The sequence below is a fragment of the Comamonas resistens genome (assembly GCF_030064165.1).
Taxonomy (GTDB): domain Bacteria; phylum Pseudomonadota; class Gammaproteobacteria; order Burkholderiales; family Burkholderiaceae_C; genus Comamonas; species Comamonas resistens.
The window spans coordinates 2,158,186-2,214,245 of record NZ_CP125947.1; the positions used below are offsets into that span (position 1 = coordinate 2,158,186).

The window sequence follows — 56,060 nt, forward strand, 5'->3', positions numbered from 1 at the left end:
TTTTGCTGGACGAGCCTTCGGAGGGAATCATGCCGGTGCTGGTGGATGAAATGTTCGAGTATTTCACGTCCCTCAAGAAAGCAGGGGTGACCATCTTGCTGATTGAGCAGAACGTGAGCTTGGCGCTGAAGATCGCCGACCGCGCCTACATCCTGGATCAGGGCGAAGTGGTCTACTCGGGGACAGCTGCAGAGATGCTCGACGATGTGGCGATTCAGGAACGCTACTGCGCGGTATAGCGCTTAGGACGCGTTCGATCTCAAAGGTACAGGCGGCACAGCTGAGTTTCAACGATTCATGCTGTGCCCTCAGGGCTCAATGTGAATAGGCCGGTGGCAGAGCGGCCTTTGTGACGTTGCGAATATTGCAACGCGGGATTGCAAAAAATGGCCATTGTTGCCTCAGTAGTGGCCGCTTAGGATCTTGCGAATGGCTGGCAGAAACAGGTCGCGGCATGCACAAAGCCTGCGACGAAACCAGTGATGCCACAGCAGCAATGAATCGATCCTGAAGATTTCCACTTGGCCGGTTTGAAGCAAGACATCGCAATCTGCTGGCTCCGCTAACCCAAAGCAATCTTAAATCCTATGCAACGAACAACTGACCCGTCTCTCGGCAATGTCGCGCCTTCCGTTGGGCAATCGAAACTGTTCCAACCCCTGTCTCTGGGCCATCTTACGTTGGCAAACCGAATCCTGATTGCCCCGATGTGCCAGTACTCGGCGCAGGATGGAAACGCCAATGACTGGCATCTGATGCATTATGGAAGCCTGGCTGCATCAGGAGCAGGTCTGTTGGTGCTGGAGGCTACGGCGGTATCAGCCATCGGGCGCATCAGCGATGCTGATCTTGGACTTTATTCGGATGAAAACCAGTTGGCCCTGGGGCGGCTGCTGAGTTCTGTGCGTCGGTTCTCTTCCATGCCTGTGGCGATTCAGATTGCGCACGCTGGCCGCAAGGCTTCGAGTGATGTCCCGTGGCGCGGCGCAGCGCAGATTGCACCCGACGCGTTAAGGGGGTGGATGGCCGAAGCACCCTCGGCAATTCCGCATGCTCCCGGAGATGTCGCTCCTGCATCCATGTCCAAGGAGGACCTGGCCAGGGTTCGGGAGGAATTCGTGGCCACAGCCAAGAGGGCAGACGCTCTGGGTTTTGACGGCATCGAAATTCATATGGCTCATGGCTATTTGCTGCATGAGTTCCTTTCTCCACTGTCCAACGGCCGCGATGATGAGTACGGCGGTGCTCTGGAAAACCGTCTTCGGTTCCCACTGGAGGTATTCGCCGCTGTCCGCAAGGCCGTCAGTGCGGACAAGCCGGTATGGGTGCGGATATCCGCAACGGATTGGGCTGAAGGCGGATGGGACATTGAGGGGTCTGTGGAGCTCGTGAGTCGGCTCGGAGAACTCGGCTGCGCGGCTGCGCATGTGTCTTCTGGCGGACTTTCCACAGCCCAACAGATTCCGGTCCAGCCAGGCTATCAGGTCGGCTTTGCAGAAACTATCAAACAAGCCACCGGCATTCCTACGATTGCGGTTGGCTTGATCACTGAGCCCAACCAGGCAGAGCATATCGTTGCATCCGGCCAGGCCGATGCGGTTGCCATCGGTCGAGCTGCATTGTTCAATCCTCGCTGGCCTTGGCATGCAGCAGCAAGTCTGGGCGCCCAGGTCGATGCTCCAAAGCAATACTGGAGGAGCCAGCCGCGAGAGTATCGCGATCTGTTTCGCACAGAGGCATAGTGGCTGCGCTAGACAGGCAGGGCTGACGTCAATTTGACCCTTTGCATAGGTATATCGGTCTTGACGCTTTGTACACCTGCAATTCGTGTGAGATGTTTGCCCAGAAATTGCCTGTACTCTTCCAGGTCAGCCACGACCACACGCAACAAGAAGTCGCAGTCACCTGCCATCAAGTGGCACTCCACCACTTCAGGCAACTGCTGAATCGCCGCTGTGAAACGATCTACCGTCGTCGCATCTTGCCCTTTGAGCCATATGCGGGCAAACACTGAAAGTCCCTTTCCGATCTTGGTCGGATTGAGGACTGCCACGTAGCGCTCGATCACTCCCGCGTCTTCTAGCGCTCGCACCCTTCGCAGACAAGGGGAAGGGGACAAGCCTACGACTTTGGCCAAGTCGACATTTTGCAGGCGCCCATCATGCTGGAGTGCATGCAGGATTTTTCTGTCAATGGCATCAAATTCCATAAATTTCCGGTTTGCAGATATCAGCTGCCAATGATCACCGTGTTTGGCGCAATAACGCAACCAAATTTCAGGCCGTAATCCGCAAAATTCAGGGTTTAAATGATGCGAAATCCTCATGGAAGCCACACATCCGACCACAGTGAGTGACTGCGATCCTGCGCAGCGTGCGACAACGCGGGAGCTATGCCGCGGACTCTGGGCCTCGGTGCCCGTGCTGCTAGGCTTTATTCCCTTTGCCCTGGTGCTGGGTGCACAGGCCACCCAAAAAGGGATGAGCGCAGTCGCAGTTCCGGTGATGACAGGGCTGAACTTCGGCGGTGGCTCCGAGTTCACTGCCATTCGTCTGTGGAGCTCACCGCCTCACCTTTTGTTGATTGCTTCAATGTCCCTGTTAGTGAACAGTCGCCATCTGCTAATGGGTGCCGCCTTGGAGCCTTACCTGAGACATGTCCCTCAAGGCAGGGCCTTGGCCTCCCTGTTTTTCATGTGCGACGAAAGCTGGGCCATGGCTTTGGCCGACGCCAAGCGGCGAGCATCAATCAACCTCAGCATGGCCTACTTCATGGGGGTGTCCATCGGTCTGTATCTCACCTGGGTTGTTTTCACCGCCATGGGGGCAATGCTGGGTCCGCTGATCGGTGACCTGGAGCGCTACGGCTTCGACATGGCGTTCACAGCTGTGTTTCTGGTGTTGCTGCGCGGAATGTGGCGTGGCCGCGTGGCTTGCCGGCCTTGGTTTGTCAGCCTTGTCGTTGCGGCGCTTACCTACTGCTTGATGCCCACAGGCGCCTGGTATGTAGCCGCCGGTGCGCTGGCAGGCCTTTGCAGTGCTGCGCTCATGGCTCCAAAGGAGGGGAAATGATGCCAGATCTCGCCACTCTTGGCACCATAGCGCTGATGGCCTCGGGCACCTATCTGACGCGCATTCTGGGCTACCTGGCGCTACGCAATCGCACGCTGAGCCCACGAATGCGGCATGTGCTGGACAGTGTGCCTGGATGCGTGCTGATTTCGGTCATCGCTCCAGCTTTCGTTTCAGACCGGCCCGCCGATCTTTTCGGCCTGGCCATCACCATGCTTGCAGCCACGCGCCTGTCCATCCTCCCCACGGTAGTCATCGGAATTGTTGCGACCGGGTTGCTTCGTCACGTCTTTGGTGGGTGACGTTTTGGGAACTAAGACTACCTCCATTGCAGTAGACACTTCCTAGCTTCAAGCCCTTACGCGCTCTAATACTTAGAGCGGATAACACCACGGACCCACGAAGCGTGCATAGATAATCGCAGCGGCCAGTTTCAGCAACGCTTCGTGGATGTCCTGCCGCCTTTCAAAGCGAATGCGCAGCTTGACATAGCCCGCAAAGCATCCATGTGTTCACTCCACGACCCAGCGATGTTTGCCTAGCTTTCGCTGCTCTTGACTTCTCGCATGGCAATCCTGCTGGCGATACCGCGCTGCCTCAAGTAAGCACGGCAGCTCTTGTAGTCGTAGCCTTTATCCACGTGCAGCTTCGCCAGTCGTTTGCGTGCCCGCCCCAGTAGGCCTGCAACGGCTGGAATCGCATTCATGCACTTCTCGAACATCATGGAGTCGTGCCTGTTGGCGCCGCTGACCAGGATCACCATCGGGATGCCTCTGCCATCTACAACGAGGTGCCGTTTGGAGTCGAGCTTGTCTCTATCGGTGGGGTTGTGGCCCGTTTCTTGGCCCCCGGGGGCTTGGCACCGAGGAGCCATCCATACTGGCCCGGCTCCAATTAATCTGGTCATGTTCGCGCAGTCGCACCAGCATCGCCAGATGCAACTTCTGCCAGACGCCGTTGGCATTCCAATCACGTAAGCGCCGCCAGCAAGTCATACCGCTGCCGTAGCCCAGGGCCTGGGGGAGATCTTCCCAAGGAATGCCTGTTTACAGCACAAACAGGACGCCGTTGAGAGCTGCCTCATGGCTCACGGAGAGCTTGTGTGCGCCACCTTTGACCGAAGGTGTGAAGGCGGGGATTAGGGGCTGCAGCTTTCGCCACAGCTCTTTGCTAACGGGTTGCCTTGCTATGAGGACATGAAGCATAAATACTTCATGCCGGTCTTAAAGGAAAGTAGTGTTAGCGGCGCTAAGAATGCGGCCGAAGCTTGCAGGAAGAACGTACGCGGCTGCCCGACGTAAATGCCGTTGTTGTTGTCGTCGAATGACTGCCGACTCAGGTCCTGAAGGTCTTCATCGACAAGCATTGCGATGCCTTCGAGGTCGAGCCGCTCTGCAAGGTCTTGCAGGTCGCTGCGTCGGCATATCGAAGACATGTGGAGCTGCTGCGCGAGCCACATAAGTGCTGTGCCCGCGCTCATTGCGACGATATGCGGATGCCACAGATTGAACGTGTCTGGGTAAGCCAACAGCAGGTCTATGGCTGCGAATTCCGGTTGAATTGACCGCTTGTGCCAGTCGCGACTGACCAGCCTGCCGGTCGTGACCGACTGAGTTCGGCCAGGAGCAGACATCGAGGAGTGGCTGGTTTCGGGTAAGGTTTCGGGTAAGCTAAGTTACCCGTAGCGGCTACAGAAAAACGTCGCTGCGTGCAGCACAGCGCACCGCCACTGATTTCTATCGTTTGCCTCAAAAATCCGTCACACCCAAATGCGAAGACTTCTAGCAACAGACCTTGGCATCTGGCCAATGATTCAAAGTCAAGAGCTCGTCTCGGACATGATGGTGAATGGTCCAGTTTACTGGGCTCAGTTGGCCGACTATCTGCTCATGTACGACCAGATAGTCATCCCCACAGGTAACTTGCAAATTTTGTCTGTGCTGAGGTTTATGCTGGGTGACGATGTCCTATTAGAACTACTCGAGACGAGAACTATCGTTTTTGCAAGATTTGATGAGTGGTTCGGATACATCGGAAACGCAGGTGTGGTCTCCTTCAAGTTCATGGGTGGGCCAGAAAAAAAACACACGGCGCCGAATCTAGCAACGAGCCATTGCTTACCTCTCGATGAAGCAATTGAGGTGATGTTCATCACCACGAACCCGCTTTCAACGCGTGAAATACGACAGAAGTACAAGTCATTGCTCTTGACTCACACTGCACAGCTTGCCACCACACCAATCATGGAAGCTGCTCGCTTAGAGGCCTACCGCGACATTGAGAACAGTCCGTACTTGCAGCATATGCTTTCCATTCGTAATGGAGGTCGACCCCTCAATTACTTGAAAGGCAGCAAATCGAATACTGTTACCACATTCAACCCACATGTCCGCCGGGGTAACGACACTCCACCTGAGATATGGGCAATATTGAGTGTCATGTTCGAAAACCTCCTTCTAAGCATCGGAGGTAAGACAGAAGTTGGCGAACTCACCGGTGATACAGCAACGCTTTCCGTGCTGCAGGCAAAGGGACAAAGACTGGGCTATTCGCCTCATGGACGTGAATCCTTTGCTCAACTACAGCAGGTATCGGGTGTCCCGGATCTGGGGCTGGCTTTTGCAAGCAAACAGTTGAGCGCCCGGCAAATCATCGAGCTCCGCCAATCTAAGCATGCACAGTCCTTTCGAGATTGGCTCGCTGAAGGCAATCCGTCGTCAACTGCACAAGAAACTCTGCAACGTTACGTTGAGAGCGTTGGAAAGCCTAGTTTGGTGGAGTCATTGCCAGCAAAACTACTGCGCTTTGCAACGACTACTACCTGGGGGGCATTGGAACCCGTTTCTGGTGCAGTCGTTGCCGCCGCAGACTCGTTTCTCCTAAGCAAATGGTTCCCAGGAACTAGTCCTAGACTTTTCATGCGGCAAGCAAAAGTCGTGACGACCAACTCACCGGTGATTAGGCCTCCGCAACAGAAGGGACGCGACAGAAACGCCTTGTGCTCATGTGGAAGCGAAAAAAAGTACAAGCACTGCTGCGGCTAGCTAAACTGGGCCTCGGCATTTTGCAATCGACCTGGACCGCATTCGGCAGCTTTCAGTAAAACGATCGCACGCACAAACGACTGCAAAGGGGCGGTCAGCGACAGTCGCGGATCGGCCGGTAGCAGTCATTCCATCAGTGGTCGATGTCTACTCATAATAAGCTCCAATCTTGAAATTTTTAGATTTGCCAAAAAAAGTTTGCATGCGATTGCCCACTCTAAGAATTTCGGATAGATTCTTTTTTATAGGAACGACGAAAATTTTCCCGGTCGTCTAAATTTAGTTAGCCAAAATGAAAAGAGACCTAGACCTTGTGCGAAAAATCCTCATGTATTTTGAGGAAAAAGAAGATGACAAAATGGAGCGAGACATTGAGCTTGAAGGCTATGAGTCAAGCCTCATTAGTTACCATCTATTAATCATGGATGAGGCTGGGCTTCTTCGCTGTGAGCGTTCTTACTCAAAAGCTACGCCTGATAGAGTTATCAAGGTTTACCCTTTTTCACTCACCTGGAAAGGTCACGAATTCTTAAGCACTGCGAAAAATGATGGGCTTTGGAGTAAGGCGAAAACTATTTCGATGAAACAGGCTGGAATTCTTTCCTTTGAGCTACTCAAAGAGCTTTTGATTAGCTTGGCCAAGGATCAAGCTGGAATTACCAATGGCTAACAAGGCATTCAAGCCCATGGATATGCCAACCCAACAAACTCAGCAAGCGTTGATTTTCAGTGTGTTGGCCTTGGGTAGGTCTCACCCGAATGACTGCAACGGTTCGATCAGCGACAGCCGCAACCGGCCAGGAGCAGCCTCTGGAGAGAGACTTCTTCGGAGCCAACTAGATGTAAGCGCAGATTAGGATGTCATCTTTGACTCCAGTTCTCAACAAGCAATGTCACCCTCGAATCCGGCATCTCAATCACAAGCTGGCAGTTCCATGCTTGACACATCCGCAACCCCCTCTGGCATCCGTCAATGTGCATCGCTTCCGCCATATGAAAGCGATTTGGTTTGCGACTTTTTCCGCCAAATCGGCAGACTTGAAGTCGAGCTTCACTACAAAAATGAGGTCACAGAACTAAAAGAGGACCTTCTTAATAAAATATTTTCTACCGTCCTTTCCCAAGAACAAAGGAACATGGCTTATCAACAACTCAAAAAACTGATGAGCAGTCAAGAGACAAATAAACCTAAACCTTTAGCCGGATTGGTTGGCAATTCACAGAATCCTCTCGACCATCTCGTAGGAGATGTGCTTGGTCGCACTTCAATGGGACGTTATTTCATTATCGAATTCAAACGTCAGGCCATTGGTTTCCTTGAAGAGGTTGATCTCCAGATTGGAAAACCAGATCGTGCTGCGCTACTTTGTCACCTGCAATTTGATGACGACTGCCAAACGCTATCGTCAAAAGGGCACTTTGGTGCGCATTGGACGCCTATAGGGCTCCATTTGCAAAGCTACTTCACCCTAATCACCTCGGCCGAGGAGTCGTTTAGCGGCGTTCAGGATTTCTTCCGTAACGTCATCTGTGCAAGCGATTTTGGTTGGTCTGCAGACGAACTGCAGCAGTACATCGAATGCATGACTGCGCACGGGAGTCAGATAGAAACCGACAGTGGAAATCTGGTCTTCGGATACTTTACGCCAGAAGCAAAGTTCATTCTTATGACCGGCAGCGCAACTATCTTCGCCATGATCCAAGAAGCCTTCAGACGAGGCGATGCATATCGCAATCAAAAAAACGTCAGCAATCTGAGCACCACTGGAAAATCGTCTGCTAGACCTTAACCAAAGGACATGTAATTTTGTTCTTTAAAAATCAAAACAGTCATTTTTAAAATTCCGTAACGAGTGGCTGGTTTCGGTTAGCGAGTCAGGCTTGATGAGCGTCCCCTCTGGGTCGAGGCTGTGTGAAAACCCTCTCGTAGCCAACCCATGACCTGAATAAAGTCAATTCATCTCGGTTTCGGGAGATGGCATGCCTCGATTCATTGAAGGTCAAGCGCGGCAGCAAGTGACGCTGATGCCGGAATGTCTGGAGGACTTTATTGCTAAAGACAACCCGGTACGTGTTGTCGATGCCTTTGTCAGCGAACTCAATCTGCAGGCTTTGGGTTTTGACGGTGCAGAGCCTGCCTGTACGGGCAGACCTTCTTACCACCCAGCCGTGCTGCTCAAGATCTACATCTACGGCTATCTCAATCGGCTGCAATCGAGCAGACGGCTTGAACGTGAATGCCAGCGTAACGTTGAACTGATGTGGCTGACTGGGCGCTTGGCTCCTGACTTCAAAACGATTGCAGACTTCCGCCGTGACAACGGCTCAGGCATTCGCAATGTGTGCCGCCGATTCGTACTTCTCTGCCGTGATCTGAAACTGTTCAGCCAGGCGCTGGTGGCCATTGATGGCAGCAAATTCAAAGCCGTCAACACGCGTGACAAGAACTTCACCTTGGGCAAGATCGACAAGCGGCAGCAGCAGATCGAAGAAAGCATCCAACGTTATCTGACGGCTTTGGATACAGCGGACCGCACGCAGCCTGTGGAGCTCGAAGCCAAGACCACAAGGCTCCAAGACAAGATCGCCATGTTGCGCAAGCAAATGCGGGTGCTCGATGCAGTGAAGGAGCAACTCAAAGAGCAGCCCGAGAAGCAACTCTCGATGACAGATCCTGATGCACGGTCCATGGCAACCAGTGGTCGAGGCTCGGGCATGGTGGCCTATAACGTGCAGGTGGCGGTCGATGCCAAACATCACCTGATCGTCACTCATGAGGTCACCAACCAAGGGCATGACAGAGCTGCTCTGGCATCCATGGCTCAAGCAGCTCGCAAGGCAATGGGAAAACGCAAACTGCAAGCTATTGCAGATCGTGGCTATTACAGCGGTGAGCAAATCAAAGCGTGTGAAGATACAAGCATTGCAGCCATTCTTCCCAAGCCCAACACATCGGGTGCCCGAGCTCACGGGCGCTTTGACCGCTCAGACTTCATCTATATCCAAAGCGACGATGAATTCCAATGCCCTGCGGAACAGCGCGCGATCTATCGTTTTACGCGGGAAGAGAACGGCTTACAGATGCGTCGTTACTGGAGCAGTGCGTGTACGCAATGCACGATAAAAGCCCAATGCACACCGAGCGACTACCGCCGCATCAGCCGATGGGAGCACGAAGACGTGCTGGAGCGAGCACAACAGCGCTTGGACCAGATGCCCGACGCCATGATGGTGAGAAGAAGGACAGTCGAGCACGTGTTTGGCACCCTCAAGCATTGGATGGGGTACACGCACTTCCTGACCAGGCGACTGCGCAACGTCAGCACGGAGATGAGCTTGAATGTGCTGGCTTACAACCTCAAGCGAGTGCTTGGAATCCTCGGGTTCGACAAAACGATGGCGGCGATGCATCTGGTGGGCGGGTGAGCCCTTTTAAAACCGGGAAATTAGCGACCTCAAGGGCTCTGGAATGCAATGAGAAGGCTGAGGGCGCTCTTGGCGTCGAAGGCGCCTCAGTCGTGCTTGCCTGAAATCTGCCAGTTGGATTGTTCAGCCATTAATAGTTTTTTGCGTTTCCACACAGCCTCGGTCGATTGCTGCCGGCGGTCAGTACAAGCAGGCCGGTCACCTTGCATCGGAATGATGGTCAATTAGCACCAGCTCCCGTACTATGGCGTCGACAAGGTGTGGCGGCAACTGGCACGCGAAGTGGTTGTCGTGGCCCGTTGCACAGTCGAGCCGATGCGAACGGAATTCGTGCTCGATGCGCTGGAACAAGATCTATACGCGCGGCAGCCAGAGCGCGATAGCCTGGTTTGCCACTCCGACAGAGGCACGCAGTGCGTCAGCATCCGGGACACCGATCGGCTGGCCGAAGCTGGTATCGAGCCTTCTGGGGGCAGTAAAGGCGAAAGCTATGATAATGCCTTGACCGAGTCCATCAACGGGCTCTACAAGGCCGAGCTGATTCACCACCGAGCGCCATGGAAGACAAAGGAGGCCGTGGAGTTCGCGACGCTCAAATTTCAACTATGTTGATAGCGAAGACGAAAAAGACGGAAGTAGGCATATCGGATCGGTTGCTTGCGTACCCACCTCCAGTTCTGTGACACGGTCAACTGATCAGTATAAGCAGTGCGATTGATGTTAGGTGCACTGACTTATGTTGCCTTCTAACGATTCGTAGAACACTTCGAAGGAAGTTGCTATGAGGTTTGTTCTGGCCGACAAGAACCTTGTCGTTGGGGGGCGCTGTTATGAAGGTTTCCCTCTGCTCATCAACGATGATGGAGATGCCATGCAGCCTGCACAAACATGGCTTTGGGATTTGCTCGCTACAACAGGTCGCATTTCTAGTAAGAAGTCTTGGGAAAACTATGGCAGAGCTGTCTATGACTTTTTCGCCTTTGCATTGAGCAACGGCTATGACTGGAGGGCTCCTCCCGAGTTCGGGCTACCATGTGCCATTGTGGCTTGGCGCGACTGGTCGCGAGGCACACTGAAGCTTCAAGCCAGCACTATCAACCACCGGCTGCGGATTGTGGTGCGCTTCTATGAATGGACGATCAAAGAGAAGCTCATTGGGCAACTTCCTTTTGACTACGTCACCATCCAGACCCACCGGCCACCTAGCTTCCTAGAACATGTGAATGCCACTGGCGGGATCATGCGGACTCCTCAGGTCTTGTTGCAGGAGAAGCAGCAGAACATCCGCTTTCTTACCAAGGAACAAATCGTTGTTTGCCACGAAGCTCTGAGCAATGTCACACATCGTTTGATGTTCGAGATCATGGTTCGCACGGGTCTTCGGCAGATCGAGTGCCGCACTTTTCCTGATGCCGCTGGCTACGTGTTTGACCCTTCACGACGCAAAGACCTCCCACCTGGGCAAAAAATAAGTCTGCGTTTGGATCCGAAAGACATGGAGATCAAGAACAGCAAGCCGCGCAACATTGATATGCCCTTTGATCTGATGGAGAAACTCTGGGTGTATTCGGTGCGGCGCAGGCAGGGCCGTGCCAATGCCAATCGCAAGGGTGAAGAGCACTCACCTTTGTTCCTCACTGAGGCTGGCGTACCGTATCCGAAGGATGCTATCACCGCCATCATGCGTGCCTTGGCCAAGCGGGTCGGATTTCCCGTTACCGCCCACATGCTTCGCCATACCTACGCCACCTATTTGCTGTGGAGCCTGCGCAAGAGCAAAACGTTCGAGGGCGAGCCGCTACTTTACGTCCGTGATCGTTTGGGGCACAGCGATGTCTCCACCACCATGATTTACCTCCACCTCATCAATGCGCTGGAGGGACAGTTGGTATCGGCCCACGAGGATGAGGTTGACCGGTTGTTCATGCCTGAAGGGGAGGCAGTAGCATGAAAGTCAAGAAGACATTCGGTGCACCGGCGCCTATCAAGGTTGCCATTGCCGCGCCGGCTTCCGGCGATGCCGTCAATCTACTCATCACGCTCCCGGAGAACCCCTCGACTATCCGAACCATCAACCTCATTCCGTGGCTCGGGCGAGGCATTGATGCGTGGGTGTGGGCCTGTGCCAACCAGTTGCGTACTTTTTTGACAAGTGAGTCGGTTACGGCCTGCACCATAATTGCCTACTGGAACGCAGGCATGAGACATTTTTTCGAATTCTTGGTGTCGACGGGCACAGGAATCGAGCCGCAGAACCTTATGCCTTCGCACATTCGGCAGTACATCGACTGGATCAAGGACCGGGACCAAGCTTACAGCACCAAGAAATCCTACTATGGTCACGCGAAATCTGTACTCACGGCTCTGGTTCAATGCGGGATTGTGCGTGACCAGCAAGACCTTTTTCCACCTAATCCCTTCCCTGGCAGCAACAGCCGGATAAAAGGTGCAACGCCGCTATCGCCGACCGAGCGCCAGCGCCTTGCGCAGGCTCTGCGCGATGACATCGTGGCCATCCACAATGAACAGTTCAAGGGGGCTGGTCGCGATGCGATGGTGGTCTATCTGCTGGCGGTGGCTATTCGCACGGGAGCCAATCTTACGCCACTGTTGGAGGCTGCGCGCGACTGCCTGCGCCCGCATCCTTTCATGCCCAACATGATGCTGCTGGAGCTCTTCAAACGGCGCGGCAACGCCACCAAACTAGTGAATCTCCGTTACTCCCGTGTGCATGAAGGTTCGCAAGCGATTCCCATGGATGGCGTAGCTTTGATGCGTAAGGCCCTGCAGATGTCAGAGTCACTGCTTGGCGAAGCGAGGCCAGATTGTCGGGGGCGAGTGTGGCTATATCGGGCTAGTAAAAATTTTGGTGGAGCTGGCGAGGTCATGGCGTTGACGTCCACTGCTTTGGGAGCAAGCATCGCCAAGCTGATTGAGCGACACGACTTGCGCGATGACGATGGGAATCGTTTGGTACTGAACCTCTCGCGCCTGCGCAAGACTGTCGAACACCGCCTCTGGTCATTATCCGGTGGCGATCTGATTGCAACGGCTGCCCTGATGGGGCACACCCCCAAGGTGGCCGACACCCACTACCTTGCTTGCACCCGTCAAATGAGGGAGAACGCGACCTTTGTCGGCGAGGCATTACCGGATATCTATCGCTCCGGTGAACGAGTAGCAGAAGTCGTCCCTATCTTGCCAAGCAAGTCGCCCACGGGGCGCTGCAAGGACCCTTACTACGGCGATAAGGCTCCCAGGAATGGGGCGCCATGTGACGACTTCTTTGCTTGCTTCACGTGCACCAGCTATGCCATCGTTGGTTCTCAGGAGGACCTGCATCGTCTCTTTAGCTTCTATTGGTTTCTTGAGCGAGAGATGAGCAACACCCGTTCCAATGAGTGGCGCGAGGAGTTTCGCAACACCATGAGCCTGATCGACCGCTTCACAGCGGACAGGTTTGATGCCGGTTTGTTGACCAGCGCAAAGGAGCGCGCCCGTATGGAGCCGCTAAAGTTCTGGGCGGCCTACACTTTGAGCAGCCTGGAGGGACATGGCTAAGACCAAGATCACTCAAACGCAGTTAGCTGAACCGGTGAAGATTGCAGGCACAGGACAGGAGAGGGGGGCAAAAACGCGTTTGAGCAAAGCCTACGAGTTACTGGCCGACCAGCCAGCGAGTCTGGCGGGGCTCTCGGTGGAAGAGCGTAGCAACGTGGTAGTTAGCGCCGTGCTGGACGAGGCTGGCAACACTGTGGTGATTTCCCGTGTAGGGGATCCGGTGTGGGAAATGTGGCCGTACTTCAGCAGACCTAACGTCCCGAATTCTGTGAAGCGCCTGAACTGGTCGACCATTCCAGAGGCGTTCCGCGAGGCTTGCCAAAATGTGCTGTATCACTACTGGAAGGTGGGGCGACCGGGGGTGGGGCCGCCAGCGGAGACGACACTTCTTAAAACTCTGCATACTATGAGTGTGATCTGCCGTTTTGTTGCTTCGCTCGGGTTGCAGTCGCTCGCTGATGTGCAACCTCTGCACATTGCTAACTACGTTCACAGGCAGAAGAGCGCAGGGATGGTAGCTAGCACCATGGTAAATCAATTCGCTACGCTTGAGTTGCTGTATCACTTTCGCGATCAGCACAAGGCAGCCTTGCGGGTGCACCCTTGGCCGGAATCGAGTGCAGTTGAGGTCGCGGGGCGGGTTGGGCAGAATGGCGTGGATGCTCGTAAGGTTAGTTTGACACCGCTGATCCCGGTTGAAGTGGCACGGCGTTTATTCCTTTACGCCGAGGAGATCCTGGCTGGTGCAGAAGAGCAGCTTGACGAGCGTGATCGTGAAGAGCGTTCCGCGCTCAGCGCTCCTGGCCATACGACGATACGCGATGCCTGCTTTTACTTGCTCGGCGTGCTTACCGGCATGCGATCCTCAGAACTATCAAGCATAGAAGTCAGCGCAGGGCGTACCGAAGTCAAGAACGGCTTCGTCTTCCACTGGGTCACCGCTGTCGAGTACAAAACCAAGAAGGGGTGCGTGGAGTACCTGATGCCTGCGATGGGTCACCGCATCCTGCGCATTCTCGAGCGCTGGTCCCTGCCTTACCGCGCGCGGCTGGCTAAGCAGATTTCGATGATGGAGCGAAAGTCTCAGTCGCTCACGCCAAAGCAATTGCAATGGCTGATCACAGCCAGAAGCAATGTCAAGCGGCTCTTTCTGGGAAATTCAAGATATGGCCTTGTAGCTTTGTCTTCTGTCGGCTGGGAAATGGTTTGTGCGAGTTTTTCACGTGCTGCAGGCGTTGACTGGAAGCTCGCACCCCACCAGATGAGGCGGCTCTACGCATATACCTTCGTACGCCACCGCCTGGGAGACATTCTGTTCCTCAAGGAGCAGTTCAAACATTCCAGCATCGATATGACGCAACTCTATGGCTCAAACCCATTGCAGGACGTGGCACTGTACGACGACATTCTCAGCGAGTTGATAGCTTATAAGGCCGGCGTGGTGGCGCAGTGGTTGGAAAAAGATGAGCCACTGGCTGGAGGTGCTGCTCCCAGGCTTATGGAAATGCGGGCCCATGACTTTGACAACCGAAAGGAGCTCCTCATTGAAACGTCGCGGCGTGTCAATATGCGCTCCACAGGGCATTCGTGGTGCCTAGCACAGGACGAGGGTTGTGGTGGCTCGGGGATCTATGCCAAAGGAGCCTGCGGCGATTGCCGTAACGGCGTGATCGATCGTAGGTTTATACCAATCTGGCAGGAGGCCTATCGCCACCACAAGGAGTTGCGCATGGATGCCCAGGAACTGGGGCCTGGGGTGGTGATGCGGGTGGAGAGGGATCTGAACCAGGCGGCAAAAATCCTCAAAGACTTGGGAGTTGAGGTAGACGCAGAGGAAGGCGATGGCCAAATCACTCCCCGCTAGGTCGAAAGTTGCTGGCATCGCCAACGATGCACCCAGGAAACGGGATCGCGAGCGTACGCAGCAAGAACTGAGTCTGGCTCTGATTCGCGTGCAACAGAGCGGCAAGAAGGTCACCCTCAAGGCTGTGGCAGATGAAGCGAAAGTGTCCCCGCCGCTGATTCACAATCGCTACCCCGACTTCGCCGAGCAGGTTCGGACGGTTATGCGCAAGGCCGTGCGCCAGCAGCGTGACGAGAAGGCAGATCTCCTGATCCAGGAGAGGGCGAAAAGCCGCAAGCTGCGAGAGTTGGTTATCAGTCAGTTGGTGGAGATCATCAGGCTGGCATCAGTGAATGAAGCACTACGCGTAGAACTGGCTCTGGAGAGGGCTATCGGCGAAGGAAAGATCGTCAGAGGAACGTTTAAAAACAAGTCTGATATCTAAAGGCTGCATATTATTTACTTATAAAAATACATTTGTTTTCATGCACTTAGATGAATAGTAAATTTACAAGGAATCTTAAACGATGAGCATCTGGTCCATAGACGCCCAGACCGTCACCCATAGCATCCAGCTGGCCGTGGCGCCGGTTTTTTTCCTGACGGCCGTGGCCGGCATGATCGGCTCGGTGGCCGGACGGCTGGCACGCATCATCGACCGGGCGCGCAAGCTTGAAGAGATGCTGCGCACCACCGAAGACCATGAGCTGGTTGCACGCTACCTCAAGGAGCTGCACTTTCTGCGCGAGCGGGGGCGCCTGGCCAATGTGGCCATCGGTCTGCTGACCTTGTGCGGCATGTGCATAGGTCTGACCATCGTGCTGCTGTTCGTCGGCCAGGCCTACGGCGTCAGCGGCCATCGTTATGCGGTGATCAGCTTTTTGCTCGGTGTTTTCGCCTTTGTTTCCGCCTTGTGCTGCTTTCTCTGGGAGACGGCCATGGCAACCCGTATTCTGGACTTCCACATGCTCAGCCGCGCCAAGGCTGCCGTGCGCCATGTGGATGCGCAGACCAGGGATTGACTGCTTATTGATAGCTGCAGGCGCTGGCCTGAAGCCACATTCGGGTTGAGAATGTCTGAATCTATTCTCAGATATGCGCAACCTGCTATCAAAATAAAAAAGCAATCCTGCATCATTGGGCAGTCATGGGCTCCAGGCAGGCAGCTGCGGCCTGGATCACGCAGTCGGTCAGCCGCTGCAGGCTGGCCTGCGCGCTGCGCGTGTGGCACCAGTACATGGGGATGTCCAGGCTCTGGCCCGGTATCAGCTCCACCATGCGGCCCAGCTTCAGTTCCGACTCGATCATCTGTACCGGATGCATGCCCCAGCCCATGCCCAGCTCCAGAGCCCTGGAGTAGCCCTGGTTCGAGGGCAGAAAGTGGCGTGCAGCGTTGCGCCTGCCATCGACCCCCAGGCTCTGCAGCCACTGGTCCTGCAGGCTGTCCTTGCGTCCATAGCACATCATGGGTGCTTGGGCGATGGACTGGGGCGTCGCGTCCTGGGACAGATAGCGCTGCACGAAAGCCGGTGAGGCCACCGCCACATAGCGCATGCGTCCCAGCGGCCAGGTGTTGCAACCCGTGATGGCCGAACCGGTGGCCGTCACGGCCGCCATGACCTCGCCTTGCTTGAGGCGCTGCGCCGTGTGGTCCTGGTCGTCGATGCTGATGTCCAGCAACTCGTTGCTGCCTTCGGTAAAGGCCGCCATGGCATCCATGAACCAGGTGGAAAGCGAGTCGGCATTGACCGCCAGCTTCAGCGAGGGCAGGGCGGCCTGCCCTTCGGGGATCAGCTCGGGGTTCTTGCGACGCAAATCGTTTTCCAGCAGCGCGACCTGTTCCACATGCAGGCACAGGCGTCGCCCGGCCTCGGTGCCCGTGCAGGGCTGGCCACGCAGAACCAGTGCCTGGCCCACGCGCTCTTCCAGCTGTTTGATGCGCTGGGAAACGGCCGAGGGCGTGACATGCAGCTTGTGTGCCGCACGCTCGAAACTGCCCTCGCGCACCACAGCGGCTAGGGCTTCCAATCCCGCGTAGTCGAGCATTAGTATTTCTTAATTTGGTTGAGTAAATGTAATTTTACTTAACTGATGTCGCGCCGCACAATGCCGCCATGTTTGCGTCCGACCTCTCCTCTGCCTGGCTGGCAGGCTTCACTGTTTGCATCTCCCTCATCGTCTCCATCGGCGCACAAAATCTATATGTGCTGCGCCAGGCCGTGCAAGGCGAGCATGTGCGTGCCTGCGTAACCTGGTGCGTGATCAGCGATGCAGTCCTGGTGGCGATTGGCGTGGCAGGCATGTCGCAGATGCTGGAGCAGCGTCCGGGCCTGGCCTACTATCTGACATTGGGCGGGGCGGTATTTCTGCTGGCTTATGGCTTGTTTGCACTGCGCCGCATGTGGCTGGCGCCTGATGCTGCCCTGAATGCGGACGAGCGTGCAGACAAGCGCAGCCTGGCACCGCGCAGCCTGATGAGTGTGATGGCGGCCCTGGCCGCGATCACCTTGCTCAATCCCCATGTCTATCTGGATACCGTGCTGCTGATGGGCTCCATCGGCGCGCAGCAGCAGGGCGTGAGTCGCTGGACCTATGTGATGGGCGCGGCCAGCGCCAGCCTCAGCTGGTTTGTGCTGCTGGCATTTGCAGGCCAGCGCATGAAAGGCATTTTTGCCAATCCCAAGGCCTGGCGTGTGATGGACGGCATCACGGGCGTGATGATGCTGGCGCTGGCCTGGTGGGTGGCCAGCGGTGTGATGCAAATGGATTGAGCGAGCCTCAGCCTGCGCCGGGCGGGCTGATTTCTTCCAGCACTTCCAGGGCCTCGATCAGATTCCAGCTATTGCACTCGATGCGGTACAGCGATGTGGCTCCGGTCTTTGTGCTCTGGCCTTCGACGATCACCACAGTCTTGCCTTGCAGGCGGGCCTTGCTCAGCGGGCGAATCTTGTCGTAGTTGTACTGTTCTGCCCGGTCACCTCGAAACGAGATGCTGACCTGGCTCAGCCGCGGGAAGTAATCCTTGGCGTATTTTTCCAGTGTGCGCTCGGCGATGAGCATGGCCATTTCGGGCGTGGCAGCAACAGTCATTGGCAACTCCGTGAGTCAATTGTGACGGTATTGTTGCATTTTGTTTCATTCGGGGCCAGCCCTGTCAGTCCTGTGCCTTTGCGTGAACCGGAATCTGCAGCCCGGTCTTGATGCGCTCCAGTGCAATCGACGAGCTGTAGCGGCGGATATTGTCATCGCCCTCGAACAGGCCTCGACAGATGGCCTGGTACTCATCCATATCGGCAGCCGTGACGATAAGAATGTAGTCCGTCTCTCCCGTCACATACAGGCATTGCTGCACGGCTGCCTCGGCCGCGATACGGGCACGGAACTCGCGGGACAGGTCCGGCCTGTCATTGAACAGATGCACATTGATCACGGCGGTCAGCGCGCGGCCCGCGCGCACGGGATCCAGCACTGCCACATTGGCGGCGATCACACCGGTTTCCTGCAGCCGCTTGATGCGGCGCTGTACGGCGGGAGCGGAGAGATTGACCTGCTCGGCAATCAGGCGCTGAGGCATGAGGTTGTCACGCTGCAGCAGTGCAAGAATGGCGCGGTCAAAGGCGTCGAGGTCGGCGGCGGGCATGGTTTGGGTGGCGAAGAGAGTGAAACTTGCAGATTCCTGCTTGAAAAAGAGTGAATTCCGCGGGTGTCATGCAATATCTTAGGCGCCTATGTCAAAGAATAGTTGGAATCATTGGTGGCCGGTACTGGCCGTGTTGGGATCGGTCACATCCCTGGGGGTGGGGACTTCGCTGGCCAAACAGCTGTTTCCTTTGATCGGGGCGCAGGGGACATCGGCCCTGCGCGTGGGTTTTGCCGCGCTGATTCTGGTGTGTGTCTGGCGGCCCTGGCGCTGGTCCTTGAATCGGCAGCAGGCACTGTCGCTGCTGGTCTTCGGCGGCGCACTGGGCGGCATGAATCTGATGTTCTACATGGCGCTGCGCGATATCCCGTTCGGCCTTGCCGTGGCCATCGAATTTTCGGGACCGCTGGCCGTGGCGATCTATTACTCGCGCCGCGCGGTGGATTTTGTCTGGCTGGCGCTGGCCGTGCTGGGGCTGGCCATGATCTTGCCGCTGGGGGGCGGCAGCTCGGCCATGCATCTGTCACCGGTGGGCATAGGCTGTGCGATCGGTGCAGCCGTCTGCTGGGCCTCGTACATCGTGCTGGGCCGCAGACTCAGCCATATCCCCAGCGGACAGGCCGTGTCGTTGGGGCTGCTGTGCGCAGCCCTGGTGGTGGTGCCCTTTGGCGTGGCAGAAGCGGGTGCCAAGTTGCTGACGCCATCCGTCCTGCTGTTCGGACTCATGGTCGCGGCTATATCGAGTGCCTTGCCTTATTCGCTGGAAATGCTGGCGCTGCGCCGCCTGCCGCCGGCGACCTTCGGCATTGCGCTGGCGACCGAGCCCGCGATCGCGGCCTTGATGGGCATGCTGCTGTTGAGCGAGCATTTGACGCTGACGCAATGGACGGCCATTGCCTGCATCATGGCGGCGGCCATGGGCAGTGCGATGACCCGCCCGGGAGCCAAGGCAGATGCTCCCGATGGTTCTGCTGCGGCACCGAGCTGAAGCAGCTGCTATCGAAACCGAGGCTGCTGGCGCTGGTCTGCTCTGGGTTTCCATATTTTTTCATAGTGAAAAACCCTCGGAATGTGCGTTGAAAGCTCTTGTTTCAGGAGTCCGAGCGGCAAAGGTACTGTCCGATTCAGCGCCTTTTTGATGTCTCCTCAGGGCCTGCGCAAGAGCATTTTGGCAGCAAGTATTTGCTCATCCGCATCTGCACGCCAGCAGATGAATGGACGCAGGCTGCGCGGTGTTCTGCCGCACTGATCCAGACGTTTTCGCGGGGGCTGCGGGCATGATTTTTCCGGCCCGGAAATGGCGGTTTGGGTCATCACGGAGACTGCGTATCTGTAGGACGCCTGAGCTGTTCAAATCAGGAGCAAGGTGCTACAACGACCTCACACGGTAACGAATGCCTTGCAACTTTGCGGCACTTTGCGCCCCTGGCTTCGGGTGTCGCCATGGGAGGTCATATGGATGTCATCAGCAACTCCGCAGCGCGCTATGTTCGTCTGCGTGAAGAGGAAATGTCGCTGGACGAGTATCTGGCTCTGTGTCAGCGGGACCCCATGGCTTATGCCAGCGCCGCCCAGCGCATGCTGAGCGTTATCGGCGAGCCGGAGATGGTCGATACACGCAACGATCCTTCCCTGTCCCGCCTGTTTGCCAACAAGGTCATCCGCCGCTATCCGGCATTCTCCGAGTTCTACGGCATGGAAGATGCCATCGAGCAAGTGGTGAGCTTCTTCCGCCATGCCGCGCAGGGGCTGGAAGAGCGCAAGCAGATCCTCTATCTGCTGGGCCCTGTGGGCGGTGGCAAGAGCTCGATCGCCGAGCGCCTCAAATATCTGATGCAGAAGGCGCCGTTCTATGCCCTCAAGGGCTCGCCCGTGAATGAGTCGCCGCTGGGACTGTTCGACCCGGTGGAAGACGGCCCGGTGCTGGAAGAGGAGTTCGGTATTCCGCGCCGCAGCCTGCAACACATTCTCTCGCCCTGGGCGGTGAAGCGGCTCGAGGAATTTGGTGGCGACATCCGCCAGTTCCGCGTGGTCAAGCGCTATCCGAGCATCCTCAAGCAAATCGGTATTGCCAAGACCGAGCCGGGGGACGAAAACAACCAGGACATCTCCAGCCTGGTGGGCAAGGTAGACATCCGCAAGCTCGAGAATTTTGCCCAGGACGATACCGATGCCTACAGCTACTCGGGTGGGTTGTGTCTGGCCAACCAGGGCCTGCTGGAGTTCGTCGAAATGTTCAAGGCTCCTATCAAGGTGCTGCACCCCCTGCTGACGGCAACCCAGGAAGGCAACTACAAGGGCACGGAAGGCTTTGGCGCCATTCCCTTCGATGGTCTGGTGCTGGCCCACAGCAACGAGAGCGAGTGGAAGGCGTTTCGCAACAACAAGAACAATGAGGCTTTCCTCGACCGTATCTATATCGTCAAAGTGCCTTACTGCCTGCGCGTGAGTGAGGAAGTGAAGATCTACGAGAAGCTGATTCGCGAGTCTTCGCTGGCCCACGCGGTCTGCGCGCCGGGCACCCTCAAGATGATGGCCCAGTTCTCGGTGCTCACGCGCCTGAAGGAGCCCGAGAACTCCAGCATCTTCAGCAAGATGCAGGTCTATGACGGCGAAAGCCTCAAGGACACCGACCCGCGTGCCAAGAGCTACCAGGAATACCGCGACTATGCGGGCGTGGACGAAGGCATGGAGGGCATTTCCACGCGCTTTGCGTTCAAGATTCTGGCCAAGGTCTTCAACTACGACAGCACCGAAGTGGCGGCCAACCCCGTGCACCTGATGTATGTGCTGGAGCGGCAGATCGAGCGTGAGCAGTTCTCGGCCGAGCTGGAGACCAAGTACACGGGCTACATCAAGGAATATCTGTCACAGCGCTATGCCGAATTCATAGGCAAGGAAATCCAGACTGCCTATCTGGAAAGCTATAGCGAGTACGGCCAGAACATCTTTGACCGCTACGTCACCTATGCCGACTACTGGATCCAGGACAGCGAGTACCGCGATACCGACACCGGCGAGGTGTTCGACCGCAACGCGCTGAACGCCGAGTTGGAAAAGGTCGAAAAGCCTGCCGGCATTGCCAACCCCAAGGACTTCCGCAACGAGATCGTCAACTTCGTGCTGCGTGCCCGAGCCAACAACCAGGGCAAGAACCCCAGCTGGACCAGCTACGAAAAGCTGCGCGTGGTGATCGAGAAGAAGATGTTCTCCAACACCGAAGAGCTGCTGCCCGTCATCAGCTTCAATGCCAAGGCCAGTGCCGAAGATGCGCGCAAGCACGAAGACTTCGTCACCCGCATGGAGGCCAAGGGCTACACGCCCAAGCAGGTGCGGCTGCTGTGCGAGTGGTATCTGCGTGTACGCAAGAGCAGCTGACGAAAGCACCGGTGGCTGCACACTGCAGCCACTGGCGGAAAGTTGGAACACAGCCCCTGGAGATGGGAGCATAGATGACATTGCATATCATCGACCGCAGGCTCGCAGGCAAGAACAAATCGGTGGGCAACCGAGAGCGGTTTGTGCGGCGTTACAAGGCGCAGATCGCGGAGGCGGTGCGAAAAGCCGTGTCCACGCGGGACATCCGCCATATCGATCAGGCTGAAAACATCACGATTCCCAAAAAGGACATTCAGGAGCCGGTGTTCAGGCATGGACAGGGCGGCATCCGCGATGTGGTGCTGCCCGGCAACCATGACCATGTGCGGGGCGACCGGATCGCGCGGCCACAAGGCGGAGGCGGAGCAGGGGGATCGCAGGCCAGCGACAACGGGGAGAGCCAGGACGACTTCACCTTCACCCTGACCAAGGAAGAGTTCATGGAACTCTTCTTCGAAGACCTGGCCCTGCCGCGCCTGCTGCGCAACCATATCGGCAACACGCTGCAATACAAGACAAGGCGTGCCGGCTACAGCCATGATGGAACGCCCAACAATCTGGCGGTGGTGCGCACCATGCGCGGTGCGCTGGGGCGGCGCATTGCACTGAGCAAGGCGCCGAATCGGGAGCTACATGTGCTGGAGGCCGAACTGGAGTCCCTGCTGGCGCAGGACGACGGCACGAGTGAAGCCATCGCCGAGTTGCAGCGCCAGATCGAGGCGCTGCGGGAACGCATCCGGCGCGTGCCGTTTCTGGAGCCGCTGGATCTGCGCTTTCGCAATCGTGCCAAGGTGCCCGTGCCCAGCAGTCAGGCCGTGATGTTCTGCGTGATGGATGTCTCGGGCTCCATGGATCAGGAGCGCAAGGACCTGGCCAAGCGCTTCTTCATTTTGCTGTACCTGTTTCTGACCAGGCATTACGAGAAGATCGAGATCGTCTTCATCCGCCACCATACCCAGGCGGCAGAGGTCAGCGAGGATGAGTTCTTTCACTCCACCGAAAGCGGAGGCACGGTGGTCAGCAGTGCGCTGGTGCTGCTCGATCAGATCATCCGGGCCCGCTATCCGGTCAATGACTGGAATATCTACGTGGCACAGGCCAGCGACGGCGACAACTTCAGCGACGACGGCGGCAAATGCCGTGCCTTGCTGGCCGAAAAGATATTGCCGCTGGTGCGCTATTACGCCTATCTGCAGGTGGTGCAGGAGGAGCAAAATCTCTGGGAGGAATACACCCGGTTGCAGACCGATTTCGCGCATTTTGCGATGCGCAAGGTCTCCGATGCGAGCGAGATTTATCCAGTCTTTCGCGATCTCTTCAAGAAAGATGGGGTATCCATATGAACCTCAATCTCTACCCGGCGCTGGATCTCAGCAACACGCGAAAATCCGGGAACCACGGAGCTCAGGGCGAGCGTCCGCGCGATGTGCCTCAAGCGCCTTTGCGAGCCATGAAAAGGCCGGCAAGTCCGCTGCCCGACCCCAGCGACTGGACCTTCGAGCTGATCGAGCAATACCACGCGGCGATTGCCGCCACGGCCGAACGCTACGGCCTGGACACCTACCCGAATCAGCTGGAGATCATCACGGCCGAGCAGATGATGGATGCCTATGCCAGTGTGGGCATGCCCGTCAATTATCGCCACTGGAGCTATGGCAAGGAATTCCTGGCGACCGAGCGCCGCTATAGGCGCGGTCATATGGGCCTGGCTTACGAGATCGTCATCAATGCCAATCCCTGCATCAGCTATCTGATGGAGGAAAACAGCACGGCCATGCAGGCCCTGGTGATCGCCCATGCAGCCTATGGGCACAACAGCTTTTTCAAGAACAACTATCTGTTTCGCATGTGGTCGGACTCGGGCAGCATCATCGACTATCTGGTCTATGCGCGTGACTATGTGGCGCAGTGCGAGGAGCGTTACGGCCTGGATACGGTGGAGCAGTTGCTGGATTCCTGTCACGCGCTGTCGAACTTCGGTGTGGACCGCTATTGCCGCCCATCGCATAAAAGCCTGGCGCGCGAGCGTGCCGAGCGTGAGGAGCGCGAAGCCTATGTACAGCAGCAGGTCAACGTGCTGTGGCGGACCTTGCCGATGCGCAAGGACAAGGACAGCACCGCGCCTGGCAGCGAGCGCTTTCCCAAGGAGCCCGAGGAGAACATCCTCTATTTCATCGAGAAGAACGCGCCGCTGCTCGAGCCCTGGCAGCGTGAGCTCGTGCGCATTGTGCGCAAGATTGCCCAGTACTTCTATCCGCAGCGCCAGACCCAGGTGATGAACGAGGGCTGGGCCACGTTCTGGCATTACACCTTGCTCAACACCATGTATGACGAGGGCTGGTTGACCGATGGGGTGATGATCGAGTGGCTGTCTTCCCACACCAATGTGATCTTTCAGCCCCCGGCAGGACATCGCGCCTTCAATGGCATCAACCCCTATGCGCTGGGCTTTGCCATGTACCGGGACATTCGCCGCATCTGTGAAAACCCGACCGAGGAAGACCGGCGCTGGTTCCCCGATATCGCGGGCACGCCCTGGCTGCCTACGCTGCACCATGCCATGCGCAACTACAAGGACGAGAGCTTCATCGGCCAGTTTCTGAGCCCGCAGCTGATGCGAGATATGCGATTGTTCGCGCTGCATGATGACCCCGCCGAGCGTGAGGTGCTGGTCAGCGCCATTCATGACGAAGACGGTTATCGTGCGCTGCGCCAGCTGCTGTCTCAGCAATACGATCTGGGTACGCGCGAGCCCAATATTCAGGTCTGGAATGTGAATCTGCGCGGTGACCGCTGCCTGACACTGCGTCACACCCAGTATCAGGGCAGGCCGCTGGCCGATGACGCGCAGGAGGTGCTCAAACATGCGGCTCGTCTCTGGGGCTTCGGTGTGCAGTTGGAAACCGTCAGCGGCGATGGAGAGGCTCCCTTGCTGCTGCAATCGGTACCGGCACCGCCGGGCTGAGAACATTCAGTCAAAACTGCATCAATCTCATGGCGTGCAAAACGCTGGCAGCTATCAAATTGAGATGAGCAACAAAAAAAGCGCTGCCAAGAGGCAGCGCTTTTTCATGCGGCTTGCAGATGCTTAGAACGCGGGGACGATGGCGCCCTTGTACTTTTCCTGGATGAACTTCTTCACATCGGGGGTGTGCAGGGCGTTCATCAGCTTGGTGATGTCGGAGCCATTGGCGCGGTCCTTGCGGGCCACGACGATATTGGTATAGGGCGAGTCAGAGCCTTCGATGAACAGCGCATCCTTGCTGGGGTTGAGCTTGGCTTCGATGGCGTAGTTGGTGTTGATCAGGGCCAGATCCACATCCGCCAGTGCACGTGGAAGCAGAGGAGCTTCCAGTTCCTTGAACTTCAGCTTCTTGGGGTTCTTGACCACGTCCAGGGCCGTGGGGGTCAGGCTCTTGGGGTCCTTGAGCTCGATCAGGCCTTGCTTGGCCAGCAGAATCAGGGCGCGGCCTCCGTTGGAGGGATCGTTGGGGATGGCAATGGTGGCGCCGTCCTTCAGGTCCTTGATGTTCTTGATCTTGCTGGAGTAGGCGCCGAAGGGCTCCACATGCACCTTGCCGTTGGGCACGGCCACCAGCGAGGTCTTGCGATCCTTGTTGTAGCTGTCCAGATAAGGCTGGTGCTGGAAGAAGTTGGCATCCAGCTGCTTGTCTTCCACGGCAGCATTGGGTTGCACGTAGTCGCTGAACTCCTTGACTTCCAGATCGATGCCCTGGGCCTTCAGCGCGGGCTTGATGTGGTTGAGGATCTCGGCATGGGGCACGGCAGTCGCGCCCACCTTGAGCACTTCAGCCTGAGCCGACAGGGCCAGAGTGGCAATCGCGATAGCAGAGAGAGCTTTCTTCAGCATGGGTTCTGACTTTCTTCAGCAAGTTGCAATAAATTCCTTCGGCCTCAACCTCATACAGGCCTTGGTGAAGTAAGGTGCATAGTCTAGTGCGACTGCAGCAGACTCTGCAGGACATTTTTCTTATTTAGTTATAAGAGCGTCGTTTTTTATTCAAACCCAGTTCATGAATCCCGAAATGCTCGAGCGACTGGTTCGCGTGCAAATGCCTTATGGCAAATACAAAGGCCGTTTGATTGCCGATCTGCCCGGCAACTATCTGAACTGGTTTGCGCGCGAAGGTTTTCCCAAAGGGGAGATCGGCCAGTTGCTGGCATTGATGCAGGAGCTTGATCACAACGGCCTTGCCGGGCTGCTGGAGCCTTTGCGCAAGGCCGCGGGTCTGCCGCCAGCGCCCAAGGGCTGATGCGGCAGTGCTCCGCCGGGACTCAGGAGCCTGAAGCCAGCATATAGTCCACCGCCATGTTCGACAGCGCGCGCACGCCATAGATCAGCGCCGACTCGTCGGCATAGAACAGCGGCGAGTGGTTGTTGGGTGCGGTGTTCGGGTCCTTGTCCTTGGGCGTCACGCCCAGGTAGAAGAACATGCCGGGCGCTTGCTGCTGGTAGAACGAAAAGTCTTCGGAGGCCGAGGACTTGGGCTGCACGCCGAAATTGCCGGGGCCGGCCACACGTTCCAGCGTTGGGCCCATCTTCGCGACCAGGTCGGGCGGGTTGACCACCGCGTTGTAGAGCTCGACCACCTTGACCTTGGCCTTGGCGCCCGAGCTTTCGGCGATGTGCTCGGCCGTGGTCGCCAGGCGCTTGTGGATGTCCTTCTTCATGCCCTCGTCATAGGTGCGGATGGTGCCGAGCATCGAGACCTTGTCGGGGATGATGTTCATGCGGTTGCCGCCGTTGATGGCGCCCACTGTCACCACCGCGGGCTCCAGCGCGATGTTGGACTGGCGGCTGATGATGCTCTGGATGCCGGTGACGATCTGCGCACTGGCCACGATGGGGTCGACGCCCGACCAGGGCCGCGCGCCATGCGTCTGCTTGCCGCTCACGTCGATCCAGAACTGGTCCACGGCCGACATGGCCGGGCCCGGGCGCCAGGCGATCCAGCCCGCCGGGTAGGCGCTGGACACATGCAGGCCGAAGACGGCATCGACCTTGGGGTTGGCCATCACGCCTTCCTTGACCATCTGCTTGGCGCCCCAGATCTTCTCGCCATCGGGCTCGAAGGTGGCGGGCGACTCCTCGGCCGGCTGGAAGATGAACTTCACGCTGCCGGGCAGTTGCTCCTTCATGCCGGCCAGAACCTCGGCCGTGGCCATCAGCATGGCGGTGTGGGTGTCGTGGCCGCAGGCATGCATCACGTCCACTTCCTTGCCCAGGTACATGCCCTTGGCCTTGGAGGCGAAGGGCAGCTCCACCTGCTCCTTGACCGGCAGAGCGTCCATGTCGGCGCGCAGCGCCACCACCGGACCGGGTTTGCCACCCTTGAGCAGGCCGACGACACCGGTCACGGCCACGCCGGTCTTCACCTCCATGCCCAGTTTGCGCAGATGCTCTGCCACCAGGGCGGAGGTGCGCGTTTCCAGATTGCCCAGCTCGGGGTGTTCGTGGATGTCGCGGCGCCAGGCGATGAGCTTTTGCTCAATAGCCTTGGCTCTCTCGTCGATCTGCGCATGCAGGGCCTGGGCCTGTGGCGAGGCGGTGGCTGCCAACGCGGCGGGAGTCACAGTTGCAGGCACGGTTTGGGCATGCACTGCCAGACCTCCGCTTGCAAGCGCTGCTGTCATTGCGCTGGCAAGCACCAGCTTTTTGAAGCCCAGGCTGGAATGGGTGGCAAATGCCTGCATGTTTTTGTCTCCTTGTTGTACGTAAGACAAAGATGCTAGCAAGCGCTGTCGTTTAACCGAGCCTCATCCGAGACTGTTTTCATGAGGCTGGCATACCCAAAAAAGAACAGCCCCATGCGCAATCAAGCGGATGGGGCTGGGTTCCCTCTCTTGCCTGGTTGAAGCCCGAGAGGGAGCGGGTCTGGGTATTTACTTGGCTGCAGCGCGGGCAGCTTCGGCCTTAGCCTTGGCTTGGTCCAGCTTCTTTTGTAGTTCAGCGGCTTCGGCTTCAGCCTTTTTGGCCTCTTCTTCCTTGGCCTTCTTGGCTTCGGCTTCCTTGTCGCCACTCATGGAACCGGCAATGGCGTTGCCGGCCATGGTGCCAGCCACGGCGCCGACGGCTGCACCGGCCATGGTGCCCATCATGCCGGAGCCACGAGCGGCAGGCGCTGCGGTAGCGGGTGCTGCTGCAGGCGCTGCAGCGGCGGCGGGAGTGGCAGCAGGAGTTGCGGCCTTGGGAGCCGCGGCAGCAGGAGCTACGGGCGCGGGCTGTGCAGGAGCCTTGCTGCCGATGCTGGCAGGACGCACGGACTTGCTGCTGCCCATGCGCTTGGCCTGTGCCAGCGAAGGCACGGTTAGCGATGCAATGGCGATGGCGATCACGGAAGCGGCAGCACGGTACGAAGTCTTCACAGGTGTTTTTCCAATCATGGTTGTCATAGAGGTTGCCTGTCGCGCAGGGCGAAATACAACCGGCATGCCATGAGACGTATGTCCCATTGGGCCTGCTTGCTATGGTATTTAGAGTTAAGAGGAGAAATTTCAAGGATCTGAGCTGAAACTGTCCGTAAAAAGGACAGGGCCCGGCCCCTGGCAGCTGGTGTTGTGATCTATGTAATGCTGCGGGTCGATTGTAGGAACACTGGAGGCACAGAAAAGTTCCGGCAGCCTTTCTTTGAAGGAAATATTCACGAAAAAGCCCCGTAACGCTTGGTGTGCTTACGGGGCCAGCTATGAAATCAGTACGACTTACGCAAATCAGGTTCAGGCAAGAGCTTCGCCTCTAGGCCGCAGTCCTCGATGCATCGTATCGGCGGCCAGGTTTGTTTGCGTAAGTCCTAATCAGTTGTGCTGCAGGTTCACTGCTTGGGGTGTTTGCGCACCCAGGCGAGGAAATGGCTCATGTACTTGTTCAAAAAATCATGGCTGGCCGGGCCGATATTTCCTTGTGCGTCGATCAGATCATCACTCCAGCGCACAAAGCCCTCGGGTTGCTGCATGGTGGGCATGTCCAGGAATACGAAGACATTGCGCAGATGCTGCTGGGCCATGGAGGTAGCGGGGCCGCCGGGAGAGGTGCCGATCACCGCTGCGGGAATGCCGTTCCAGGCGGCTTGGCCATAGGGGCGGCTCAGCCCGTCGAGTGCATTTTTCAGGGGCGCGGGAATGGAGCGGTTGTGCTCTGGCGTGATGAAGAGCAGACCGTCACAGTTGCGCACCTGGGCCTTGAGCTCGTCAAAGGGCTTGAATTCAGGCGTACCGTCAAAGTCGCGGTTGTACAGCGGCAGATGACCAATATCGATGAATGTCACATCGGCCTGATCCTGTATCAACCTGGCCAGCCCTTCAGCGAGCTTGCGGTTGATGGATTGCTTGCTGTTGCTGCCCACGACCATGCCGATTTTCAGTTTGCTCATCTCAGACCTTTCAGTTCAACGGAAAAGAGCTTCACTCTAACGGAGGACGGTGACTTTGCCGAGTCAGAGATTTCTGATGGCTGCCGCCGCAAAAAAGCCGCTGGCGCGATGACGGCAGCGGCTTGGGAGAAGTGGCTGCAGGCTTTACTGCAGGATTTCCAGCAGGCGGTCCAGGCCGCCTTCGTTGATGGCCACCTTGGCTTCGTTGCGTACGCGGGGCTTGGCGTGATAGGCGACGGACAGGCCGGCAGCCTGCATCATGGGGATGTCGTTGCTGCCGTCACCCACGGCAATGCACTGCTCGGGTGAGATGCCGATCAGCGAAGCCACTTCCAGCAGCGTGCGACGCTTTTCAGCGCCGTCGCAGATGTCGCCCCAGGCCTGCTCGACCAGGCCGCCGGTGAGCACGCCGTCCTTGATTTCCAGCACATTGGCGCGCACGAAGTCGATACCCAAGAGGCCGCGCACATGTTCGGCAAAGTAGGTGAATCCACCAGAGACCAGCAGCACCTTCAGGCCTGCGGCCTGGCAGGCTTTGACCAAGGTTTCCGCGCCCGGCGAGAGCTTCAGGCGTTCGGCCAGCACGCGGGCCATGTCCGCCTCGGTGACTCCGACCAGCTTGCCCACGCGCTGGCGCAGGCTGTCCTTGAAGTCGGTGATTTCACCGCGCATGGTGGCTTCGGTGATGGCGGCAACTTCCTCCTTCTTGCCCGTGGCGTCGGCGATCTCATCGATGCACTCGATGGTGATCAGCGTCGAGTCCATGTCGAAGGCGATGAGCTTGTAGTCAGCCAGCTTCTGAGGGGCGTTAATGCGGCGGATCATCAGGCCGGGAGCGAATTCTGTGGCGTCAGTCATTGAAGTACATGCGAAGGCTGGTTCAGGAGGGCAGATGGCAGTGTTGCCTTCTGCAGATGGCTGCCATTATCTCCGCGCCAGACTCTTGCGGGCCGGGCTTGGGCGGCCCTTGGAACATGTTCTCATGGAACGGATCAGGGCTTGTCGGACCTGTCGCCGGGCATGGGAGGCTGGAGATAGATGGCATCCGACCAGGTGGCCACCCACTGGGGGCGGAAAACCACGAACACCGCCGTCAGCATCCCGGTGGTCACACCATCGCTCCAGGCCATGAGCCAGCGGGCCATGCGCGAGAGATCGTCATGGACATTGGGCAGCACATGGCCGGCCCATTGGCCCAATAGTGAAGCGATAAACAGGCAAAGCACCGTACCCAGAAAGCCGCGCAGCAAAATGAACACAAAGATGTGATGCCAGCACCAGCGGCGCACGATAGTGCCCCAGAGCATGGCCAAAGTGGCTGGCACCAGTCCCTGCCAGACCGTCACGCCCAGGGCCTCAGATGCGCTCAGCTCCGGAGAAACAGCAAAAGCGATGGCGCCCACCGCAAGCAGGCAGGGCACGGCAAGCGGCCAGCCCAGCAAGATGACCACCAGAGGGGCGGCGGACCAGTGCAGCTGCAAAGGCAGTCTGTACAAGGTGGGCAGAGCCCAGGCCCAGGGCAGCAACACCAGCACGGCCAGCAGCGGCGTGATCAGGGCCGATGCGATCAAATCCTGGCTGCCGCCGGGGCCCGGGCGGCTGGCCAGCATGCGCCAGGGACGCATCAGCAAGGCCAGCAGCAGGGCCAGAGCGGCAATCGAAGCTTCCAGAAACATGGCTTCAGGCTAGATGCGTGATGGAGAGCTCACGATGCCATGGGCACCAGGGACTTCCTCAAGCATGGGCCGCAGCCTCGGCCTTGAGTGGCTGGCCCAGGCTGCGCAGCACATCGCGCACCATCTGGGCACGGTCCTTGGGGTTCTCCAGCTCTTTTTCGATGCGCAGCTTCTCATTGCCCGCCAGCTTGATGTGCTTGTTCTTCTGGATCAGGTGAATGATGTTCATGGGATCGATCGGCGGCTGGGGCTTGAAGCTGATATTGATCACGCCGGGGGCGGCATCGACCTTGACCACGCCATAGGGCTGGCTCAGCACGCGCAGGCGATGCACGTCGATCAGGGTCTGGGCCTGGGGGGGCAGCTTGCCGAAACGGTCCACGATCTCCTCGAGCAGGGTATCGATCTGATCGGCTGTCTTGGCCGTGGCCAGCTTCTTGTAGAACGACAGGCGCAGATGCACGTCGCCGCAGTAGTCGTTGGGCAGCAGGGCCGGGGCGTGCAGATTGATATCGGTGGAGGCCGACAGCGGCGAGAGCAGATCGGGCTCCTTGCCGGCCTTGAGGCTGCGCACGGCTTCGGACAGCATCTCGTTATAGAGCTGAAAGCCCACTTCCATCATATTGCCGCTCTGGTTTTCGCCCAGCACCTCGCCGGCGCCACGGATTTCCAGGTCATGCATGGCCAGATAGAAGCCCGAGCCCAGCTCCTCCATCTGCTGGATGGCCTCCAGCCGCTGCTGGGCCTGCTTGGTCAGGCCGTCCAGGTCCGGCACCATCAGATAGGCATAGGCCTGATGGTGGCTGCGTCCCACGCGGCCGCGCAGCTGGTGCAGCTGCGCCAGACCGAACTTGTCGGCGCGGCTGATGAGAATGGTGTTGGCAGAGGGAACGTCGATGCCGGTCTCGATGATGGTCGAGCACAGCAAGATGTTGTAGCGCTGGGCCACGAAATCGCGCATCACACGCTCCAGCTCGCGCTCGGGCATCTGGCCGTGGGCCACGGCGATGCGGGCCTCTGGCAGGATTTCCTCCAGCTTCTGCTTGCGGTTCTCTATGGTCTCGACCTCGTTGTGCAGGAAGTAGATCTGTCCGCCCCGCTTGAGCTCGCGCAGCACGGCTTCGCGAATCACGCCCGTGCCCTCGTTGCGCACAAAGGTCTTGATGGCCAGACGCCGCTGCGGCGCCGTGGCGATCACCGACAGATCGCGCAGCCCCTCCAGCGCCATGCCCATGGTGCGCGGAATCGGGGTGGCCGTCAGTGTCAGCACATCGACCTCGGCACGCATGGCCTTCATGGCCTCCTTGTGGCGCACGCCAAAGCGGTGTTCCTCGTCGATGATGAGCAGGCCTAGGTTCTTGAACTGCGTGGATTCAGATAGCAGCTTGTGCGTGCCGACCACGATATCCACCGTACCGTCCGAGATGCCCTTGATGGCTGCCGTGATCTCCTTGCCCGAGCGGAAGCGCGACACCTCGGCCACCTTGATCGGCCATTTGGAGAAGCGGTCCACCAGGGTCTGGTAATGCTGCTCGGCCAGCAGCGTGGTGGGGGCGAGGAAGGCGACTTGCTTGCCGCCCATGGCTGCCACAAAGGCTGCACGCAGCGCGACCTCGGTCTTGCCGAAGCCCACATCGCCACAGACCAGGCGGTCCATGGGCTGGGGGCTGATCATGTCCTGCACCACGGCGTGGATGGCGGCGCGCTGGTCGGCCGTTTCCTCGAAGCCGAAGTCGGCCACAAACTGCTCGTAGTCGGCCGTGGGGAAGCGGAAGGCATGGCCCTGGCGCGCGGCGCGGCGAGCATAGATATTGAGCAGCTCGGCGGCCGAGTCGCGCACCTGTTCGGCGGCCTTGCGCTTGGCTTTTTCCCATTGCGTGCCGCCCAGCTTGTGCAGCGGCGCATCGTCGGGCGAGACGCCGGTGTAGCGGCTGATCAGGTGCAACTGGCTGACGGGCACATAGAGCACGGCATCGGCCGCATATTCCAGATGCAGAAACTCCTGCAGCGCGGGCGTGCCGTCCGGGTTCTTCTGGCCCATGTCCATATTGATCAGCCCGCGATAGCGGCCTATGCCGTGGTCGGCATGAACGATGGGGTCTCCCACCTTGAGCTCGGACAGGTCCTTGATCAGGGCCTCCACATCGCTGACCTGCTCCTGGCGGCGGCGACGGCGGCCTGTGGGGCTGCTGGCGAACAGCTCGGTTTCGGTGACGAAGTCCAGGCCTTCCTCGACCCAGGCAAAGCCCGTCATCAGGCTGGAAGTGGCAATGCCGACCTTTTCCGTGAGATCGGCCTGGAATTCGGCCAGCGAATCGAACACGGGCGGGTTGACACCCGAGGCACGGAAAAAGTCGAGCAGGCTCTCGCGCCTGCCATCGGATTCGGCCAGAAGCAAGACCCGGCTTGCGCTGGATGCTATATGTTTTTGCAGCTTGGCCAGCGGGTCATCGGCGCCACGCAGCACGGAAAGGTCTTCGAGCTTCTGGAAGATGGCGCTGTCGGCCACATCTTCGGTGCCTGGGCGCAAGGCCAGCTGGGCATGCTCCTTGCTGCGGGTATAGAACTGGTCGGCGCTGAGAAACAGCGTCTCGGGCGGCAGCGCCGGGTGGTCGGGGTCGCCTTGCACCAGGCGGTAGCGGTCCTTGGTGTCCTGCCAGAAACGCTGGAAGGCCGGCTCCAGATCGCCGTGCAGCACCACGGTGGCCTCATCGCCCAGATAGTCAAAGACCGTGGCCGTTTCGTCAAAGAACAGCGGTAGGTAATACTCGATGCCGGCCGTGGCAATGCCGGCCCCCATGTCCTTATAGATGCGGCTGCGCGTGGGGTCGCCCTCAAGCAGCTCGCGCCAGCGGCTGCGGAACTTGGCGCGTGCCTCCTCGTCCATCGGAAATTCGCGGCCCGGTAGCAGTCGCACCTCGGGCACGGGGTAGAGGCTGCGCTGCGTGTCGGGGTCGAAGGTGCGGATGGAGTCGATCTCGTCGTCGAACAGGTCCACGCGGTAGGGCTGGAGCGAGCCCATGGGAAACAGATCGATCAGGCCGCCGCGCACCGCATATTCGCCATGGCTGACCACCTGAGACACATGCTGGTAGCCCGCCAGCGTGAGCTGGGCCTTGAGCTTGGCCTCGTCCAGCTTCTGGCCCTGCTTGAATTCAAAGGTATAGCCGGCCAGAAACGAGGGCGGGGCCAGGCGATAGAGGGCTGTGGTGGCGGGCACGATGACCACATCGGCGCCATGCTGCTTGTCGCGCTGGTTGATGCGCCACAGCGTGGCCAGGCGCTCGCTGATCAGATCCTGGTGCGGCGAGAAGCTGTCGTAGGGCAGGGTTTCCCAGTCGGGAAACAATGCGCAGCGCAGCTCGGGGGCGAAGAAAGCCATCTCCTCCATGAGGCGGTGGGCATCGGCGGCATCGGCCGTGACGATGGCCGTGACCCGGCCGTCGTGCTTTTCACGCTCGCCCAGCCTGGCCAGCAGCAGCGCGTCGGCGCTGCCAACGGGGCGGGGCAGGTGAAAGCGTTTACCGGGGGTGAGCTTGGGCAGTTGCATGGTTTTTCACAGACGAACGCAGGCAGCGACGCACAGGAGCGAGCTGGATGCGAAAAAAACGGGGACAGATTGAATGCGGGCGAGTCCGGCCATCAAAGGCAGGGCTCACAGCCCAATCAGCGCGGAGCTGATGGTTGGCGGCGCATTCACTCAAAATGGGGACACCTCAAGGCGATGCAAGCCGAAAGCAGGTCGTCGATGGATCTCACAGGCTTTCGGACGAAATGGTGATTTTAAAATACTGTGCATGACAGATCGGTTTTTCTCGCCTGAGTCCATGACGGACGACAAGGCAAACGCTGCGGCGGCTTCATCGCCAGCATCTGCGCCCCGCTGCTGGGGGCTGATTCCCTGCGCGGGCGTCGGTCTGCGCGCCATTGCCGCAGACTCTCCTGCCCCCGAGTTGCCCAAGCAATACCAGAACGTTGCGGGGCAGCCCATGGTCATGCACACGCTGGCCGCCATGTTGGCCGTGGAGCGCATGCACCGTGTGCTGCTGGTGGTCTCTGCTGCCGATGGCTTCTGGCAGGAGCGCGCCACGGACGCCCGGCTCAGCATTGCTGCCTGTGGAGGAGCCACCCGTGCTGAGACCGTGAGCAACGGCCTGCAGGAGTTGATGCGCATGGGAGCCAGCGCCGAGGACTGGGTGCTGGTGCATGACGCGGCGCGCTGTCTGGTCGCATCGGAGCAGGTCAATGCCTTGATCGATGCCTGCCTGCCCGATGCGGTGGGCGGGCTGCTGGCGTTGAAGCTGCCCGACACGCTCAAGCAGCAGGCCGCTGGTGCAGGCCCGGCCCGTGTGGCGCAGACGGTGGAGCGCAGCGACAAATGGCTGGCTCAGACACCGCAGATGTTCCGCATCGCTGCCTTGCAGGCGGCGCTGCAGGCGGCGGGTGCTGCGGTGACCGACGAAGCCAGCGCCATGGAGCTGGCCGGTCACTCACCCAGGCTGGTGCCGGGTGGTGCGCAGAACTTCAAGGTGACCTATCCCGACGACTTCGCGCTGGCCGAGGCCGTGCTGCTGCAGCGCAAGGCGTGTGGCTAGATGGATCGCGGTCGACAGGGCTTGAGGGCGGGCCAGGCCGTGCCCGACCCGGGACGGTGCAGATAGTATTTAATTTGATAGCTGCTTGCGCTTTCTGAGCAAGGGTTTGACAAGGGTTTTTATGAATTTTCGTATTGGTGAAGGCTGGGATGTACATGCCCTGGTTCCCGGGCGCAAGCTGATTCTCGGCGGTGTCGAAGTGCCTCATAGCCTAGGGCTGCTCGGCCATTCGGATGCCGACGTGCTGCTGCACGCGATCACCGATGCGCTGTTCGGCGCTGCGGCGCTGGGCGATATCGGCCGCCATTTCTCGGATACCGACGCGCAGTTCAAGGGGGCGGACTCCGCCGTGCTGCTGGCCGAAGCTGCGAGGCGCGTGCGCGCCAAGGGCTTCGAGATCGGCAATATCGACAGCACCATCGTGGCCCAGGCACCCAAGCTGGCACCCCATATCGAGAAGATGCGCGAGCGCATTGCGCAGGTGCTGGAGCTGGATGTAGAGCAGGTCAACGTCAAGGCCAAGACCGCCGAGAAGATGGGACCCGTGGGACAGCAGCAGGCCATGGAAGCCCGTGCAGTGGCCTTGCTGGTACGGACTGCCTAGTCTCGTTCGGTGCAATGGCCGCTGCGAAAGCCGGTCATGAATCGCTGTAGAGGGCTTGCACCTCGGCCCCGGTCAGGGTCGGGGTGTCGTTGGCCAGCGCGTAATAGTCGGGCTTCTCGTCGATATAGATCTGCTGTGCCAGTGTCAGCCCCTGGGCATCCTGGAACAGCCCGGCAGACAGAAAATGCTCGTTGCTGGCCAGCAGGCGGTAGAAGAGATGGGTGCCGCAGCTGCTGCAAAAGGTCCGCTCCGCCCAGGGCGAGGATGCATAGCGCGTGATAGGGCCGCTGGTCTGCACCGCTGTGCCGCCATGCAGGGTGAAGGCGGGGCCTTCTCCCCAGCGCCGGCACATGCTGCAGTGGCAGACATGGACTTCGTGGGTGTCGGGCGCGGTGACGAGAACGGCTTGGCACAGGCATCGGGCTTGCATCGGGAGCTCTCCGGAAGGTGGTTGAAAAGACCCTGCCGATTGTGCCCCGACGTGCGCCAGTTCAATCCTCACCGGTCTCTTCGTCTTTCTTGTCGCGCGGCAGATTGCGCAGCACCTGGGGGCGCTGCAGGCGCTGTTCAGGCGCGGCCGCAGCCGTCACACCCATGGCGCGCTGCAGCTGCAAATGGGCGACAAGACCGCCAGACGATGAGTTGGACAGCGCCAGAATACCGCCCATGCGCTGCACCGTCTTGTCCACGATGGACAGGCCCAGGCCGGCACCGGCGGCTGCCGTGCGGGCAGAGTCACCTCGAAAGAAGGGCTGGGTCAGATTGGAGAGATGCTCGGGCGGTACGCCCTTGCCATGGTCGCGGATACGGATGACCACCCATTTCTCGCTTTCCTTGGCGATGACATCGACTTGCGTGGTGTCGGTATCGGGCGTCTTGCCATAGCGGCGCGCATTCTCAAAGAGGTTGGAGACTACCCGGGCCAGCTCCACCTCGTCGGCCATCACATAGAGGTTCTCCGGCACGTTCATATTGATCTGCAGCTCGCGGTGATCCTGCACCGCATAGACGCAGGAGGCGACCACGGCATGCAGGTCCACGGGGCTGAGTGCCACGTTGTGGTCGGGGCGCGCATAATCGAGAAACTTGTCGATGGTGGCATCGAGCTGCACGATGTCGGCCACCATATGCTCGCGGGCCACATCGTCATAGACGCTCATTTCCGTCTCCAGCCGCAGGCGCGCCAAAGGCGTGCGCAGGTCGTGGGAGATGCCGGCCAGCATCACCGCGCGATCCTGCTCCAGCTTGGCCAGCTTTTTGGCCATGCGGTTGAAGCCGATATTGACTTCGCGGATTTCACTGGTCACGGCTTCCTCGTCGAGCTGACTGGCATCGAAGTCGCCTTCGCGTACCCGGTTGGCGGCATAGGACAGTTGCTTGAGCGGCCGGTTGATCAGGCGCGCAATGGCTGCAGCACCGACCAGGGAAAGCAGGGCGGCCGTGATCAGCCAGATCAGCCAGGTCTGGCCGCTGGCGGGGGTGAAGCGTGACTGATCCATCAGCAGCCAGTTGCGGTCCCCGTTGATATTGAAGCCCACCCATAGCCCCGGCTCGTTGTTGACGCTGCGCGCCACCACCGTGCCATAGCCCAGCCGCCGTGTCAGCTCTTCGGTCAGGCGCTGGCCCAGGGCGTTTTGCTCCAGCGGCTCGAAGGTGTCGCCGGGCTCGCGCGGCAGAATGCGCACGCCTTCCTGGTCGGCCATGGTCTTGATGAGGGAGACGCGGTTGATGGCGTCCGAGTGCACCAGCGCTGCACGGCTCAGATTGACCAGCGACGCCACTTGCCGGGCGGTCTGCAGCGTGCGGGGTTCGAAGTCCAGGGCGCGCAGGGTCTGCAACCAGGCAAGAATGCTGCCCACCAGCAGCAGGGCCAGCAGGCAGAAAGTGCGCCAGAACAGATTCAGGCCGACGGGGGAGCGCGCCGTCGCGCGTCGCTCATACTCCAGAGGTACGGGGCTGGTGGCATCTGACGGCGGGTTGGAATAAGCGCTCATGAACAGCAATGCGGAAATAACTGGATCCGAGGGTACGCCCAATATAGGCAGCACGGGTTACGGTTTGCCCAAAAAGTGTCTATCTACAGGTGCTTTTCGAGAGAGATTGACTTATGGGTCGCGCCCAAGCGAAACAAGCCGCGCAGTGGGCGGCTTGTTGCAATGGGGAGTGCAGGATCAGTTCATGCCATCGGGAACGAACACATAGCCTACGCCCCAGACGGTCTGAATATAGCGGGGGGCAGCGGCGTCTTCCTCGATCAGCTTACGCAGGCGCGAGACCTGCACGTCCAGGCTGCGGTCAAAGGGCTCGAATTCGCGGCCTCGGGCCAGCAAGGCCAGTTTTTCACGCGACAGCGGCTGGCGCGGGTGGCGCACCAGAGCCTTGAGCATGGCAAATTCGCCCGTGGTCAAAGGCAGCTCCTCGCCATTTTTCTGCAGCACGCGTGTGCCCAGGTCGAAGTTGAAGGGGCCGAAGGTGACGACTTCGTTGTCGCCCGAAGGAGCGCCGGGCGCTTCCTGGGGGGGGCGGCGGCGCAGCACGGCATGGATACGGGCCAGTAGTTCGCGCGGGTTGAAAGGCTTGCCCAGATAGTCGTCTGCGCCCACTTCCAGGCCCACGATACGGTCTACATCTTCGCCCTTGGCGGTCAGCATGATGATGGGCGTGCGGTCGTTGGCCGAGCGCAGGCGGCGGCAGATGGACAGGCCGTCCTCGCCGGGCATCATCAGGTCCAGCACGATCAGATCGACAGTTTCGCGCAGCAGGATGCGGTTCAGTGCCTTGCCGTCTTCGGCAATCATGATCTCGAAACCTTCCTGCGTCAGATAGCGGCGCAGAAGGTCACGGATGCGTGCATCGTCATCCACGACCAGGATCTTGTCGGTACGGGTGCTTGTCGTTGCCATGATCGTCCTTGTCGATTTATTTGTAACAGGCAGATTGTTATCGCATGGAGAAAAAAATCCAGCGAAAACGCAGTGAGTTTTGCTGCTTGTTACGAATGTTGCAGGTATTTATAGAACAATAAATGTTTCTTTTGCGAATTTTAATTTGATTTGAACTTTTGATGCAATTGTCGTTCTATTTATGTGTTTAATATCTGTAATTCGTACAGCAAGTGGCTATGACGACTGACAAGACGGATGCTGCCATCACGGTCTGATGGCGGACCTGCACTTGTTTCCATGGCCGTCCATTTACTTCCAAGGGTGAACCGAATGACTCTGTATTCCAAACCTCAATCTCTGTCTCGTTCCATGGCGGCTGGCCTAGTGCTGGCGGCCGCGGCTGCCACCGGATCTCAGGCCTGGGCACAAAGCGCCGGCCACAGCGCCGAAAAGCCCACGAATGTGGTGCAACTGGCTGCCCAGGGCGTGGTGGAGGTCAAGCAGGACTGGATGACGGCCACACTTTCCACCACCAAAGACGGGCGCGATGCCGCCACGGTGCAGGCACAACTGCAAAAGGCGGTGGAGGCCGCCATGACCACCTTGCGTGCCGATGCGCGCGCAGGCCAGATGGAGGTAAGCACGGGCAGCTTCTCGATCTCGCCGCGCTATGGCAGCAACAGCAAGCTGGAGGGCTGGCAGGGCCAGGCCGATATCGTGCTGCAGGGACGTGACTTTGTGCGTATCACCCAGGCGGCGGCCAAGGTGCAGGGCATGACGCTGTCGGGTACGAGCTTTGGCCTGTCGCGAGAGGCGCGTGAAAAGGTGGAGGGCGAAGCCCAGGCCAAGGCGATTGAGAATTTCCGCCAGCGTGCGGCAGCGATTTCCAAGAGCTTTGGCTTTGCCGGCTACAGCGTGCGTGAAGTCAGCGTTCATGCCAGCGGAGGCTATGTTCGGCCCATGCTGCAAGCCCGCGCTGCAAGCATGAATATGGCGAAGTCTGCCGGTTATGCGGATGCCGCGCCGGTGCCGGTCGAGTCGGATAGTGCCGAGGTGACGGTCAATGTCAGCGGCTCGGTGCAGATGCAGTAAGCCCAGTCAAAGGTGCTGATATGAAAAAAGGAGCTGCTTGCGCAGCTCCTTTTTGATTTTCATCATGAATTGATGCTGAAACAGCCAACTATCCAGCGCTAGCGGCTATCTAATTGCTGGCTTCTCAGGGCTTGAGGCTTATTGCGCCGCCCAGCCGCCATCCATATTCCAGGCCACGCCGCGCACATTGTTGCCGGCGGCGGAACAGAAGAAGACGGCCAGTTCACCCAGTTCCTCGGGCGTGGTGAACTGCATGGAGGGTTCTTTCTCGCCCAGCAGTTGCCTGGTGGCTTCTTCGTTGGAGATGCTTTGAGTGCTTGCCTTGGCATCCACCTGCTTTTGTACCAGTGGTGTCAGCACCCAGCCGGGGCAGATGGCGTTGCAGGTCACGCCGGTGGTGGCGTTTTCCAGCGCCGTCACCTTGGTCAGGCCCACGATGCCATGCTTGGCTGCGACATAGGCGGACTTCTGCGCCGAGCCGACCAGGCCGTGAACGGAGGCCACGTTGATGATGCGTCCCCAGTTGGCTTGCTGCATGGCGGGCAGGGCCAGGCGGGTGGTGTGAAAAGCGCTGCTGAGGTTGATGGCGATGATGGAATCCCACTTCTCTACGGGAAAGTCCTCAATCGCTGCCACATGCTGGATGCCGGCGTTGTTGACCAGGATGTCCACGCGGCCGAACTCTGCGGCCGCGTATTTCATCATGGCTTCAATTTCGGCGGCTTTACTCATGTCGGCGCCGTGATAGCCAACCTGGATGCCGGCGGCTTGGCCCGCCTCCCGCACCTGGGCCTTGGGGGATTCCACATCACCAAAGCCGTTGAGAACAATATTGGCGCCCTGGCGAGCCAGAGCGATGGCGATACCGAGGCCGATTCCGCTGGTCGATCCCGTCACGAGAGCGGTTTTGCCTTTCAACATGGACATACAAGGTCTCCGAATGAATTACGATGCGACGACAGCCATTATCGGCTCCGGTCTCCCCAACGCGCTCCCATGAATCAACCTACGCTGAACTACGTATCGTGTCCCGGAGCTTCCGCCGTTGCTCCCAGTTGGGCCAATGCCCAGCGCCGTCAAGAGATTGCCAGCCAGCCCCAGGGCTTGCACCGTATGGTTTACTGGGAATGGAACCTTACCGGTGATCCAAGACATCCGCATGTCATCGTCTGCGTGCATGGGCTTTCTCGCCAGGGCCGCGACTTCGATGCGCTGGCCCGTGAACTCAGCCGTTTTGCCCGTGTGATCTGCCCTGATGTGGCGGGGCGTGGCGAAAGCGACTGGCTGGCTGATTCCAGGGCCTATCAGGTTCCGGTATATGCCGCCGACATGCTGGCGTTGCTGGCCCAGTTGCACCTTGAGGCTCCGATCGAGACGCTGGACTGGGTGGGTACCAGCATGGGGGGGCTGATCGGCATGGGAATCGCGGGCCAGCCAGGTCTGCCATTGCCTGCACCGATACGCAAACTGGTGCTCAACGATGTGGGGCCGGTGATCGAGTGGCAGTCGCTGGAGCGCATCGCCTCCTATCTGGGAAAAAGCTTGCAATTTCCCAACTTTGAGAGCGCCGCAGCCGCCATGCGCTTGATTTCCCTGGGGTTTGGCCCACATAGCGATGAGCAATGGAAGCAGCTGTCGCAAGCCATGGTCAAGCCTCTGTCTGACGAAGGCGTAGTTTTGCACTATGACCCTCGCATTGCCGAGCCTATGGCCGGTATGACGCATGAGATGGCCCAAGCCGGCGAAGTGCTGCTTTGGCAGCTTTACGACCAGATTCAGGCACAGGTTTTGCTTGTTCGTGGAGCGGACTCCGATCTGTTGTCCCAAGCGACCGCGCAAAGTATGAGGCAGAGAGGTCCCAAAGCGCTCTGCGTGGAGCTGGAAGGCGTGGGCCATGCGCCCACACTGGTGGCTCCCGGTCAGATTGCTTTGATACGAGAATTTTTACAAGGGGATTCGGACCTGCCTGCACGCTTGAGTCTTGTGCAGCAGGCCCAAGAGGAAGCTGAATGAAGACCAGCGATACCGTAAACACCTTTTCTGATGCCGCCCCCAAGCTCACGGAGCTCACGCCTGATCTGATCAAGGCGACTTCTGAAATACTGCCCGGCCAGGCCAATGCGCTGGCGCGTGCCCGTGCATTCGCCGAGCCTTTGATTGCCGGTGAAACCATGGAGACAGGGGAGAACACCCTGGCTCATGCGGATGCCGTGGCTGCCATTCTGAAGAAGATCGGCGGCTCGGAAACCATCCAGGCCGCGATCTATCTGGTGCACGCCAGCGTGCACCTGAACAAGCCGCAGGAAGTCATTGCCAAGGCTTTTGGCGACAACTTCGCCACCTTGGCAGTGGAAACCATCAAGCTCATCCGCGTGCAGCAGCAGGCACGCGATGCCGAGCTCAGCTCCCAGCATGTGGACGATGTGGCGGCCCAGACCGAGAACGTGCGCAAGATGCTACTGGGCTTCTCGCGCGATCTGCGCGTCGTGCTGTTGCGTCTGGCCTCCCGGCTGCAGACCCTGCGTTTTTATGCGGCGCAAAAAAGTTCGGTCTCGCCCAGCATTGCGCGTGAGGCGCTTTATGTGTTCGCGCCACTGGCCAACCGGCTGGGTATCTGGCAGATCAAGTGGGAGCTGGAGGACCTGGCCTTCCGTTTCCTGGAGCCCGAAACCTATCGCGAAGTTGCACGTCTGCTGGACGAGAAGCGGGTGGAGCGCGAAGCCTATATGGAACAGATGCGTGGCCGGCTGGAGGCCGATCTGCGTGCGCACAGTATCAGCGCCACCGTTCAGGGGCGGCCCAAGCATATCTACAGCATCGTCAAGAAGATGCGCGGCAAGTCGTTGAGCTTTGATCAGCTGTTCGATATTCGCGCCATGCGAGTGGTCGTGCCCACGGTCAAGGACTGCTATGCCGCGCTGTCCTGGGTGCATGAGCAATTCACGCCGCTGGAAAAGGAATTCGACGACTACATCGCCAGGCCCAAGCCCAATGGCTACCAGTCGCTGCATACCGTGGTGCGCGACGAGACGGGGCGCACCATAGAGATCCAGATTCGCACTCAGGCCATGCATGACCATGCCGAGCATGGCGTGGCGGCGCATTGGGCCTACAAGGAAGCCGGCACCAAGGGCTATAGCGGAGTCTCTGCCACCAGCGAATACGACGCCAAGATCGCAGTGTTGCGCCAGCTGCTGGCCTGGGGTAGCGATCTGGCAGGTACCAGCCAGCGCGGGCTGTTCGACGACCGCATCTATGTGCTGACGCCCGATGCGGCCGTGATCGAGTTGCCGCAAGGGGCGACCCCTGTGGACTTTGCCTATTCCGTCCATACAAGTCTGGGTCACCGCTGCCGTGGCGCCCGCGTGGACGGCGTCATGGTTCCGCTGAACACGCCGCTGCAAAGCGGTCAGACCATTGATATCAACACCGCGAAGGAAGATCGCCCTTCGCGTGACTGGCTCAACGCGGATCTGGGCTACCTCGTCAGCAACCGAGCCAAGGCCAAGGTGCGTGCCTGGTTCAATGCCCAGGCGACGCATGAAACAGTCTCGCGAGGGCGCGAGGCCGTGGAAAAGCTGTTGCAGCGGGAGGGCAAGACGGCCGTCAAGCTGGAAGAGCTGGCGGCGCAACTGGGCTTCAAATCGGCAGATGCCTTGTTTGAGGTAGTGGGCAAGGATGCATATTCGCTGCGCAATATCGAATCGGTGCTGCGCCCTGCCGAAGAGCATCCGCCCGAAGAAGAGTTCACCCTGATACGCAAGGCCAAAAGTACGGACTCCCCCAAGGGTGGTGTGCTGGTGGTTGGTGTGGGATCGCTGATGACGCAGCTGGCCAAATGCTGCCGCCCGGCGCCCCCCGACGAGATCGCTGGCTTTGTGACGCGAGGCAAAGGTGTGAGCGTGCATCGCTGCGACTGCTCCAACTTCCGCGAAATGTCGGCCAAGAATCCCGAACGGGTGATCGAGGTGGGCTGGGACCTGCCCAAGAATGTGGAAAAGGGCGGCGCGCTCTATCCAGTCGATGTGGCGGTCGAAGCTGCCGACCGTCAGGGCTTGCTGCGCGATATCTCGGATGTTTTCGCCCGCGAGAAAACCAATGTCATCGGTGTGCAGACCCAGTCCGTCAAGGGGACGGCCTGGATGACATTCACGGTGGAAGTGGCCGACTCGGGACGATTGAATAAAGTACTGGCCATTGTGGCCAGCGTGTCGGGAGTGAGGTCGGCAAGAAGGCGTTGATGGCGATTTGTGAGCAAAAAGTTTTCGCTCTCAAAAAATGAGTGAAAACCCATGCTACAATTGCTTCATCGAACGAACACAGGCGCGTAGCTCAGCTGGTTAGAGCACCACCTTGACATGGTGGGGGTCGTTGGTTCGAGTCCAATCGCGCCTACCAAATATCGCAAGCAAAACCAGAGCTTGCAACGAAAGTGCCCGCTAACAAGCGGGCATTTTTTTGTGCGGAATACGGAAGAAGTACGGAAAACTTCTACGAACACCCCCCTCCAAACCAGCACTTTTCAGCACAAAAAGTGTGGTTGACAGAAGACACCCCCAGTCTGCTCTATTCCCCCTGCGTCCAGTTTGGCTCGCTCACAGGTCAGCTGATCTTGAACTCCATGTGGATTTTCTGCGATCAAGACATTGCTGCTAGGTAGCGCGAGCTTCAACTTTAGTTTAGGGTTGTGGGATACCTGCCCGGAACGACTCCCCACGCGACGATCGCTCCCTGCCTGAGGGCAGGTGTCGCACAAGCCTCGATGGTGGAAACCGCGGAACACTTCTGTGTCGGTGTTCTGGGCGCAAACGCTATGGGGATTAAAGCGTTGCTCCTGCAAGCTTGGGCACTCTAATCAAGCTGTTCAGCCCGCTCCAACCTGGGAATGCAACCCGCAGGCGACGCCAAGCGCAGGTGTTCATGCCTGTGTGGCACCTGCTGGTAGTCCTATTGCATGCCCAGCCCTGCTTGCTGCAGAGACAGGCGCGCCAATCCCCTGTCGAATGGCTCATGAGCATCGACCTTGCTAGTAAATGAATGATCGGCAAGCTGTTCATGATGCTGGCGGTGCACGGATGGCCTGCCAGCATTGCAGGATCACCATGGCTTTGCCGCAGTGACGGCAGACAAAGGCTGGTGCAGTTCCTGCCTCTGCCTCTGGCTTGGCTGTTTTGTTCAAACTTGCTGTGTCATTGATGGCGGCCTGCATGGGAGTGGTTTGCAGCAGTTCACGGGCCAGTGCCAGACAGCTCTTGCGGGCCCCGTTGGCCAGCAAGCCGTAGTGCCTGATGCGGTGGAAGCCGCAGGGCAGCACATGCAGCAAGAATCGGCGCATGAACTCTTCGGGAGCCAGGGTCATAGTCTTGTGCCGTGTGCGGCCCTTGGCCCGGTAGTCCTTGTACTTGAAGCGCACGCCATGCTCATCCATGGCAACCAGCCGGCTATTGGAGATGGCGACGCGGTGCGTGTAGCGTGAGAGGTAGGCCAGCACTGCTTGCGGCCCAGCGAATGGTCGCTTGGCATAAACCACCCATTCACATTGGCGCATGGGGGCCAGCCATTGTTGGAAGTACGCTGCATTGGCCAGCGCTGCCAGTGTCCCAAAGAATCGGAGTCTGCCGGCTTGATGAAGACGCTCAAGCTCTTCAATAAAGCGTCTGCGCATCAGCCGGGACAGCACACGCACCGGCAGAAAGAAGCCGGGTCGGCAAGCCCTCCAGCATTGACCGCCATCTGCCAAGCCGCCTCCAGGCACGATCCCGTGCACATGCGGGTGATGGGTCAAGGCCGATCCCCAGGTGTGTAGTACCAACGTTGCCCCGATGCGAGCGCCCAGGTGTTTGTGATCTGCAGCGATGGTTTGCAGCACCTCGGCGGCAACATCAAACAGCAGCCCATAGAGCACCGCCTTGTTCTGGTAGGCCAGATCCGCAATGGGCGCAGGTAAGGTGAAGACCACGTGGTAATACTGCACGGGCAATAGGTCGCTCTGGCGGGCTTCAAGCCAGCGTTTGGCTGCAGCACTTTGGCACTTGGGGCAGTGGCGGTTGCGGCAGGAGTTATAGGAGACTTGCTCGGCAGCACAGTCTTCGCAGCGCAAAACATGACCACCCAGTGCCGCTGTGCGGCACTGTTCGATGGCCGACATCACTTTGAGCTGAGACAGGCTCAGGTGACCACGTTGGCTCTCACGCCAAGCAGCGCCATGTTGGAGAAAGATGTCGGCGACCTCCAGGGAGGGCCGCTGCACGAGTGCCTCTCAACTCGGCAGCATTGGCTCCAGCGGACCCATCACTTCCCGCAGCAGATCGGTCGCCACATGGGCGTAGATGGAAGTCGTCTCCAGCTTCTGGTGTCCCAGCAGCACTTGAATCACACGAATATCGACCTTGCGCTCCAGCAGGTGTGTGGCAAAACTATGGCGCAAAGTATGCGTCGTGACACGTTTGTCGATACCAGCGGCCTCGGCTGCAGCGTGCACCGCTCGGTTGAGCTGACGAATCGTCAGTGGCTCCAAGACCGTCATGCCAGGGAACAGCCAGCCACCGGGCAGCATCTTGCCCTGGGCATGTGCCAAATGCCACCAGGTGCGAAGGCGCTGAAGAACCACCGGGCTGAGCATGGCGTAACGATCCTTGGCACCCTTGCCTTGCTCGATGCGCAGGGTCATGCGCTGGCTATCGACATCTGTGACCTTCAAATGCACAACCTCGCTGGCACGAAGACCTGCGCCATAGGCCACGGACAGCGCCACTTGGTGCTTGATGTTGTAGGCGGCAGCCAGCAACCGTGAGACTTCTTCGTGGCTGAGCACCACAGGCAAGGTGCGAGGCAGCTTCACGGGCTGCATCTTGCCCATCAGCTCAATGTGGCCCAGCGTCACATCAAAGAAGAACTTCAGGCCCGTCAACGTGGCGTTGAGCGTTGTGGGTGATGAACCCGCATCGACCAAGTGGAGCTGGAAGTTGCGCAAATCCTCCACGGTGGCCGTGTCCGGGGAGCGCTTCAGATAGGCGGCCAGATTGCACACGGCACGAATATAGGCATCCTGGGTGCGAGGCTGGAGCTTGCGCATTCTCATGTCGTCGAGCATGCGCTGACGCAACGGGGAGATGGTTTGAATCGAGGGGGTCATGATCGCGCTCCTGTCGAAGAACGAGGCCGATTGCCTCATTCGTCAACATAGAGAGGGGCGCGATATGTACCTTGCGTCATGGCCTTCGCGTCGGATTACCGCGCGAGCGGTTTAGTCCTTAGGCTGATTACCGCCGCTGAGCTTTGGCAAGCCTGTGACCGCTGCCGCCGATACCAGACGTTGACCCGCTGTCTGACCAGACGTCCGCTGTACGCCTCAAACCGGAAACTCGCTGGATGCAGTGCGCCAGACAACCTGAACGGCAGCTTTCGTAAGCTGCGAACTGGTGCTGACGACCGAGGCTGTGTGAAAACCCTCTCGTAGCCAACCCATGACCTGAATAAAGTCAATTCATCTCGGTTTCGGGAGATGGCATGCCTCGATTCATTGAAGGTCAAGCGCGGCAGCAAGTGACGCTGATGCCGGAATGTCTGGAGGACTTTATTGCTAAAGACAACCCGGTACGTGTTGTCGATGCCTTTGTCAGCGAACTCAATCTGCAGGCTTTGGGTTTTGACGGTGCAGAGCCTGCCTGTACGGGCAGACCTTCTTACCACCCAGCCGTGCTGCTCAAGATCTACATCTACGGCTATCTCAATCGGCTGCAATCGAGCAGACGGCTTGAACGTGAATGCCAGCGTAACGTTGAACTGATGTGGCTGACTGGGCGCTTGGCTCCTGACTTCAAAACGATTGCAGACTTCCGCCGTGACAACGGCTCAGGCATTCGCAATGTGTGCCGCCGATTCGTACTTCTCTGCCGTGATCTGAAACTGTTCAGCCAGGCGCTGGTGGCCATTGATGGCAGCAAATTCAAAGCCGTCAACACGCGTGACAAGAACTTCACCTTGGGCAAGATCGACAAGCGGCAGCAGCAGATCGAAGAAAGCATCCAACGTTATCTGACGGCTTTGGATACAGCGGACCGCACGCAGCCTGTGGAGCTCGAAGCCAAGACCACAAGGCTCCAAGACAAGATCGCCATGTTGCGCAAGCAAATGCGGGTGCTCGATGCAGTGAAGGAGCAACTCAAAGAGCAGCCCGAGAAGCAACTCTCGATGACAGATCCTGATGCACGGTCCATGGCAACCAGTGGTCGAGGCTCGGGCATGGTGGCCTATAACGTGCAGGTGGCGGTCGATGCCAAACATCACCTGATCGTCACTCATGAGGTCACCAACCAAGGGCATGACAGAGCTGCTCTGGCATCCATGGCTCAAGCAGCTCGCAAGGCAATGGGAAAACGCAAACTGCAAGCTATTGCAGATCGTGGCTATTACAGCGGTGAGCAAATCAAAGCGTGTGAAGATACAAGCATTGCAGCCATTCTTCCCAAGCCCAACACATCGGGTGCCCGAGCTCACGGGCGCTTTGACCGCTCAGACTTCATCTATATCCAAAGCGACGATGAATTCCAATGCCCTGCGGAACAGCGCGCGATCTATCGTTTTACGCGGGAAGAGAACGGCTTACAGATGCGTCGTTACTGGAGCAGTGCGTGTACGCAATGCACGATAAAAGCCCAATGCACACCGAGCGACTACCGCCGCATCAGCCGATGGGAGCACGAAGACGTGCTGGAGCGAGCACAACAGCGCTTGGACCAGATGCCCGACGCCATGATGGTGAGAAGAAGGACAGTCGAGCACGTGTTTGGCACCCTCAAGCATTGGATGGGGTACACGCACTTCCTGACCAGGCGACTGCGCAACGTCAGCACGGAGATGAGCTTGAATGTGCTGGCTTACAACCTCAAGCGAGTGCTTGGAATCCTCGGGTTCGACAAAACGATGGCGGCGATGCATCTGGTGGGCGGGTGAGCCCTTTTAAAACCGGGAAATTAGCGACCTCAAGGGCTCTGGAATGCAATGAGAAGGCTGAGGGCGCTCTTGGCGTCGAAGGCGCCTCAGTCGTGCTTGCCTGAAATCTGCCAGTTGGATTGTTCAGCCATTAATAGTTTTTTGCGTTTCCACACAGCCTCGTACGTAAGCGGACAAATATATACGTTTGCGCAGCGCAAATGCAGCGTGGTGAATCGTCAACACAATGTCTGATGCTGGGTCGGTCTGGATGCATGGCGGATCGCTGTGCACTTTGTTCCCATCAAGGGTGCTGCACAGCAAGGGAGGTTAGTGATGCATCGTTTTTGCGAAGGCCGCAAGCAAGAATATCCACGCTTGGTAAATATTCTGTGGATCGCGCTCGACAAGTTTTGTTGAAGAGTGAGGGTATGAGAGATATGCCGGACCAAGCGGTTGGCATGCCGGGAAATTTCGATCCAAAACGGAAGTGGATGCTGTCAGATGACGGGGAGAAAAGATGCTCCGGCGGGGGGCGATACCTCGAAGGCAGAGTTCGTCAGTGTCCGTTTCATAGCCTGTGCATCGGACAAGCGGCTGAAGGACTTCATTTCAGTGCGGCAAATTCCTTTCTGAGCGCCTGGGCGCTGCGCTGATAGGCGCGCGGCGGCAGGCCGCACCAGCGCTTGAAGGCACGCGCGAATACGCGTTCGGACTCGTAGCCGCAATCCTCGGCGATCTGCGCCAGCGGCAAGCCGGACTCCAATTGCTGGGCGGCGTGGGCCATGCGCTGCTGCTGCAGATAGGCCATGGGCGAGTCGCCCACCAGAGCCTTGAATTTTTCGGCAAACCGCGAGCGCGACATGGCCGCCTCCCTGGCCAGGGTCTGCAAGGTCCAGTCATGGCTGGGGCGGCCATGGATGGCCGCCATGGCCTTGGCTATCTGCGCATCGGCCAGGCCGCGCACCCAACCTTGTCTGCGCTCCTGCTGAGCGGCGAAATGGTTGCTGAGCACGTGGACCATGGCCAGTTCGCCCAGGCGCACCGCTGCCAGACGCCAGCCCGCGCGCCGTGCCAGCGAGTCTTCTATCAGCGCCTGCAGCGTGCTGCCCAGCATGGCGGGGGGGGCGGCCTGTGCTGCAGGTATGTGTAGCAGCGGCGGCAGCAGATTCAATATGGTGTGACGGCAGTGGGCCGATATCCACAGCAGCACCGAATCGATGCGGGTCCGGGCTCCGGCACCACCATGCTCGAAGGTCAGGGGATTTTCGTCCTTGGGCCCCTGGGCGAAGCGCTCGATCATGCGGGCGAATGGAACCGGGGTCAGCGCCAGATCCGAAGCCATCACATGCGGGCTGCCCAGGGGCAGGACCACCAGATCGCCGGGCATGACCCGCACCGGAGCCTGGCCCCGCACCTGCAGCCAGTACGGCTGCCCCTGGGCGATGCGGATCATGGTTCCGGGCACGCCTTCGGATGCCAGCGCCCAGGGCGCACGCAAGAAAAAGCTGGCCGTCACCGCGCGTTCTGCCCGGCAGATGACCAGCACATCGCTTAAATAATCGCTGCTTTGCTTCATAGGAGGTTTGGGACGATTGATGCTATTTTATGGACGCTTGGCGCTTCACGGCGGCAGCCGCCTTGCCGACACTGGCTGGCACGGGGACCAGGGTGCGGTTGCAGCCGGTCCCTGGAACTCATACCTATATCAAGGAGCAAACATGGCCAAGACAGGACTGAAGATAGGCATTGTGGGTGGCGGCATTGGCGGCCTGGCTGCAGCCAATGCGCTGCATGGCAGCGGACACGAAGTGACGGTGTTCGAGCAAAGCAAGCAATACCTGCGCGTAGGGGCCGATATCAATCTGACGCCCAACGCCGTGCGCGCGCTGGACGGCCTGGGTGAGGGCATTGCCGCGGCAGTGCGCGCCTCGGCGGCCCGGCCCACGCACCGCATCAGCCGCACCTGGGACAGCGGCGAGGAAACCTCGCGCCTGACCATGGGCAATGAGGCCGAGCGCCAATACGGTGCTCCGCAACTCACCATTCACCGTGCCGACCTGCTGGCGGCGCTGGCTGACGCCTTTCCCGCCGATCAGGTGAGGTTTGGCAGGCGCGTCAGCCGGATTGCCCAAACCGATGCCGACGTCTCGGTGGAGTTTGCCGACGGCACGCGGGTGGACGGGCTGGATGCGCTGGTCGGCTCGGACGGGATTCATTCGGTGGTGCGCACGGCCCTGTTCGGCGCCGAGAGCCCACGCTTTACCGGTGTGGTGGCGTTTCGCACCGTGGTGCCCACCGAGCGCGTGCGCCATGTTCCCGATATCGGGGCCTTCACCAAGTGGTGGGGCCCGACAGCGGACAGCCAGATCGTGACCTTTCCGCTCAACCAGGGTCGCGACACCTTCATCTTTGCCACCACGGCGCAGGAGTCCTGGCATGAGGAATCCTGGACCACGGAAGGCAGCGTGACCGAGCTGCGCGGTTTCTACGCCGGCTTCCACCCCCATGCACGGGCCTTGCTGGATGCATGCGACAGCGTGCTCAAGACGGCGTTGTATGAGCGAGACCCGCTGCCGCACTGGTCGCAGGGCCGGGTCTCGCTGCTTGGCGATGCCAGCCACCCCATGATGCCCTTCATGGCCCAGGGCGCCGGCATGGCCATCGAGGATGCCGTGGTGCTGGCCCGCAACCTCGACGCCGCCCGAAGCGCTGCCGAGGTGCCGCAGGCTCTGCAGAACTATGAAGCCATGCGCAAGCAGCGCACCAGCCAGATCCAGATCGGCTCACGGGGAAACAACTGGCTGCGTGCCGGTGGCAATGCCGATTGGGTCTATGGCTACGACGCCTGGCAAGTGGCTTTGGCGGCCGAGACCGCTGGCTGTTCTATCTGAGCGGCTGCATATGGCAGGGATTTCTCTCTGCTGAACGCCCTGGATCGAGGCTTCGGTTTTGGAGGGTAGCCATATCGCTATCTGGCCATAGGCAGCGAGCCGGCTGGTTGCATCCATGCCGTTGCAGATCTTGCGGTAGTGCTGCGGCCAGGGTGGCTTAGCTGCACGGCATAGTGTGCGGGAAGAGTGGACCCCCCCAAAGAGCCTCAAGCGGCGTTTGTGCAGCTTGACCTGTTGAAGGGGAGGCAGGACCCTAGAACCTGTTGCGATCCCTGCGTTCCCACGCAGGATGGGGCGCAGAGATGCGTCAGTGTGTAGAAATTGCTTGATTGAAATCCCCTTCAAGACAATGGCGCGAGGAGATCGTGAACAGGTTCCTGGGCAAAAAGCTATACAGCGGCATCGGTAAGTTGCGCTGCAACCCACTTGAAGAACTGTTGGGCTGGGCCTAGGCAGTTAGGCATACCCGTTCTATCTTTGCGCGGCCCAAATATGTTGGGCCAGCATGCCAACCAGCATGGCAGCGACAAACAGCCAGACTTCGGGTTGCAAGGTCGCGAGATTCATCAGCGCAGGACCCGGGCAAAAGCCGGCCAAGCCCCAGCCCACACCAAACATGGCAGAACCTGTGATCAGTCTTTTATCAATCGACTGACTGGCGGGTAGTTGCATGAGATCCCCCAGCAGTGCTTTGCTGCGGGTTTTGGCCCAGGTGAAGGCGAGCAGGCCGATGGCGATGGCGCCACCCATGACCAGGGCCAACGAAGGATCCCATTGCCCAGAAAAATCCAGAAAATTCTGTACCTTGGCGGGATTGCCCATTCCGGAGAGGAGCAGACCCAGGCCGAAGATCAGGCCGGAAAGCAGGGCTGTGGTGGAAGCAAGCATGGATGTGGCTCCTGTTCTAGCCGATGACATGGCGCATCACGAACACGGTGATTGCGCCTGTGGCGATGAAAGTCAGCGTTGCAGCTAATGAGCGAAGCGAAAGGCGTGACAGACCGCAGACGCCATGGCCGCTGGTGCATCCAGAGCCGAGACGGGTGCCGAACCCCACCAGCAGGCCAGCAACAATGATGAGAACCGAGTTCGACGGCATCTGCATGGCAGGTAGGGGCGCGAACAGTTGCCAGATCAGCGGAGCAGTCACCATGCCGATGATGAAGGCCAGACGCCAGCCCCAGTTGCTGACGGACTTCCAGTTCGGTCGTTGCAGCAACGCACCGATGATGCCGCTGATGCCTGCAATACGGCCCAGCGCCGCAACCAGGCTGGAAGCAGACAAACCAATGAGCAGGCCGCCTGCCAGCGACGACCAGGGGGTGAATTCGTTCCACAAAATATTCATGCTTCTTCTCCTGGTTGGCAAAACAGCTGGTGCACGGTTTGCATCAGTTGCAGCGCACGCTGATCTGCCAGCTGATACCAGATGAACTTGCCTTCACGGCGGGTAGCTACCAGACCTTCGCGGCGCAGGACTCCGAGTTGCTGCGACAGCGTGGGCTGGGTGATGCCGGTCAGCTGTTCCAGCTCTCCGACCGTGCGCTCTTGCATGGACAGCTGGCACAGCAGCAGCAGCCGGTCTTCGTTGCCCAGCAACTTGAGCATGGCGACGGCTTCTCCTGCATGGGCTCGCATGGCCTGAAGGTCAAGCGGAGGCAGGGTTTCTTCGGCAGTGTTGGAGGACATGGGTTGGCTTTTCAATATTCTTTCATATATTATATAAAAAAATATATTGAAAAGTCCAAGAGAGATTTTGGACTTGCCTCGTCAGGAGCCGTCATGACAGTCTGCAGCATGCATATCGAAGCATTTTTTGACAACGCAACGGGCACCATCAGCTATGTACTGGCCGATACCGTCCATGGCCAGGCTGCGGTGATCGACCCGGTTCTGGATTTCGAGCCCAAGTCCGGCACATTGAGCAGCCGCTCTGCCGACAACATCATTGACTATGTGCGCAGCCAGGGTTGGCAGGTGCAGTGGATTCTGGAAACCCATGCTCATGCAGACCATCTATCGGCGGCACAGCACATTCGCCACCAACTGGGTGGCAAGGTGGCCATTGGTGCTCATATCCGCGAAGTGCAGGCGGCATTTCGCAAGATCTACCACTTTGAGCGCAGCTTTCTGCCCGATGGCAGCCAGTTCGACCATCTGGTGGAAGACGGTGAGGGCCTGCCGCTGGGCCAATTGCTGCTGACTGCCATGCACGTGCCAGGTCATACCCCTGCAGATATGGCCTACCGGGTGGGGGATGCCGTGTTTGTGGGCGATACCCTGTTCATGCCTGACGTGGGCACGGCGCGTGCGGACTTTCCGGGGGGGGATGCGGCCACGCTTTATCAGTCCATTCACCGCATCCTGGATTTGCCGATCCAGACCCGCATTTTTGTCTGCCATGACTATCCGCCCGCAACGCGAGCCCCTGCCTGGCAGACCACGGTCAAGGATCAGCGCGAACACAACATCCATGTGCGCGATGGCGTCAGCCAGTCCGAATTTGTGCAGATGCGCACGGCCCGCGATGCCACGCTGGAGATGCCGACCTTGATACTGCCATCGGTGCAGGTCAATGTGCGGGCCGGCAAGTTGCCGCCTGCCGAAGAGGATGGTCGTACCTATGTGCAATTGCCCATCAATGCATTCGCCAGAAACGAGCCCATGCCACAAGGTGTGTGGCAGAAAGCTTCAGCCCATGACTAGAAAGCGATCAGTGCTTTCAAATTGAGAGCATGCGAGTGGCTATTGAGGCAAAGCACCGGATGCGGTGTCAGTGGGAAGGCATGCCAAAGAGGTCATGGGCATCGAGCAGCGCCCAGGCAATTTCCGGCCTGTTTTCCAGGCCTTTGCGAATGGCCGCGGGAATGCTCTGGCGGGTTTTGCGGCACAGGCCTGGCATGTCCTGCATGTCTATCTGTATGCCGCGCATGGTGCGCACTTCGTTGTTGCCGGGGGTGACCTGAACGCACACACCGAGTTGCTGCTGCATGCGCTGCAACATGTGCTGCAGGTCGTCCAGGCTGGCAATGCGCTCCAGCCGAAGCAGCAGCTTTTTTTCTTCCTCGCGGGTCAGCATCAGAATGCGCAGGTCTGCACCTGGCTGCTGCAGCAGCGCTTCACGCTGGCAGACGCAGGCACCGGGAGGGCATTCGATACGGACTGGGAAGTCGAGCTGCATGAATGGACGCATACTGCAGGAGTGGCTCAGATGTCTGATGCTAAGGCTTGCACGTGCTTTGCGTCATCAGGCTTTGGCGTGCTTTACGCCGCCCATGGCCTGCTTGCTACGTGAATTCACTTGTCCCGGTTGGCTTCAAGTTTGCATAGACTCAGGCATCATTGAGGGTTACTACTAAAAGTAGGCTGGCTTGATCTGCCTGCTTCTACAAGAACAAGGCTCGTGCTGCCGGTGCCCAGCGGCGCTGCGGGCGGGATGGGATCAATCACTTTTTTATAGCGTTATCCGTATTTTTGATACGGGGTAGACGATATTTTCATGATAGAAATTCGGGACTTATCCCTGACCTATAAAGGCCCCAAGGGGCCGGTGCACGCCTTGCGTGGCATCAACCTGGAAATCGCCTCGGGCGAAGTGTTCGGCATCATTGGTCGCTCCGGTGCGGGCAAAAGCTCGCTGGTGCGCTGCCTGAATCTGCTCAACCGCCCCACGGCAGGCAAGGTCATCGTCAACGGTCGCGACCTGATGCAGCTGTCCGATGCCGAGCTGCGTGCTGCGCGTCGCGACATCGGCATGGTGTTCCAGCATTTCAACCTGCTGTCCTCGCGCACGGTCTATGACAACGTGGCCCTGCCGCTGGAGCTGGCCGGTATTTCCAAGGATGAGATCTATCAGCGCGTGACGCCGCTGCTGGAGCTGGTGGGGCTTGATCATCTGTCCGATCGCTATCCAGCCCAGATTTCCGGTGGCCAGAAGCAGCGTGTGGGCATTGCCCGTGCACTGGCAAGCAATCCCAAGGTGCTGCTTAGCGACGAGGCAACCTCGGCGCTGGACCCCGAAACCAC

The 56,060-nt window shown here is 58.8% G+C and carries 50 protein-coding genes, 1 tRNA gene, 3 pseudogenes and 1 other annotated feature (2 of these 55 only partly in view); of the genes and pseudogenes, 31 read left to right on the plus strand and 23 right to left on the minus strand.

Annotated features, from left to right (window positions below; genetic code table 11):
• Together QMY55_RS10120 and QMY55_RS10125 are read left to right on the plus strand one after the other, a co-directional pair.
• Nucleotides 1–239, plus strand: the 3' portion of a protein-coding gene (locus tag QMY55_RS10120) for an ABC transporter ATP-binding protein (protein ID WP_240154403.1). 487 nt of this gene lie to the left of the window's left edge; 239 of the gene's 726 nt are visible here — the last part of the coding sequence; its start codon lies off the left edge, out of view; it ends in the stop codon at nt 237–239.
• 348 nt (nt 240–587) lie between these two features.
• Nucleotides 588–1,742 carry an NADH:flavin oxidoreductase/NADH oxidase gene (locus QMY55_RS10125; protein ID WP_283488467.1) on the plus strand — a complete coding sequence of 385 codons (1,155 nt, stop codon included), beginning with the start codon at nt 588–590 and terminating at the stop codon, nt 1,740–1,742.
• Nucleotides 1,743–1,750: 8 nt separating this feature from the next.
• Here the strand turns inward: QMY55_RS10125 and QMY55_RS10130 are convergent, their stop codons facing one another.
• Nucleotides 1,751–2,209: an Lrp/AsnC family transcriptional regulator gene (locus QMY55_RS10130; protein ID WP_167010067.1), complete on the minus strand. Its 459-nt coding sequence runs from the start codon at nt 2,207–2,209 to the stop codon at nt 1,751–1,753.
• A gap of 115 nt (nt 2,210–2,324) precedes the next feature.
• On the opposite strand from QMY55_RS10130, the gene QMY55_RS10135 reads away from it, so the two are divergent.
• Together QMY55_RS10135 and QMY55_RS10140 are read left to right on the plus strand one after the other, a co-directional pair.
• Entirely contained in the window at nt 2,325–3,071 is a 747-nt protein-coding gene (locus QMY55_RS10135; protein ID WP_283488468.1) for an AzlC family ABC transporter permease, read from the plus strand.
• Nucleotides 3,071–3,373, plus strand: coding sequence for an AzlD family protein (locus QMY55_RS10140; RefSeq protein ID WP_283488925.1), 303 nt, complete (start codon nt 3,071–3,073; stop codon nt 3,371–3,373). The genes QMY55_RS10135 and QMY55_RS10140 overlap by 1 nt, the downstream gene beginning before the upstream one ends.
• Nucleotides 3,374–3,445: 72 nt before the next feature.
• On the opposite strand, the pseudogene QMY55_RS10145 reads toward QMY55_RS10140, so the two are convergent.
• Nucleotides 3,446–4,261, minus strand: a pseudogene (locus QMY55_RS10145) (IS5 family transposase).
• Between the two features lie 112 nt (nt 4,262–4,373).
• Nucleotides 4,374–4,488, plus strand: a sequence feature (AL1L pseudoknot).
• Here QMY55_RS10145 and QMY55_RS10150 point away from each other — a divergent pair.
• From QMY55_RS10150 to QMY55_RS10200, 11 genes and pseudogenes are all read left to right on the plus strand, one after another.
• A pseudogene (locus tag QMY55_RS10150) lies at nt 4,402–4,620 on the plus strand (IS3 family transposase); the annotation flags it as partial. Its footprint overlaps the feature before it by 87 nt.
• A 259-nt stretch (nt 4,621–4,879) precedes the next feature.
• On the plus strand, nt 4,880–6,115 hold the full coding sequence (locus QMY55_RS10155; protein WP_283488469.1) for an SEC-C domain-containing protein: 1,236 nt from the start codon (nt 4,880–4,882) through the stop codon (nt 6,113–6,115).
• Nucleotides 6,116–6,407: 292 nt separating this feature from the next.
• The gene (locus QMY55_RS10160) at nt 6,408–6,785 is read left to right on the plus strand and encodes a DUF2513 domain-containing protein (protein ID WP_283488470.1); all 378 of its coding nucleotides are present in this window, start codon (nt 6,408–6,410) and stop codon (nt 6,783–6,785) included.
• 265 nt (nt 6,786–7,050) lie between these two features.
• Complete coding sequence (locus QMY55_RS10165) at nt 7,051–7,905, plus strand: hypothetical protein (protein ID WP_283488471.1); 855 nt, start codon at nt 7,051–7,053, stop codon at nt 7,903–7,905.
• Between the two features lie 190 nt (nt 7,906–8,095).
• Nucleotides 8,096–9,541: an IS1182 family transposase gene (locus tag QMY55_RS10170; protein ID WP_283485406.1), complete on the plus strand. Its 1,446-nt coding sequence runs from the start codon at nt 8,096–8,098 to the stop codon at nt 9,539–9,541.
• A gap of 243 nt (nt 9,542–9,784) precedes the next feature.
• Nucleotides 9,785–10,153: pseudogene (locus QMY55_RS10175) on the plus strand (IS3 family transposase); the annotation flags it as partial.
• A 169-nt stretch (nt 10,154–10,322) separates the two neighbouring features.
• Nucleotides 10,323–11,492, plus strand: coding sequence for a tyrosine-type recombinase/integrase (locus QMY55_RS10180; protein WP_283488472.1), 1,170 nt, complete (start codon nt 10,323–10,325; stop codon nt 11,490–11,492).
• Complete coding sequence (locus QMY55_RS10185; protein WP_283488473.1) at nt 11,489–13,102, plus strand: hypothetical protein; 1,614 nt, start codon at nt 11,489–11,491, stop codon at nt 13,100–13,102. Before QMY55_RS10180 ends, QMY55_RS10185 begins: the two co-directional genes overlap by 4 nt.
• Nucleotides 13,095–14,966 carry a tyrosine-type recombinase/integrase gene (locus tag QMY55_RS10190; protein WP_283488474.1) on the plus strand — a complete coding sequence of 624 codons (1,872 nt, stop codon included), beginning with the start codon at nt 13,095–13,097 and terminating at the stop codon, nt 14,964–14,966. The genes QMY55_RS10185 and QMY55_RS10190 overlap by 8 nt, the downstream gene beginning before the upstream one ends.
• Nucleotides 14,944–15,390 carry a TetR family transcriptional regulator gene (locus QMY55_RS10195; protein WP_283488475.1) on the plus strand — a complete coding sequence of 149 codons (447 nt, stop codon included), beginning with the start codon at nt 14,944–14,946 and terminating at the stop codon, nt 15,388–15,390. Before QMY55_RS10190 ends, QMY55_RS10195 begins: the two co-directional genes overlap by 23 nt.
• Nucleotides 15,391–15,472: 82 nt before the next feature.
• Nucleotides 15,473–15,967 carry a DUF2721 domain-containing protein gene (locus tag QMY55_RS10200; protein WP_283488476.1) on the plus strand — a complete coding sequence of 165 codons (495 nt, stop codon included), beginning with the start codon at nt 15,473–15,475 and terminating at the stop codon, nt 15,965–15,967.
• Nucleotides 15,968–16,079: 112 nt separating this feature from the next.
• Here the strand turns inward: QMY55_RS10200 and QMY55_RS10205 are convergent, their stop codons facing one another.
• The gene (locus tag QMY55_RS10205) at nt 16,080–16,991 is read right to left on the minus strand and encodes an HTH-type transcriptional regulator ArgP (protein ID WP_283488477.1); all 912 of its coding nucleotides are present in this window, start codon (nt 16,989–16,991) and stop codon (nt 16,080–16,082) included.
• Between the two features lie 68 nt (nt 16,992–17,059).
• Here QMY55_RS10205 and QMY55_RS10210 point away from each other — a divergent pair, with 68 nt between their 5' ends.
• Nucleotides 17,060–17,716 (plus strand): LysE/ArgO family amino acid transporter, encoded by a 657-nt coding sequence (locus tag QMY55_RS10210; RefSeq protein WP_283488478.1) that lies wholly within the window; start codon nt 17,060–17,062, stop codon nt 17,714–17,716.
• A gap of 7 nt (nt 17,717–17,723) precedes the next feature.
• Here QMY55_RS10210 and QMY55_RS10215 read toward each other — a convergent pair whose 3' ends face one another.
• Together QMY55_RS10215 and QMY55_RS10220 are read right to left on the minus strand one after the other, a co-directional pair.
• Complete coding sequence (locus QMY55_RS10215) at nt 17,724–18,035, minus strand: hypothetical protein (RefSeq protein ID WP_283488479.1); 312 nt, start codon at nt 18,033–18,035, stop codon at nt 17,724–17,726.
• Between the two features lie 64 nt (nt 18,036–18,099).
• On the minus strand, nt 18,100–18,585 hold the full coding sequence (locus tag QMY55_RS10220; protein WP_283488480.1) for an Lrp/AsnC family transcriptional regulator: 486 nt from the start codon (nt 18,583–18,585) through the stop codon (nt 18,100–18,102).
• Between the two features lie 88 nt (nt 18,586–18,673).
• Between QMY55_RS10220 and QMY55_RS10225 the strand changes: the two genes are divergently transcribed.
• The 4 genes from QMY55_RS10225 to QMY55_RS10240 all read left to right on the plus strand — a co-directional run bounded on the left by QMY55_RS10225 (nt 18,674) and on the right by QMY55_RS10240 (nt 24,928).
• The gene (locus QMY55_RS10225; RefSeq protein ID WP_283488481.1) at nt 18,674–19,573 is read left to right on the plus strand and encodes an EamA family transporter; all 900 of its coding nucleotides are present in this window, start codon (nt 18,674–18,676) and stop codon (nt 19,571–19,573) included.
• 467 nt (nt 19,574–20,040) lie between these two features.
• Complete coding sequence (locus QMY55_RS10230) at nt 20,041–21,963, plus strand: PrkA family serine protein kinase (RefSeq protein WP_283488482.1); 1,923 nt, start codon at nt 20,041–20,043, stop codon at nt 21,961–21,963.
• A 74-nt stretch (nt 21,964–22,037) separates the two neighbouring features.
• Nucleotides 22,038–23,306: a YeaH/YhbH family protein gene (locus tag QMY55_RS10235; RefSeq protein ID WP_283488483.1), complete on the plus strand. Its 1,269-nt coding sequence runs from the start codon at nt 22,038–22,040 to the stop codon at nt 23,304–23,306.
• On the plus strand, nt 23,303–24,928 hold the full coding sequence (locus tag QMY55_RS10240; RefSeq protein ID WP_283488484.1) for a SpoVR family protein: 1,626 nt from the start codon (nt 23,303–23,305) through the stop codon (nt 24,926–24,928). Before QMY55_RS10235 ends, QMY55_RS10240 begins: the two co-directional genes overlap by 4 nt.
• Nucleotides 24,929–25,051: 123 nt before the next feature.
• Here QMY55_RS10240 and QMY55_RS10245 read toward each other — a convergent pair whose 3' ends face one another.
• Nucleotides 25,052–25,834, minus strand: a complete 783-nt coding sequence (locus QMY55_RS10245) for a MetQ/NlpA family ABC transporter substrate-binding protein (RefSeq protein WP_283488485.1) — start codon at nt 25,832–25,834, stop codon at nt 25,052–25,054.
• A gap of 163 nt (nt 25,835–25,997) precedes the next feature.
• Here QMY55_RS10245 and QMY55_RS10250 point away from each other — a divergent pair, with 163 nt between their 5' ends.
• On the plus strand, nt 25,998–26,237 hold the full coding sequence (locus QMY55_RS10250) for a DUF3820 family protein (RefSeq protein ID WP_283488486.1): 240 nt from the start codon (nt 25,998–26,000) through the stop codon (nt 26,235–26,237).
• Between the two features lie 22 nt (nt 26,238–26,259).
• On the opposite strand, the gene QMY55_RS10255 is transcribed toward QMY55_RS10250, so the two are convergent.
• The 6 genes from QMY55_RS10255 to mfd all read right to left on the minus strand — a co-directional run bounded on the left by QMY55_RS10255 (nt 26,260) and on the right by mfd (nt 34,580).
• Nucleotides 26,260–27,678, minus strand: a complete 1,419-nt coding sequence (locus QMY55_RS10255) for an amidohydrolase (RefSeq protein ID WP_283488487.1) — start codon at nt 27,676–27,678, stop codon at nt 26,260–26,262.
• Nucleotides 27,679–27,867: 189 nt separating this feature from the next.
• Nucleotides 27,868–28,377, minus strand: coding sequence for an ABC transporter substrate-binding protein (locus QMY55_RS10260; RefSeq protein WP_283488488.1), 510 nt, complete (start codon nt 28,375–28,377; stop codon nt 27,868–27,870).
• 419 nt (nt 28,378–28,796) lie between these two features.
• Nucleotides 28,797–29,354 carry an NADPH-dependent FMN reductase gene (locus QMY55_RS10265; protein WP_283488489.1) on the minus strand — a complete coding sequence of 186 codons (558 nt, stop codon included), beginning with the start codon at nt 29,352–29,354 and terminating at the stop codon, nt 28,797–28,799.
• 144 nt (nt 29,355–29,498) lie between these two features.
• Nucleotides 29,499–30,212, minus strand: a complete 714-nt coding sequence (gene serB / locus QMY55_RS10270) for a phosphoserine phosphatase SerB (protein WP_283488490.1) — start codon at nt 30,210–30,212, stop codon at nt 29,499–29,501.
• Between the two features lie 134 nt (nt 30,213–30,346).
• Nucleotides 30,347–31,030 carry a hypothetical protein gene (locus QMY55_RS10275; protein ID WP_283488491.1) on the minus strand — a complete coding sequence of 228 codons (684 nt, stop codon included), beginning with the start codon at nt 31,028–31,030 and terminating at the stop codon, nt 30,347–30,349.
• Between the two features lie 58 nt (nt 31,031–31,088).
• Complete coding sequence (mfd, locus tag QMY55_RS10280) at nt 31,089–34,580, minus strand: transcription-repair coupling factor (RefSeq protein ID WP_283488492.1); 3,492 nt, start codon at nt 34,578–34,580, stop codon at nt 31,089–31,091.
• A gap of 277 nt (nt 34,581–34,857) precedes the next feature.
• Between mfd and ispD the strand changes: the two genes are divergently transcribed.
• Together ispD and ispF are read left to right on the plus strand one after the other, a co-directional pair.
• Entirely contained in the window at nt 34,858–35,625 is a 768-nt protein-coding gene (ispD, locus tag QMY55_RS10285; protein ID WP_283488926.1) for a 2-C-methyl-D-erythritol 4-phosphate cytidylyltransferase, read from the plus strand.
• Between the two features lie 121 nt (nt 35,626–35,746).
• Nucleotides 35,747–36,229 (plus strand): 2-C-methyl-D-erythritol 2,4-cyclodiphosphate synthase, encoded by a 483-nt coding sequence (gene ispF, locus QMY55_RS10290; RefSeq protein WP_283488493.1) that lies wholly within the window; start codon nt 35,747–35,749, stop codon nt 36,227–36,229.
• A 34-nt stretch (nt 36,230–36,263) separates the two neighbouring features.
• Here ispF and QMY55_RS10295 read toward each other — a convergent pair whose 3' ends face one another.
• The 3 genes from QMY55_RS10295 to ompR all read right to left on the minus strand — a co-directional run bounded on the left by QMY55_RS10295 (nt 36,264) and on the right by ompR (nt 39,132).
• Nucleotides 36,264–36,659: a GFA family protein gene (locus QMY55_RS10295; RefSeq protein WP_283488494.1), complete on the minus strand. Its 396-nt coding sequence runs from the start codon at nt 36,657–36,659 to the stop codon at nt 36,264–36,266.
• A gap of 61 nt (nt 36,660–36,720) precedes the next feature.
• A complete protein-coding gene (locus QMY55_RS10300; protein ID WP_283488495.1) occupies nt 36,721–38,223 on the minus strand; it encodes a sensor histidine kinase in 1,503 nt (500 codons plus the stop codon).
• A gap of 177 nt (nt 38,224–38,400) precedes the next feature.
• A complete protein-coding gene (ompR, locus tag QMY55_RS10305) occupies nt 38,401–39,132 on the minus strand; it encodes an osmolarity response regulator transcription factor OmpR (RefSeq protein ID WP_218243451.1) in 732 nt (243 codons plus the stop codon).
• A gap of 312 nt (nt 39,133–39,444) precedes the next feature.
• Here ompR and QMY55_RS10310 point away from each other — a divergent pair, with 312 nt between their 5' ends.
• Nucleotides 39,445–40,206, plus strand: coding sequence for an SIMPL domain-containing protein (locus QMY55_RS10310; RefSeq protein ID WP_283488496.1), 762 nt, complete (start codon nt 39,445–39,447; stop codon nt 40,204–40,206).
• 138 nt (nt 40,207–40,344) lie between these two features.
• Here QMY55_RS10310 and QMY55_RS10315 read toward each other — a convergent pair whose 3' ends face one another.
• The gene (locus QMY55_RS10315; protein ID WP_283488927.1) at nt 40,345–41,127 is read right to left on the minus strand and encodes a 3-hydroxybutyrate dehydrogenase; all 783 of its coding nucleotides are present in this window, start codon (nt 41,125–41,127) and stop codon (nt 40,345–40,347) included.
• Nucleotides 41,128–41,202: 75 nt separating this feature from the next.
• Here QMY55_RS10315 and QMY55_RS10320 point away from each other — a divergent pair, with 75 nt between their 5' ends.
• The 3 genes from QMY55_RS10320 (at nt 41,203) to QMY55_RS10330 (ending at nt 44,604) form a co-directional block, all read left to right on the plus strand.
• Nucleotides 41,203–42,219 carry an alpha/beta fold hydrolase gene (locus QMY55_RS10320; RefSeq protein ID WP_283488497.1) on the plus strand — a complete coding sequence of 339 codons (1,017 nt, stop codon included), beginning with the start codon at nt 41,203–41,205 and terminating at the stop codon, nt 42,217–42,219.
• Nucleotides 42,216–44,447, plus strand: a complete 2,232-nt coding sequence (locus tag QMY55_RS10325) for a RelA/SpoT family protein (RefSeq protein WP_283488498.1) — start codon at nt 42,216–42,218, stop codon at nt 44,445–44,447. Before QMY55_RS10320 ends, QMY55_RS10325 begins: the two co-directional genes overlap by 4 nt.
• A gap of 80 nt (nt 44,448–44,527) precedes the next feature.
• Nucleotides 44,528–44,604 (plus strand) — tRNA-Val (locus QMY55_RS10330).
• Between the two features lie 655 nt (nt 44,605–45,259).
• Here the strand turns inward: QMY55_RS10330 and QMY55_RS10335 are convergent.
• Nucleotides 45,260–46,456: an IS91 family transposase gene (locus QMY55_RS10335; protein WP_224648616.1), complete on the minus strand. Its 1,197-nt coding sequence runs from the start codon at nt 46,454–46,456 to the stop codon at nt 45,260–45,262.
• A 9-nt stretch (nt 46,457–46,465) separates the two neighbouring features.
• Entirely contained in the window at nt 46,466–47,341 is an 876-nt protein-coding gene (locus QMY55_RS10340) for a tyrosine-type recombinase/integrase (RefSeq protein WP_283485014.1), read from the minus strand.
• 374 nt (nt 47,342–47,715) lie between these two features.
• Here QMY55_RS10340 and QMY55_RS10345 point away from each other — a divergent pair, with 374 nt between their 5' ends.
• Nucleotides 47,716–49,161 (plus strand): IS1182 family transposase, encoded by a 1,446-nt coding sequence (locus QMY55_RS10345; protein WP_283485406.1) that lies wholly within the window; start codon nt 47,716–47,718, stop codon nt 49,159–49,161.
• Nucleotides 49,162–49,747: 586 nt separating this feature from the next.
• On the opposite strand, the gene QMY55_RS10350 is transcribed toward QMY55_RS10345, so the two are convergent.
• Nucleotides 49,748–50,719 (minus strand): AraC family transcriptional regulator, encoded by a 972-nt coding sequence (locus QMY55_RS10350; protein WP_283488499.1) that lies wholly within the window; start codon nt 50,717–50,719, stop codon nt 49,748–49,750.
• Between the two features lie 142 nt (nt 50,720–50,861).
• Here QMY55_RS10350 and QMY55_RS10355 point away from each other — a divergent pair, with 142 nt between their 5' ends.
• On the plus strand, nt 50,862–52,034 hold the full coding sequence (locus QMY55_RS10355) for an FAD-dependent monooxygenase (RefSeq protein ID WP_283488500.1): 1,173 nt from the start codon (nt 50,862–50,864) through the stop codon (nt 52,032–52,034).
• Between the two features lie 471 nt (nt 52,035–52,505).
• Here the strand turns inward: QMY55_RS10355 and QMY55_RS10360 are convergent, their stop codons facing one another.
• From QMY55_RS10360 to QMY55_RS10370, 3 genes are read right to left on the minus strand one after another with little or no spacing between them, the layout of a single operon-like run.
• A complete protein-coding gene (locus QMY55_RS10360; RefSeq protein ID WP_283488501.1) occupies nt 52,506–52,922 on the minus strand; it encodes a DUF6691 family protein in 417 nt (138 codons plus the stop codon).
• Nucleotides 52,923–52,938: 16 nt separating this feature from the next.
• Entirely contained in the window at nt 52,939–53,382 is a 444-nt protein-coding gene (locus QMY55_RS10365) for a YeeE/YedE family protein (protein WP_283488502.1), read from the minus strand.
• Nucleotides 53,379–53,723, minus strand: coding sequence for an ArsR/SmtB family transcription factor (locus QMY55_RS10370; protein ID WP_283488503.1), 345 nt, complete (start codon nt 53,721–53,723; stop codon nt 53,379–53,381). Before QMY55_RS10370 ends, QMY55_RS10365 begins: the two co-directional genes overlap by 4 nt.
• A 93-nt stretch (nt 53,724–53,816) precedes the next feature.
• Here QMY55_RS10370 and QMY55_RS10375 point away from each other — a divergent pair, with 93 nt between their 5' ends.
• A complete protein-coding gene (locus QMY55_RS10375) occupies nt 53,817–54,740 on the plus strand; it encodes an MBL fold metallo-hydrolase (RefSeq protein ID WP_283488504.1) in 924 nt (307 codons plus the stop codon).
• 67 nt (nt 54,741–54,807) lie between these two features.
• Here the strand turns inward: QMY55_RS10375 and QMY55_RS10380 are convergent, their stop codons facing one another.
• Entirely contained in the window at nt 54,808–55,215 is a 408-nt protein-coding gene (locus tag QMY55_RS10380) for a hypothetical protein (RefSeq protein ID WP_283488505.1), read from the minus strand.
• 318 nt (nt 55,216–55,533) lie between these two features.
• Between QMY55_RS10380 and QMY55_RS10385 the strand changes: the two genes are divergently transcribed.
• Nucleotides 55,534–56,060, plus strand: partial view of a methionine ABC transporter ATP-binding protein gene (locus QMY55_RS10385; protein WP_283488506.1) — the 5' portion only. It continues 520 nt past the right edge of the window; 527 of the gene's 1,047 nt are visible here — the first part of the coding sequence; it begins with the start codon at nt 55,534–55,536; the stop codon falls past the right edge of the window.

What these genes read in the sequence shown, in the direction of transcription:
- QMY55_RS10275 (WP_283488491.1), bottom strand. Translation starts at nt 31,030, where the DNA reads ATGTTTCTGGAAGCTTCGATTGCCGCTCTGGCCCTGCTGCTGGCCTTG.
- QMY55_RS10215 (WP_283488479.1), bottom strand. Translation starts at nt 18,035, where the DNA reads ATGACTGTTGCTGCCACGCCCGAAATGGCCATGCTCATCGCCGAGCGC.
- QMY55_RS10160 (WP_283488470.1), top strand. Translation starts at nt 6,408, where the DNA reads ATGAAAAGAGACCTAGACCTTGTGCGAAAAATCCTCATGTATTTTGAG.
- QMY55_RS10365 (WP_283488502.1), bottom strand. Translation starts at nt 53,382, where the DNA reads ATGAATATTTTGTGGAACGAATTCACCCCCTGGTCGTCGCTGGCAGGC.
- QMY55_RS10375 (WP_283488504.1), top strand. Translation starts at nt 53,817, where the DNA reads ATGACAGTCTGCAGCATGCATATCGAAGCATTTTTTGACAACGCAACG.
- QMY55_RS10250 (WP_283488486.1), top strand. Translation starts at nt 25,998, where the DNA reads ATGAATCCCGAAATGCTCGAGCGACTGGTTCGCGTGCAAATGCCTTAT.
- QMY55_RS10325 (WP_283488498.1), top strand. Translation starts at nt 42,216, where the DNA reads ATGAAGACCAGCGATACCGTAAACACCTTTTCTGATGCCGCCCCCAAG.
- QMY55_RS10340 (WP_283485014.1), bottom strand. Translation starts at nt 47,341, where the DNA reads ATGACCCCCTCGATTCAAACCATCTCCCCGTTGCGTCAGCGCATGCTC.
- QMY55_RS10220 (WP_283488480.1), bottom strand. Translation starts at nt 18,585, where the DNA reads ATGCCCGCCGCCGACCTCGACGCCTTTGACCGCGCCATTCTTGCACTG.
- QMY55_RS10360 (WP_283488501.1), bottom strand. Translation starts at nt 52,922, where the DNA reads ATGCTTGCTTCCACCACAGCCCTGCTTTCCGGCCTGATCTTCGGCCTG.
- QMY55_RS10170 (WP_283485406.1), top strand. Translation starts at nt 8,096, where the DNA reads ATGCCTCGATTCATTGAAGGTCAAGCGCGGCAGCAAGTGACGCTGATG.
- QMY55_RS10225 (WP_283488481.1), top strand. Translation starts at nt 18,674, where the DNA reads ATGTCAAAGAATAGTTGGAATCATTGGTGGCCGGTACTGGCCGTGTTG.
- QMY55_RS10130 (WP_167010067.1), bottom strand. Translation starts at nt 2,209, where the DNA reads ATGGAATTTGATGCCATTGACAGAAAAATCCTGCATGCACTCCAGCAT.
- QMY55_RS10370 (WP_283488503.1), bottom strand. Translation starts at nt 53,723, where the DNA reads ATGTCCTCCAACACTGCCGAAGAAACCCTGCCTCCGCTTGACCTTCAG.
- QMY55_RS10260 (WP_283488488.1), bottom strand. Translation starts at nt 28,377, where the DNA reads ATGACAACCATGATTGGAAAAACACCTGTGAAGACTTCGTACCGTGCT.
- QMY55_RS10255 (WP_283488487.1), bottom strand. Translation starts at nt 27,678, where the DNA reads ATGCAGGCATTTGCCACCCATTCCAGCCTGGGCTTCAAAAAGCTGGTG.
- QMY55_RS10180 (WP_283488472.1), top strand. Translation starts at nt 10,323, where the DNA reads ATGAGGTTTGTTCTGGCCGACAAGAACCTTGTCGTTGGGGGGCGCTGT.
- QMY55_RS10155 (WP_283488469.1), top strand. Translation starts at nt 4,880, where the DNA reads ATGATTCAAAGTCAAGAGCTCGTCTCGGACATGATGGTGAATGGTCCA.
- QMY55_RS10240 (WP_283488484.1), top strand. Translation starts at nt 23,303, where the DNA reads ATGAACCTCAATCTCTACCCGGCGCTGGATCTCAGCAACACGCGAAAA.
- QMY55_RS10350 (WP_283488499.1), bottom strand. Translation starts at nt 50,719, where the DNA reads ATGAAGCAAAGCAGCGATTATTTAAGCGATGTGCTGGTCATCTGCCGG.
- mfd (WP_283488492.1), bottom strand. Translation starts at nt 34,580, where the DNA reads ATGCAACTGCCCAAGCTCACCCCCGGTAAACGCTTTCACCTGCCCCGC.
- QMY55_RS10355 (WP_283488500.1), top strand. Translation starts at nt 50,862, where the DNA reads ATGGCCAAGACAGGACTGAAGATAGGCATTGTGGGTGGCGGCATTGGC.
- QMY55_RS10245 (WP_283488485.1), bottom strand. Translation starts at nt 25,834, where the DNA reads ATGCTGAAGAAAGCTCTCTCTGCTATCGCGATTGCCACTCTGGCCCTG.
- QMY55_RS10310 (WP_283488496.1), top strand. Translation starts at nt 39,445, where the DNA reads ATGACTCTGTATTCCAAACCTCAATCTCTGTCTCGTTCCATGGCGGCT.
- QMY55_RS10300 (WP_283488495.1), bottom strand. Translation starts at nt 38,223, where the DNA reads ATGAGCGCTTATTCCAACCCGCCGTCAGATGCCACCAGCCCCGTACCT.
- QMY55_RS10230 (WP_283488482.1), top strand. Translation starts at nt 20,041, where the DNA reads ATGGATGTCATCAGCAACTCCGCAGCGCGCTATGTTCGTCTGCGTGAA.
- serB (WP_283488490.1), bottom strand. Translation starts at nt 30,212, where the DNA reads ATGACTGACGCCACAGAATTCGCTCCCGGCCTGATGATCCGCCGCATT.
- QMY55_RS10125 (WP_283488467.1), top strand. Translation starts at nt 588, where the DNA reads ATGCAACGAACAACTGACCCGTCTCTCGGCAATGTCGCGCCTTCCGTT.
- QMY55_RS10135 (WP_283488468.1), top strand. Translation starts at nt 2,325, where the DNA reads ATGGAAGCCACACATCCGACCACAGTGAGTGACTGCGATCCTGCGCAG.
- QMY55_RS10205 (WP_283488477.1), bottom strand. Translation starts at nt 16,991, where the DNA reads ATGCTCGACTACGCGGGATTGGAAGCCCTAGCCGCTGTGGTGCGCGAG.
- QMY55_RS10345 (WP_283485406.1), top strand. Translation starts at nt 47,716, where the DNA reads ATGCCTCGATTCATTGAAGGTCAAGCGCGGCAGCAAGTGACGCTGATG.
- QMY55_RS10210 (WP_283488478.1), top strand. Translation starts at nt 17,060, where the DNA reads ATGTTTGCGTCCGACCTCTCCTCTGCCTGGCTGGCAGGCTTCACTGTT.
- ispF (WP_283488493.1), top strand. Translation starts at nt 35,747, where the DNA reads ATGAATTTTCGTATTGGTGAAGGCTGGGATGTACATGCCCTGGTTCCC.
- QMY55_RS10295 (WP_283488494.1), bottom strand. Translation starts at nt 36,659, where the DNA reads ATGCAAGCCCGATGCCTGTGCCAAGCCGTTCTCGTCACCGCGCCCGAC.
- QMY55_RS10190 (WP_283488474.1), top strand. Translation starts at nt 13,095, where the DNA reads ATGGCTAAGACCAAGATCACTCAAACGCAGTTAGCTGAACCGGTGAAG.
- QMY55_RS10140 (WP_283488925.1), top strand. Translation starts at nt 3,071, where the DNA reads ATGCCAGATCTCGCCACTCTTGGCACCATAGCGCTGATGGCCTCGGGC.
- QMY55_RS10235 (WP_283488483.1), top strand. Translation starts at nt 22,038, where the DNA reads ATGACATTGCATATCATCGACCGCAGGCTCGCAGGCAAGAACAAATCG.
- QMY55_RS10195 (WP_283488475.1), top strand. Translation starts at nt 14,944, where the DNA reads ATGGCCAAATCACTCCCCGCTAGGTCGAAAGTTGCTGGCATCGCCAAC.
- QMY55_RS10315 (WP_283488927.1), bottom strand. Translation starts at nt 41,127, where the DNA reads ATGTTGAAAGGCAAAACCGCTCTCGTGACGGGATCGACCAGCGGAATC.
- QMY55_RS10185 (WP_283488473.1), top strand. Translation starts at nt 11,489, where the DNA reads ATGAAAGTCAAGAAGACATTCGGTGCACCGGCGCCTATCAAGGTTGCC.
- QMY55_RS10265 (WP_283488489.1), bottom strand. Translation starts at nt 29,354, where the DNA reads ATGAGCAAACTGAAAATCGGCATGGTCGTGGGCAGCAACAGCAAGCAA.
- QMY55_RS10320 (WP_283488497.1), top strand. Translation starts at nt 41,203, where the DNA reads ATGAATCAACCTACGCTGAACTACGTATCGTGTCCCGGAGCTTCCGCC.
- ompR (WP_218243451.1), bottom strand. Translation starts at nt 39,132, where the DNA reads ATGGCAACGACAAGCACCCGTACCGACAAGATCCTGGTCGTGGATGAC.
- QMY55_RS10200 (WP_283488476.1), top strand. Translation starts at nt 15,473, where the DNA reads ATGAGCATCTGGTCCATAGACGCCCAGACCGTCACCCATAGCATCCAG.
- QMY55_RS10165 (WP_283488471.1), top strand. Translation starts at nt 7,051, where the DNA reads ATGCTTGACACATCCGCAACCCCCTCTGGCATCCGTCAATGTGCATCG.
- QMY55_RS10380 (WP_283488505.1), bottom strand. Translation starts at nt 55,215, where the DNA reads ATGCAGCTCGACTTCCCAGTCCGTATCGAATGCCCTCCCGGTGCCTGC.
- ispD (WP_283488926.1), top strand. Translation starts at nt 34,858, where the DNA reads ATGACGGACGACAAGGCAAACGCTGCGGCGGCTTCATCGCCAGCATCT.